The sequence below is a fragment of the Methanothermobacter tenebrarum genome (assembly GCF_023167465.1).
Lineage (GTDB): Archaea > Methanobacteriota > Methanobacteria > Methanobacteriales > DSM-23052 > Methanothermobacter_A > Methanothermobacter_A tenebrarum.
On sequence record NZ_AP025698.1, the window covers coordinates 1,029,070 to 1,083,939 of the forward strand.

Below are 54,870 nucleotides of genomic sequence, written 5' to 3' on the forward strand. Positions count from 1 at the left end.
GGCACCTTTAAACCCGCGTCAACAGCCCCTTTAAGGGCTGCGAAGACCCTTGAACCCTTAACTGGGGGTCTTAGGCCCATGTCAAGGACGGCCTCTGTGATCCCCTCTTTCAGGGCTTTTTTGCCACATAAGTATCCTGTTAGGTAGGCTGCGCTTATATTATTAGTGTTAGCCAGCCATCCGAGGTTTTGTAATTGTTTTGAGTGGGCTGAGACTAGGGTTTCATCCCCCATTTTACCAATCTTGGCTATCTGTGTTATAACATGATAGTTGGTTACCCTTACAATGAATCTTAACTTATCAGCGTCTACTAACCTGTACCTTGCCTTGTAGTCTGTTTTCCCTTCTCTACGTCTCCTGAAGGGTAATCTGTATCTGGGTCCATATGCCAAGTCTGATCGCCTCCTATCTTAGCATGTCATGGTCTCTGGCATAGGTTTTCATATAGGATTTGCTCCTGAAAGCCCCGCCCTTGGCCATCTTATAAAGTTTACGATATGTTGTCTTGTTTATCTGCCTTTTATCCCTCATCTTTTTAAGGTCTTTCCTCAGAGCCCTTATCGTGCTTATCCATTCCCTCTTACGGGGTCTTCTAGCACCTTTAGCCCCTTTTATGCTGCCTCTTCCTCTCCTTCTACCCTTCCTTTTCTGTTCTTTTATCTTCTTGGACCTGTAACTGCTTATACCCTTCTTGGGTTGGGCTTTTATGGCCCCGTCTTTTATTAGTTGTTTTATGCTCTCTCTTGTTATTGCTGTTGAAACTTCGTCGACTCTTTCAGGGTCTATCCATACCCTGCTTGTCCCTACTTTGAGTATTTCTGCTGCTAGTCTCTTTTGAGTGGTGAGATTCATATTGGGTTTCCCTCCCTTAAATCATTTATATTGGGGGCTTTTATGGGTTCAGGATCTTAACGCCTAACTCTTTAGCCCTTTCCATGATTAGCCTCTTTTTCCTGGCGCCTACTGTGGATGCTATCCTGGCGGCTTCCCTTTTAGGGTCTAGGGATTCTACCTCCTCTAGGTTTCTGATTAGTATATCCTTGTAACCTGAGGGGTGTAATCCTCTTTCCTTCTTGGGCTTCCTGTATCCTATGGATGGCATTGCAGGTTTTCCCTTCTCGTATCTTCTCATTTTACTGGTCTTGCCCTTGGGTTTTCTCCATTTCTCGCCCAATTTTTTGTATCTTGCATACTCTTGTCTCTTGAATCTTTTTTTCATATGGGATCACCCTTTACTCGTTAGGTATATGCCATCCTGGAATACTCTCGGGTCTCTTCTTTTGATCTTTGTAGCCTGTTCTATGTTCGCCATTGTCTGTCCAACATCTTCCTTGTCTATCCCGGTTATGTGGACTTCGTCGCCTTTTACTTGTACTTTGGTGTCTCCTATGATTTTCGCCTTGCGGGGGTGCCTCTCACCTAGGAAGTTTTCGATTATGACCTTGTCCCCCTGGACCTTGACCGTCATGGGAAAGTGTGCATAGACTATCTTCATCTTATAGGTGAATCCTCTGGTTACTCCTATTATCATGTTGTTTATGTGGGCTTTGATGGTCCCGAGCATGGCCTTGTCCCTTTTACGTGGGAATTTAGCTTCTAGGATGATCTTATCATCTTCTTTATCTATTCTTATATTGTGTTGGTTGAATCTGCGGGATACTTCCCCCTTCGGCCCCTTTACTGTTATCTTGTCGTCTATGGTGACTTCTACATTCTCTGGGATGGGGATTTCTTCCCGGATTATTGCTGCTACGGCCATTATTATCACCTTCTAGTAGATGTATGCTAGTAGTCTGCCGCCTATTCCTTTCTCTTTGGCTTCTTTGTGGGTCATTATACCCTCTGGGGTTGTGACTATGAGTATTCCGAAGTCTCTGGCCGGCAGGTATCTTTTTTCGAATTTTTCGAATTCGTCTTTTTTCACGGCGTGTCTTGGTTTTATAACCCCGCAGTGGTTTATGTTCCCTTCTAGTTCTACTATGAATTTCCCGGCTCTGCCATCGTCAACGTATTCGAATTCGCCTATGTATCCTTCTTTTTGCATTGTTCTTAGCACTTGTCCGATGAGTTTGGAGGCTGGTGATATTATGCATTTGGTGTTTCCTCTAAGTTCGTTGTTTCTGATGTTTGTCAGTGCGTTGGCGAGTGGATCCATTAGTGTCATCTTTTTACCTCTCTTTAGTTGTATTTTTTGAAGCCTATTTTTGGTGCGAGTTCTCTGAAGCATTGTCTGCATAACATTAACCCGTATCTTCTTACGATGGCTGAATGATCGCCACATCTTGAACATTTCCTTGATGCTTTCCCGTATTTTCTTGGCATGGATTATCACCCTATGTTATTTTGACGTTGAATTTTTCTTTCATGAATTTGATGGCTTCTTCTCGGGTGACTCTATGTTTCCTTGGAACCTTCCTCTTCTGTATCCTGCGCCTGCTTATCCTGTATCCTGGTTTTTCGAATGTTATTGACAAGTCCATCCCGAATATTCCAATGTCTGGATCGTATTTCATCCCTGGCATGTCTATGTGTTCTTCTATACCCATTGAGACGTTCCCTTGGTCGTCGAATTGGCTTGCTTTGATTTTGTTACCGATACCATCTAGGAATTTCCTGATTATTTCCTCGGCCTTTTCTCCCCTTAATGTTACCTTGCAGCCTATTGGTTGTTTTTTTCTTATGCCGAATTCTGGGTTTGTAACCTTTGATATTGTTTTAACTGGTTTTTGTCCTGTCATGGTTTCTAGTAGTTTCTCTGCCCTTGCTAGTCTTTCCCCGCCTTCTCCAACGCCTATGTTCAGGGTTGCTTTCGCTATTCTCACTCGTTCCATGGGGTTCATATTGTTATCCTCCTAGTTGTATGAGTGGTTCTTTTTCTCCGATGACGAATACGTAGTCTTTTAGTGTCATGAAACTTTTTTTATCCTTGGTTTCTATGATTACTGTGTTGGGCATTGAAGATCTTGTAACTGTTATCTTTTTGATGGTCCCTATCTCACCTGTGTGTTTACCGCCGGTAACTAGTCCGAGGTTACCCTCCTTGAAGCTTATTGAATCTACTATCTCCTGTTGTGGGATTCTGAGTTTTATAACATCTCCTACTTTGAAGTTTTCATCGACTATATGATTGCGTCCGTCATGGAGGTTTAGTTGTGTTCTTCCACCCTTGAGTGTTGTCTTGTTGATGATTTTACATAATTTGAAGTTTTTATCCTCTTCTATTGGGTGGAGTGTTAGGGTGCCCTTTTCGCCTAGGCCCACCCTGTAGGTTTCGCCTGTACGGGGTATTTCCACAACATCCATGAAACCGACTGGAAACTTGTAATCCTTCCTTGGACGCCCATCTATGAGGATTTCTCCACTGTTTATTATCCTCTTGGCTTCTTTGGAAGTGTCAGCCACTCCTAGGATATCCCTTACTATTATAAGTAATGGTAGTGAGTTCTCCATGGAGTGGGGTCCTGGTGAGGGTTTAACAGTCCATTTACTCTCCTTAGGTGGTATTGGCCAGTGCCTAGGTGATTTGAAACGCTTAAGGTGTTTTCTTGATCCCATTTTAGCCATTTTTTATCCCTTCCGTTCTAGTATTTTGATTCTTTTCTCATCTTCCAAGTTCAATTCTATTATCCTGAGATTGGAGGGGTGTATTGGGAAGTATGTTGTGGTCCCGTCCACTTTTTGTATTGTGGCACCTTCCACATAGACCTTATAGTTTTTGAGGTCCACCCTTTCTATTTTTCCCTGGTGTCCTTTGAAGTCTCCGCGCATTATCTCTACCTTGTCTCCTCTTCTTACTGGTAGTGATCTTCTATTGTATTCTTCTCGGAGTTCTTTACTCAAGGTTGCGCTCATTATCTTGTGACGAATGTGTAAAGGTGCATTATAAAGGAATTTCCTCTGTTTCCTTGGCTGTTTTGATCTTGGTCTTCTCCTAGCCATTATCATCACCCATTATACTATTATACTGGCTGCGCTGCCTATACTAGGCCATCTGGTGGCCGCTTCCTTCGCTACGGGTCCTCTTATCTCCGAACCCTTCAGGCTCCCGTCCGGGTTCACGATGACCGCGGCATTATCCTCGAATTTGACCCTTAACCCATCTGGTCTCCTGTACTCTTTTTTCTGTCTTATTATGACAGCGTTTAGCACCTCTCTTCGCATGTCCACCGTACCCTTTTTCACCGAGACCACTATCATGTCACCTACACCAGCTGCTGGGAGTCTCCTTCTAACACCCTTGTAGCCTTTAACTGCTATTATTTCAAGTTCTCGGGCTCCTGTATTGTCTGCGCAGTGTAGTGTAGCGCCTACGGGCAGTGCCCTGGTGACATTTGCTGCTATGGCCTTCATATTATTTCTCTCCCTTTACTTCAACTACAACGAAACTTTTTGTTTTACTTAGGGGTCTGCATTCTGCAATCTTTACCATGTCACCAACTCTAACGTCGATGCATTCGGGTTTGTGGGCTTTTATCTTCGATCTTCTCTTCTCATATCTCTCATATTTTGGCAGGAACTGGTAGTAGCTTCTCTCTACTGTAACTGTTCTTTCTGCCTTGTCACTGGTCACTATACCTTCTAGTATTCTCCCTCTAACCTTTAGGTTACCATGGAATGGACAGTTAGGATCGTTACATTTGGATTTTGGTTCTGGGACGTCGATGCCGATCATCTATCATCACCTTAAATTTTTTTAAATTTCTTTTTTATCCTCTCTTCTGGACGGCCTACTATTATTCGCCCGTCTATTTCCACTATCTGACCGTTTGGTAGTTTGAAGTGGAATATTGCCACGTTCTTGGGTATTATGATTTCTTTCCCATCCTTTAGTTCTATTTTGAGTGTGTTTTTTGTTTCGTCGATGACCCTGCCCTTGAGGCCTTTGAAGTCTTTGTGTGGACTTTCTGCTACTTCGACTTTTAGGCCTATGAGTTCGTGTCTGAATACGTTCCCTGGTGTTATCATCTTATCTCTATGGTGTCTGGGGAGAAGCCTAATTCGACTAGGACCTTTTTGACCTTCTTTTTATGGTCTCCTTGTAATTCTATTCTACCCTTTTTGGCTGTCCCCCCACATGCGCATTTGGCTTTTAGCGTCTTTGTGAGCTCTTTTATGTCTATTTCCTGTTCGTTGATGCCCTCGATTATTGTCATGATCTTCCCGAATCTCCTCCTTACTGTGTACACTTTCAATCTTTGTATTTCCCTTGCTATCTCCTCACAGACGCATAATTCCTTTGGAAGACCGCATACCTCGCAGATTTTCATTTATGTCTCCTTCTATTTTTCTTTCATGATTGTTAGAACTCTTGCTATCGTCTTTCTAAGTTCGCGCATTTTACCAGGACTTTCAGGGGCTCCTGTAGCCGCGCTCTTGGATAGATGTTTTGAATATTCTGCCTTCAGCTCATCTAATCTTTTATAAAGTTCTTCAGTGTCCATCTCTCTTATCTCATCGCTCTTTAGGATGGCCATTTTCAATCACTCTTTTTTAGCTTCTTCCTCAACCTCTTCAACTTCTTCTTCAATCTTTGGTGTTTTGATTTCCACGTCATCGGGAAGTTTGGCATCTGGGGGCATTATACGCACATACACTCCAAGTACTCCCGGTTTTAATTGTACTGTGGCGAATCCCTCTCTGACGAATTCCATGGCTGGTTCGCCACACTTTTTAATATAACCGTCTGTGAATTTGGCCATAGCCGCCCTGGCACCTCTTATCTTCCCCGAGATTGTTATCTCGACTCCCTGGGCGCCGGCGGCCATTATCCTCCTCATGGCTGTGTAGGCCACTCTCCTGAAGTGCATGCCCCTTTGGAGCATTGCAGCGATCTTATGGGCCATTATCCTCGGGTTTAACTCGGGTACTTCGACTTCTTTAACTTCTACTTGGGGGTTTTCGAGTTTGAACTTGTTTTTGAGTTTCTGGGTTATGGCTCGGACTGTTTTACCCCCGCGTCCTATTACCATGCCTGGTCTTTCTGCATAGACCACTACCATGGTACCCAGTGGCGTTACCTGGATGTCCATGCCACCATAACCTGCTCTTTCAAGCTCCTTTTCCAAATATTCGTCGATTTTTGTCCTTTTAAGGCCCTCTGTGACGAAGTCTTTTTCGATCATCGGATTAAGCCTCCCCTAGTACTACTTGGATGTGTGTGGTTGGCCTGTTGAATGGTGTGGCTCTCCCGAATGCCCTGGGTACCCATCCTCTTATTGGCTGTCCCCTGTGACTTGATATGTGGATTATCTTCAGGTTTTCTGTGTCCAGTCCCTTGTATTCTGCGTTGGCCTCCGCATTCTCCAAGACCTTTAGTATGTGCCTGGCTGCTTTGACCGGGTACCTGCCACTGTCCCATCCTCTGAGGCCTCTGCGGTGTCCCACCTTCTTATTGTATCTTTTGAATGGTACTGGTCGTTTCATTTGGATGACCTCTTTAAGGTAGTCTTTGGCTTCTTCTAGTTTCATGCCCTTGAGTTCTCTGCAGATTTCCACTGCATGTTTTGGGGAGATTTGGAGTCTGAAACCGGCTGCCCTCGCTATCTTGGCTTCGTCTTCTCCCTTATAAGCGTATTTGATCCTGGCCATTTTATTGTCTCCCATTTTATTTCAGAGGAACGAACATGGATGATCTGGTTGCGCCCATTCCCGGGTCTCCGTGTTCAACCTTTTTCCTTGTTGGTGCGAATTCTCCAAGGTAGTGTCCGATCATCTCTGGTTGGATTTTCACTTCTACGAAGTCTTTCCCATTATGTATTCCGAAGGTTAAACCCACCATCTCTGGGAGTATTATCATGTCCCTGCAGTGGGTTCTTATAACGGGTTGTCTTCCAGTCTTTTCAGCCTCTTTTTTAACCTTCCTTACCTTTTCCAATAATTTTTTTTGTCTTGGTAGGAATCCTCTTCTTAGGGATCTTCTTTGTCTAGATGGGAATAATTTTATCACATCATCTAGGGGCATTTTCTGTAATTCGCTTAATCGGTAGCCTCTGTAACTGAATTCTCTACGTGCCAATAACTCACCTCCAACGATATTATTTTATCTTCTTTTCCCGGTTCTTTTAGCTGCGATTGAGCCAACTTTTCTTCCTGGTGGTGCGTGTTTTGATACTGTTGTGGGTTTGCCTGGGTGTTGCCTGTTACCTCCACCATGGGGGTGGTCGACGGCGTTCATTGCAACGCCTCTTACAACAACGGACTTTTTACCCTTAGCCTTGAGAGCATGATATTTTTTACCTGCTTTGAGGAATGGTTTCTCTCTACGCCCCCCACCAGCCACCACACCAATTGTGGCCCTGCATTTCGGGTTTAGGGCTTTCAGTTCTCCTGATGGTAATTCTATGACAACCTTGTCTATGTCGTGTGTGATTAGTGAAGCGTAGGTGCCTGATGATCTGACGAGTTTTCCACCGTCCCCTGGTTGGTTTTCTATATTGTAGATTGGCGTCCCCTCTGGGATCTCACCCAATTCTAGGATGCTACCCGGTTTTATCGGCGCCGGGCTTCCATGGTATACTTCTTCCCCGATTCTAATATTCTCTGGTGCTAGTATGTAGTCTTCGTCGCCGTTGTCATATTTTACCTTGGCTATGGGGGCTGTTCTCCCAGGGTCGTGGATTATATCAACTACCCTACCCTTCATGGTCTCCTGTGATTTGTATTTTATCTTTGCCTTGAAACGGTGGGAGGCGCTCCTATATGTTGGCGTCCCCCTCCCAAGCCTCTGTGATCTTAATCTTTTACCCATATTATCTCTCCCCTCTCAGGTTAGAATACTCCTAGTTTAACTGCTATGTCCTCTGCGTTGTGTTCCTTAGCCAATTTTATATATGCTAGTTTTTCTCCGTTGTGTGTGATTTGAGTGTTAACTCTTTCAACCTTCACGGCGAAGAGTTCCTCGAAGGCTGTTTTTATCTCCGACCTATTACTTCCCCGGTTGACTATGAATGTTAATTCATTATTTTGATCTATCAAGTTCATAGTTTTTTCTGTTACATGGGGTTTTATTATGATCTTGTATGGGTCCATTCCCTTCACACCCCGAAGAGTTTATCAAGTTTTTCTATTGCTGATCTTGTGTATACTGTTAGTCTACCAGGGTGCGTGCCTGGTGCCAATAGTTCCGCGTTTAGGTTCTCCACCCTTATTATGTCTATGCCTGGGTGGTTCCTCGCACCTAATCTTATGCCTTTATCCTCGTGGACTACTATGAGGGGCCCCTTAGGTGTTCTGTATTTTCTCCCCCTCATCTTACCCTTCCCGGCTCTTATCTTTTTACCCTCTTTCGCCCTTATTATATCATCTATTATTCCCAGTTTTTTGAATATCCTTCTCGTCTCCTTTGTCTTTTTGATCTTGGAGAGTTCATCATCCACTACTAGTGGGATTTCCGGGATTTTGTCTGTGATATGCCCTCTCTCCTTGACTAGTTCTTTGTTGGCTGTTGCTGCTATAGCTGATCTGATGGCTAAGCGCCTTTCCTTAGCGTTTACCCTCTCATGATAGTTTTTGTATGGTTTTGGCGGGTGCGCTCTTCTACCTCCCCTGGCCTGGGGTACGAATGCCGCTCTTTGACCGCCCTTTATCCGGGGTACCATTGCGATTCCCCGGCCTGCACCGTATGATTCTGCTGAGGTTCTTTTGCCGGCCATGGGATCTGAACCCCATGGTTGTACTCTTGCTGTTTGTGCTGACATGACCGCCCTTCTTATGAGGTCTGGTCTGTATTCTTCCTCGAATATTTTGGGCAATTTTATCTCGTCTACTGGTTCTCCGTCTAGTGAGTAAACTTTAATCTTCATGTGAACCACGCCTTAGGTTCCCTGTTTTGATGCCGTGCTTATATATGTTATCTGGGGTGCTTCAAAGCCGCCTTCAGGTGCTCTTATGCCTTTTCTCATGACTATCAGTCTCTTAGCTGGGCCGGCTACTGAACCTTCCAGGAGGATGTGGTCGTTGCGGATGAGCCCGTATCTTATGAATCCACCCCTTGGGTTTATTTGGTCTGCTTCTGAGGCTTCTCCTATCCTGAGTATTCTCTTGTTGTATTCTGTTCTCCTATGGTAGCCCATTTGCCCTGCTTGTGGAACTGTCCACATTGTCCTTGAGGGCGTCCACGGGCCCAGGGATCCTATGTGTCTTCCCTTGCTGCTTCTCGCTGCTTTACCATATTGTATCCTGATACCCCATCTTTTCACAGGCCCCTGGAATCCTTTGCCCTTGGTCACCGCTATCGAATCAATGTACTCCCCCTCAGAGAACACGTCACCTACTCTAATATCCTCTCCGAGCAACTCCAGTGCATATTCTAGTTTTTCCTGGGGGTTTTCACCGCCTATGGCGCATTCAAAGATTTCAGGTTTCTTCTTTGGCAGCGCTGCTAGTCTGGGGTTGGTATGTGCCAGTATTCTTATCTCCTGGATGTGGTCCATGTTGTCTTCTATTTTTTGGATGGCTGCTTCCTTGTTGTAGTTGTCTCCTGGTGTGGGTATTCTCCTTTTAACATCCTCTTTAAGGTTATCGGCTAGGACATCTGTTAATGTCCAGAGTCCCCTGCTGGTTTTTTCATAGGCTCTAACACCCATTACAGTGATTGGTGGAGTTTCTATTACTGTGACAGGTGTTGTGATCTCCATGCCCTCTGTGGGCGAGTTTTTCCTATTATCCACTATTGTAACGTGGGTCATCCCGGCTTTGTAACCGGCGAAGGCTAGTGGTTTCAACTCTTGGACTTTTGGCCAGGATTTGATCCTGGGCGTTTCCTTCGCAGCCCTTTTCCTTGGACTGTATGCCAGTGATCCTTTTCTTGGTTGATGATGTCTAGCCATTAGATTATACCTCCTCTATTTCCATATTATGTTAAATATTGATAAGGTTGCTAGTACAGCTTCCTCGGTCCTTACTGTCTCGGTTCCATGATCCGGTATCGTATTCAATTTGAAGTCTGCTTTGATCGTCTCTGGTAACCCCTTGTAAGGACCTCCGAATAAAATAGCCACGTCATGGGCTTTTTCTAGTCTGAATTTTACTTCATCTAGAATAGAAGTAAGGGGCGCGCCATACTTGGATGTTGCTATGACAACATCCTTCCTCGCGGATCTTAGCGTCTCCTCGAGGCCTTTACCCGAATCCTTTACCTTGTATCCCCAGTACACATCTTCTGGTTCCTCTGGTTCTACTATTATATTCTTACCATATTTTATTATCTTGAAGGTTAGTATCTTGTTCACTGTGAGCTTTTCCCTGGATAAGGCTGGCCTGTCCGCCCCTATATCGACTATAGTCCCCTTCCTGGTTCTCTTGAGGGTTAATCCTTGTCTATATTCGCCAACATGTGGTTTGCCTATTGGATGATGTGGGGTGCGAAGTGGGGGGAGCACACCCACATGCCTCAGGTTAGGCGATAAAGGGAAAACTTTCCTTCGAAGGTATTGGGGTGTATCCATATAAGCTAGGATATCCCTAATAAACTTTGCCTCTCCCCCACCTTCATCCCTATAAATTATGATCTCATCGACCCTGAATATGGCCGCTGCCCGGCCTATTATACCTACCTTATAGGTTTTTATTTTAGGATCACTTGTCTCCTCTGTTAAAGTATCTGGGATGAATATGGATAGCATCCTTTTATACATCTATTAATCTCTATTTTCATCTTTTATAAATATTTCCATAACCCCAAAACTTGGACTCTATCTATTAGATTACAACTGGGAACTATCCTCCCTAAAAATTTTAACTCTATCGGCGGGAACCCCCCATATGGGAGGGTGAAAGCTGGAAAAGTTTATTTTTTGTGCTTACCTCCAAGTAGGAGGTTGAAATGTCTCATCACCCCCTATCATAGGAGACTGTAGGCTGGATAAGTATTGTAGGGTTTGGGACAACCCAGAATTCACACCTGTGGAGATGCTACAGGTCGTCTGTAAAGCAGACCTGCAATAGCTGGTGACAGTACGGATGCTACAATAAACTGCCAATGGGAACCCCCCATACAAGCCTCAAAATGTGGAAAATCCACACTAAGGGCACAATCCAACTGGGGGTGTCCCATACCATTCAAAGGTTCCTAACAACCCTTAAGACAATAACATCCACAAGCTTAAAATCCTTTTTATGGAAATCATATACCCTTGGGATGGGAAACCTATAATATAATCTGTGGGTTATTTTCCCACCAATCCTTTCAAAATATTCCGTGACAAAATCCTCGGACCCCCTCATATGGAACGAATAAACAACAGGGGAAATCTTAAGGGACCCCCTAATAAAGATCCTATCAGCACCACGTTTAACCATCCTCTGAGATCCGAATGGCGGATTCTGGATCAGCGTATCAACTCCCAACCTTGAAAGTTCCATAATACTATCCTTTATATCAGCTTCTATGAATCGTATCCTATCCTTAACATCCAAATCCTCAGCCGCACCCATAGCAACCTCCAAGGCCTCCTTATCAACGTCCACGGCGAAAACCTTACCAGCCCCCAGGATAGCGGCTCCAATGGCAAATATACCAGTACCACAGGCTAAATCCATAACATTTTTGCCATGAATATCACCAAGATTATATGCAAGCCAGAGAATATCAGCAGCAATAGCCGAAGGCGTCTTATACTGCTCCAAAACAGCCTTAGGACTAATATAATCCGGTATCCTCTCAAGTAAAATTTCAAGATGCCGCTTCTTCACTATCCTATACCCCATAACAGATCCCATCAAGGGAAATCCCTAATAGGTTATTCTATCAAGGAAACTTTAAATAATATCCTCACAAAAATTATCATCAACAGATCTTAAAAAGAGAGGGTGTTCTCCCATGTTCAACAAAGTTCTCATCGCAAACCGTGGTGAAATAGCTATAAGGGTTATGAGAGCGTGCAGAGAACTGAATATTAAAAGTGTCGCCGTATATTCGGATGCTGATAAAAATTCATTATTCACACGTTACGCTGATGAATCACACCCCCTTGGCGGTTCAACACCATCCGAAAGCTACCTAAGAGTGGATAAAATAATAGACATAGCCGAAAAATCTGGTGCAGAGGCCATACACCCAGGTTACGGTTTCCTAGCCGAAAACCCGAAACTTGGCATGGAATGTGAAAAACATGGCATAAAACTCATAGGCCCCAAAAGTTCAGTTATTGAAGCCATGGGTGACAAGATAAGAGCAAGGAAACTCATGAAAAAGGCCAAGGTCCCAGTAGTCCCGGGTACAATAGAGGGTGTAAAGGATGCTGAAAAAGCCATTAAAATCGCAGAGGAGATAGGCTACCCGGTCATGGTAAAAGCATCCGCCGGGGGTGGTGGCATAGGTATGAGAACAGTCTACGAGGAAGACGAGCTTGTAAGGGCCATAGAATCTACACAATCGGTAGCATCATCCGCCTTCGGGGACTCCACAGTTTATATAGAAAAGTACCTTGAAAAGCCAAGGCACATTGAATTCCAGGTGCTTGCAGACGAACACGGGAACATAATACACCTTAACGAGAGGGAATGTTCAATACAACGCAGGCACCAGAAATTGATAGAGGAAGCCCCCTCCCCTATAATGACACCCGAACTCAGGGAGAGGATGGCTGCAGCGGCTGTCAGAGCCGCTAAGCATATAGGTTACACCAATGCTGGTACAGTGGAATTCCTATATTCCAATGGGGACTTCTATTTCCTCGAGATGAACACAAGAGTCCAGGTAGAACACCCTATAACAGAGGTTATAACAGGCGTGGACATAGTAAAGGAACAGATAAGAATCGCAGCCGGCGAAGAACTCTCCTATTCACAGGATGAGATAAGTATAAGGGGTCATGCTATTGAATGTCGCATAAACGCAGAGGATCCCCTATCAGATTTCAAACCGACACCAGGTAGGATAACAGGTTACAGGTCACCTGGTGGCATAGGGGTTAGGGTTGACAGTGGCGTTTATATGAACTATGAGATCCCAAGCTACTATGATTCCATGATATCAAAGCTTATAGTATGGGGTCGCGACCGTGCAGAGGCCATTGAAAGGATGAAAAGAGCCCTCGCAGAGTATATAATATTGGGTGTTAAGACAACCATACCATTCCATAAGGCTATAATGAGGAACGAGGCCTTCAATAGGGGAGAACTCCACACACACTTTGTAGACCATCATAGGAAGCAGATCGAAGAGGAGATGAAAAGGATAGTCATCGAGGATAAAGAGATGGTAACCAGGCTACAATCAACATTCCTACCCCCAAAGAAGGTTGCCGCGATCTCAGCGGCAATAGGAAATTATATAGCATCCAACAAAAAGGTGTTATAGATGAATTATAAGATCCTCGAGTTCCTATATGAGAACAGGAAAAGATTCGCGTCTGTAGATGAGATAGCGTCAAAATTAGGCCTTGAACCTGATAAGATCCTGGAGGTACTTAAGATCCTTGAGGATAGGGGTTATAAGTTCGAGAAATCAGAGGAAGGTTATAGATTAAAGGAGCCAACAGGCAACCTGTCACCAGCTAGGATAAAGGATGGCCTTAATACGCGTTATATTGGCAAGGAAATCTATTGTTTTGACGAGGTTGACTCCACTAATATTATAGCCAAGGAACTTGCAGAGGACGATGCCAGAGAGGGTACGGTTGTCATAGCAAAAACCCAGACAAGGGGCCGTGGTAGGCGGGGTAAAAAGTGGATATCACCCCGTGGCGGTATATGGATGTCAATAATATTAAGACCAGAGATACCACCAGCAGAGGCACCCCATTTAACCCTCGTAACTGGTGTTGCAGTTGCCAAAACCCTCAAGAGGGAGTTTGGTTTAGATGTTGGGATAAAATGGCCAAATGATATACTCATCGGGGACAAGAAAGTCTGCGGTATATTAATGGAGGCCCATGCCCGTTTTAACACCATAGAATATATCGTTGTGGGTATAGGGATAGATACGAACGTTGACGTGGACTTGTTCCCTGAAGAATTCCGAGAAGGGGCCACCTCCCTCAAAAAGGAGCTTGGAAGGGAAGTTGATTCTGTCGATCTTATTAGGAAGCTTTTAGTCGAATTTGAGAAGGTTTATGATGATTTCAAGAATGGGGGGTTCCCTGAGATATTAAATGAGTGGAGAAGATTCTCAAAGACTATAGGAAGTTATGTTGAGATTAGGAAACAGTTGGGGGAGACTGTAAGGGGGGAGGCTGTTGGCGTGAACAGCGAAGGCGCCCTCATATTAGAATTAGATAATGGGGATTTGAGGAAGATAGTCTCAGGGGAATGTATACATTTAAGAAGTTAGGCTTTTAGGGACATTCTATGGCGGCTGGTTTTCCCAGCTCCCCCATTATTTTGAATTTTTTGCCTGTGATCTTTTCTGTGACGTGTATGTTGGTGTAGGCGTGCATTGAGAATTCAACGGTTCTTATTATGGATTCTCCTGCAATTGACATGTATGGTATGATCTGATCCCCCATGTACTTATCTAGTGGCGCCCCATTTTCTAGAAATTTTATCAGTCCTTCTGCGGCTTCTTTCCCAACGGTTTCTGCTGGTTTCCCCTTTTCACCGAGTGAACTGGCCCCTATTCTGGTGTTGCCCTCGGCCCAGAGTATTATACCCGAGCCTGGTGATAGTGTGTCATTGGAATGTTCTATTCTTATATCTGCTTCTAGTCCCTTTTCTTGTAATTTTTCTTGGGCTGCCCGGGCTTGCCTCTCTGCAACGTGTAATGGGAGTTTACCGGCGTGTGATATCCCCTTTATGGAGTCTATTTTGGCTTTTGTCAATTTTATTGGTTTTAGTCTTTTTATGGGTTGTATCATCGCTTCTATGGTGCCCCCACCCTTTGGGTAGTATCCTCTCTTTAGTAGTTTTATTTTTCCCTTGTAGCCCATCTTTTCTAATAATGGGAGTGTTACATTTTTTATGTAGTCTATTGGTGGTGACCATTTGACATCGGTTCCTCCCCGTATTTTGAATGTTGTTTTGTCTTCTGCGAATGCTGCGGGTATCATGAGGGCTTGGAGTACTAGTCCTATGCTACCTGCAGTTTTAACATCGAAGTAGAAGTTTCCCCCTTTTATTCTCTGTGGTGTGAATTTGATTTCCATGGATCCTACTTCGGCCCCTTCTATCCTGGCTTTTGATAGTTTGGCTAGTGCTTTGACTGCTGTTAGGTGTTGGTATGATAGGCCCTTTTTGGGCCTGTTGGCCCTTATGTTGTATATTCTTATTGGGGTTGATGTTAGGGCTGCGAGTGCTGTGGCTATTCTTACGAGGGCGCCCCCTCCTTCACCGAATGATCCGTCGATTTCAAGCAAAGGTTAGCCTCCTAGTATCTTTTTCGCCTTTTCAGGTTCTATTATTGTGTCTAATAGTTTTTGGAATGTTTCTTCTAGGATTCTTGTTATCTGGTCTGGTTTTAGTCTTTGGGCGTCTGGTGCTGAGAGGTCTAGTCTGAGTGTTGGGGATGCTCCTGGCATCCCAGCAGCTGGTATTGTTATTATCCCATGTTCCTGGAGTAGTAGCATGGCCCAGAGGTATGATGTCTCCTGTGGGGATAATCTTGTTTTAACATTGCGTTTTTCTATTTCTTTTTTTATCTCCTCTGGGCGGATCATAACACCCGTGGGGGTCTTCTGGAAGCCCTTGAAGGATCTTTTAAGTTTTTCGTATACTTCATCCCTTAGTTTGATGGCTTTGATGAGTCTTGTGGGTTCGAATTCTTCTAGTGCCCTTACCATGGCTGCTATGAGGGGTGGTTGTGCTTCAAGGCCGAACTTGTATGCTACACTCTTTATCCTTTTGACTAGTCTGGCTTTTCCTGCTAGTATTCCGCCACGGGGTCCGTTCATGAGCTTGTCTGTGCTCGTAATCGCCAGGTCGGCTCCTAGTTCTATCGCCTTGGGTTGTTTGTATATTATCGTCCTTAGGCGGGCCCCTGATGCGTCATCAACCACTGTTGGGATCCTTGCCTTCTTTGATAGGCTGATTATCCTTTTGAATTCTTCTATCTCTATTATCTTGTGGTCCATGGTGGCTCCTGTTATGAAGATGAGCTTCGTCCCCGGGGGTGTGTAAAATTCTTTGATGTTATCAAATTCTAGGTATTCTGCTCCTCTGACCTTGGCACTTTCAGGTACTGAAGGGTGTGACGGGGATTCTGGGAGGTAGTGTATGATTTTGCCTCCGGGTTTTGTTAGGGCTATTATTGTGGCGAGTATCCCGGCTGTTGTACGGTTGAATGCTATGACCTCCTCTCCTCCCAGATGTTCCACTGCCAATCTTTTGAGTTTTTCCTCGTATATGGCAGGTCCAATATACGTTTCTAGGAGCCTTTTATCCTCTTTTTTTATTGGGAATCCGCCCGCGAGGCCTGTGAGGTCATAGAGGGCCTCTCTACCCTTCTCATTTATGGTTGATCTGATTATCCTGAAGGCTTGTTCTTTTTTTAATATTTCATCTTCAGGTCCTCTGATGAGCATGTTCAATTATAGGGGCCCCCATGCTATTCCTTTGGCTTTTTGGTTTTTTCTTCAGATTTTATTACTATTGCATCATCTGCAGCATTTTTTAGTGCGGCGCTGAAACCGGGCTCTGCTCCGATGACAATAGTATATTTGCCATTTTCTTTTGCCTTGTTGATTATGGGGAGAAAATCAGCGTCACGAGTCATTAAAGCTATTATATCAATATTAGGATTATAGATAAGCTCCATGGCCTCCACGGCCATGTAAACATCAGTATCCCCCGCGACGACTATCGGAGTGAAGCCCTGGTTTACGATGGCTTCTATAAGCTTATCAGAAGCGTATTGGTTTAAGAGGACTTTACCAACCCTCATATTACCATACTCTGATAATATCTTCTTCACAAGGTCTAGGTCTAAGCTGAACTCTTTCCTGAGCATGTTAGGACCATCAACAAGCAAACCAATATTCTTATCCTCAGACTCCTTCTTCTTTATAGGTATATAATCCCTAATCGATGTTAGTTTTTCAAAACGGCGCATTTTCATCCTCCAATATTCATCTTAGTTCTTTACCTCCCAGTTTATCCTAAGAGACTCGCCCCACATACTCTCTGGGACTCTCCACTTGGCGAGTATTATAAAAAAATTCCTATTTAATAGTATGTTTTTTGTCTTCTTTTATTCCTTTCCATATGAAAACTTTAGAAATATAGTTAGTCACAAAATTAAACTTCTAGAATATTAACCTTTTGGGGGCTGATGAGCACATCCAATTGATATGCTTTTCTTTTAATCCACCTTGGATGAGGGACACTATAAACCATTTAAGCCCATCTACCGGGGGTGGGTTATGTTCCTGGCCAAGGTCTGTGGCAATTATACACTTTCTATATCCAACATATTCTATAGCCTCTATAATCCTACCCAAGGGTAGTTGTTCATGGAAACATGCTACAAGGCAATGTTCAAGGATCGCATGCCTTGACATTTCCCTCTGCTCTTCTAAACTTGCACCCACCACTCCCGTCAGGGGGTGATTGACTAGTATCCTCTGTATCCCGGTGGATCTTGCCAAATCTATAAGTTCAAGGATCTCATATGGTCTAAGGTGTCCTGTTGCAAGTACTAGGTCATGTTCTGCTATAACATCTAAAACCTCCCCAACATTTGAAAGGTTAACCTTTTCCCTTGAAATTGTAAGCATCCACACGAATCTCCCCCCAAGTTCTGCCGAGGCCTCCACAGCACTAGGATTCAAGCTCCCGATGGTCTCATTGAGTGTCACACCACCTATGACCTTCAAGCCCGTGACCTTAGATGCTATCCTAGCCCTTGAGGCGGTTGGTTCAACATGACTCTTTATTACTATGGCCTCCATTTCTTCAAGTCGAGCCTGTCTTGCAACTTCGATATCATCCAATAATCTAGGTACTATATCCGGTCCCGGGTGGATGTGGGTATCTATCATCCCCTGCAGGTTAACATTTAACCTTCTCATACAAGTTTTCACCATTGGAGTCCATGGTAACGATCAAAGGCCCGAAGTCCTGGACTTCGAACTCCCATATAGCCTCTGGGATGCCAAGGCTTGGCCAGTAAACCCTCCTAACCCTTTTAACATTCTCTGCGTAGAGTGCCGCGCATCCACCAACCGCTGCAAGGTAAACTGCACATTCCCTGGTTAAAGCATCCTGCACGCTCTTATCCATACCACCCTTGCCTATTATCGCCTTAACGCCTAAACTTATGATCCTGGACTGGTATGGGTTCATTCTAGCGCTTGTTGTCGGCCCTACAACGATAAGATCCACAGGGGGGTCCTCTATAATATCCCCATCGAGGGGTCCCCTTTGTCTTATTATAGGCCCCGCGTGGAATATCACAGTCCCTTTTAGGTCATATGGCGCCCCCTCTCTTATCATCTTCTCATGTGCACGGTCACGGGCCGTGAATATCCTCCCTGAAATATAGACGATATCACCTATCCTAAGCCCTTTAACATCCTCATCAGATAATGGTGTTTTAAGTTTCACTTCCACTCTTATCAGCCCCCCAATCTAAAGGGTGGAAACCCATCAAATTTTATTGGGGTGATTTTATAGTAAATATTTTTATCCTAGGTGAGATACCTAATGTTAGACAATGGGGGGAGAATCAAAATTGTCGAGTACAAAGAACATCATGAGCCTTTCAAAGTATATTATGAGCTTGCCTCCTACTAGGATCTCCCTACTCTCAATGATATTCCTAAGTTTCATCATTGGGGCTGTTGGATTCCTATTAGATCCTGTTAAGACCGGTCTTCTCGAGGATATAGTTGATGGTGGCACTAGTGGTGTTATAATATTTGGATTTGGGTCTATCATGGCCGGTGCCTTAACACAACCCTGGGTTAATTCTCTTGGCGGCCGGAGGATGAAAATGAAACAGTCAATGTTCCTCGCCTTCTTTTCCATGCTAATATTCTCACTGGTATACCTTATAGGTTGCATATCCTCAACCCTGTTTGGGGCGGATCTTATAATCAATTTCATAATCTTGGCTTCTGCTATCATTTTCGCCTTCAGACTCATTGTCATATGGGGTACCTCCAATATTAGCTTCTTAAATTCCATGCTTATTGCGGCAATTCAACCAGCCCTCATAATCTCCATGGATATCGTGGTGGTTTTCTTCAGTCTTACAACTACTAACATTGGCTATTTCAGCATACTAGCATTCCTTGTTAAGGCTATAGTAGCATCAGCCATCCTAATATTGGCCATCTACTCATTTGTGCTCGTGGTTGAATCTCCCATGCGACGCAACCTTGGGGTTGGCTCCCTAGAATTTTTAAGCCTTTTCCTATCCCACATCAGCGAGGATTCACCAGCACTCGAAGGCCTCTTCGAGGAAATAGGCGAGCCAATAGACACCATCATAGGCGTGATAGCATTCAAAAAGGGTTCAAAACTTAAAAGCCTATTCCTGAGCCCATCCGTACACCCAGGGCCAATTGGTAGTATCGGTGGGGGTAACATGCCCACAATACTCGCTGAAAAATTTAACACCTTCACGATGGTAGCCCACGGACCATCAACCCACGACTTCAACCCAGTATCTACAAAGGAAATCGAAAAAATGGAAAAGGCTATAAAAAATGTCCTAGATGATATGGAATACCACAACCATGCCAGCAGATTCCATCGGCTGGAAAATGATAATGCCAAGATTGGAGTGCAATTCTTCGGTGACGGTTTATTATTGTTGGCAACAATGGCACCCCATGGCTTTGATGATATTGACTTTGGCGTGGGCCTCTCACTCATAAACCTCGCCAAGAGCCGTTGCAATTCAAAGAATGTTATACTAGTCGATTGCCATAACTCATTCAAAGGGGAAGCTAGCAGGGTCATGCCAGGTAACAGTGAAGTTTTTGATCTTATGGACGCCCTTGATGGGCTTAAATGTCCAGGGGATATGAAAAATTTAAAGGTTGGCTGCGCATCCAACAGCCTAGATGGACTATCAAAGGAAGATGGTGTGGGTCAAAGTGGTGTGAAAGTTCTCCTAGTAGAGGTCGATGGTCAGAGGACAGCCTACATCCTCCTTGATGCCAATAACATGGTCCAGGGTTTCAGGGAGGAAATACTTGAAAGTGTAAAGTCCCTAGGCATCGAGGATGGGGAGGTGATGACCACCGACACACATTATGTGAACACCCTCTCAGGAGGCCATAATCCCGTGGGTAAAAGGAAAAAAGACAAGATCCTAGAGGCTATAATTGGATGCGTAGAATCTGCAGTTGATGATCTGGAACCAGTGGAGGTGGCCTGTGCCACTGCAAGGGTGAAAAATCTTAACACCCTAGGCCCTACTAATTCAACAGAACTTGTATCCACTATAAGTTCTATCGTAGCTGTTAGCAGGATACTGGCCCCGATAATATTCCTGGTAGCATTAATGTTCGTCCTTGTATGGATATTCTATCTCAACTTTAGATCGTGGTTGTGGTTAACAGGATCGCCCATACCATGAACCAGACAAATATGAATGGGAGAACACCATTTGACAGCCATCCCTTAAAACCGCCAACTTCTTCCTTTTCAAAGATCCTCTCGGCAATATTCCCTGCTAAGAGGAGGATGATAAGGCCCATGAATGTTCCAAGCGCCTGATTTTTACCGAGCGCTGGTATGGAGCCGCCTGATACTATGAATGAGATTATAGCAGCTATAAAACCTGCCAGGCTATGGATTGCTGTTATCTTGGCATCAACGTCCATCTAAATCTTACCTCCATGAAAAAATTCATAAAGGATGTTATCATCTAATTTATATAAAAGTTGCCACTCATGATCTATTCTTTTTTATGGTGAACCTATGAAGACAATGTCAAATGTTGATGTTTTCGCAGTAGCCCATGAATTAGACAAACTATTAAAGGGTGCGAGGGTCGCTAAAGCCTACCAGCCATTAGAGGATACTATAATCTTGAGATTGCACGTTAAAGGGGAGGGTAGAGTAGATCTTCTCATACAAGCTGGTGTAAGAGCGCACCTGACACGTTACCCCCTGGAGAATCCTATGATACCACCATCGTTTCCAATGTTACTCCGCAAACACCTGAAAGGTGGAACAATAGAAGGGGTTGAACAATACGATTTCGACCGGATACTGAAACTCAAAATAAAAAAGAACAAGATATACACGCTAGTAATTGAACTATTCGGAAAGGGCAACATAATACTCCTAGACGAAGATGATAAGATAATATTACCATTTAGGAGGGAAGTGTGGAGTGGGAGGAAAATCCTCCCAGGAGAAACCTACAAACACCCCCCAGGCCAGGCCATAAACCCACTAGAATTTGACATGGACCAACTAGCCCAACAGATAAGAGGATCAGAGACAGACATCGTAAGAACCCTCGCACGCAGTGGACTAGGGGGCTTATACGCTGAAGAAGTCCTCTTAAGGGCGGGGATCCGGAAGAACCTGCCAGCGAACAAACTAAACATAGATGATATTAAAAAAATCTATGACAGCATAAATGAAGTCTTCAAACCCCTTAAAAGATTAGATTTCACACCCAACATAATCCAAGAAAAAGACGTTATACCACTAGAACTTGAAATATACAAGGACCAAAAAAGAGAATATTACAATACCTATAACGAAGCCGCTGACGAATTCTTCTCAAAGAAAATCCGGGAAAGGATAAAAAGGGAGAAAGAAGAAACATGGGAAGACAAAATAAGAAAATACGAGAAAAGACTGAGAATACAAGAAGGAACCCTTAAAGATTACAAAAGAAAAGCCAAAGAATCCTCCCTAAAAGGCGACCTAATCTACTCAAACTACAAACTAATCCAAAACCTACTAGAGACCATATCAAAGGCCAGAAAAGAATACCCACACGAAGAAATACTTAAAAGAGTGAAAAAGGGTAAAAAAGAGAAAATACCCGAAGCCCAGATAATAGAATCACTCAACAGAAAAGGCAAAATCACAATAAAAATAGAAGACAAAACAATAACCCTAGACGCAACAAAAAGCCTCGAAGAAAACGCAGAAGCATTCTATGAAAAGGCCAAAAAGGCCAAGAAGAAAATAGTTGGAGTGAAAGACGCTATCAAAGAAACCCGAAAGAAACTAGAAAAGGTCAAAGAAAAAAAGGAAACAGCACTCAAGAAGATAACCCTACCAGAAAAAAGAATCAAAAGAAAACTTAAATGGTTCGAAAAATTCAGATGGTTCATCTCATCCCAGGGCTTCCTAGTATTAGCTGGTAGAGACGCCACAACCAATGAAATACTCGTAAAAAAATACATGGAACCCAAGGACATCTACCTCCACTCAGACATCCACGGAGCCCCATCAGTCATAATAAAAAGCAAAGGCGAGAAAATGCCAGAAAAGACGATAAAAGAAGCCGCAGTATTCGCCGCATCATTCTCCAACGCATGGAAACACGGATACAGTCACCTTGACGTTTACTGGGTCCACCCCGAGCAGGTGACAAAAACGCCACCACCAGGAGAATACCTGCCAAAAGGGGCTTTTGTAATAAAAGGTCACAGAAACTATATAAGGGGCGTGCCACTCGAAATAGCAGTTGGCATAATAGACTATGAAGGTCCAAGGGTCATGAGCGGCCCTACAAGCGCCCTTAAAAAACATACCAAAGATTATGTTATAATAAAACCCGGTTACACCAAAAAAGAGGTCATAGCCAAGGAGATACTTAAAAGGATAGACCCCAGTCAGGTTTTCACCCTTGAGGATATTATGAGGGTTCTTCCACCCGGAAAGTGCAGCCTAGCCTAGGATCTCCTTTTTTTCAAATGCTTTTTCAAGAGAAAATTTAAGTCGATGACATACTTTCCTTCCTCATCTGATACTATTATGGAATCATCCTCGAGGAGCGGTGTCAAGTTAACCTCATAGATGCCATTTTCATGTATCATTATAGTCTCTATAGAACCACCCGGCCCTTTACCCTCCTGTCTCCTCCTCTTCTTATGAGTGTACTTGAAGTATCTGCCACCACACTTGGGACATCCATTTGAAAGCTCTGCAACACTCTTATACTTGGCGCCGCAGTTAATGCACTGATGCACCAGAATCACCAATCTTCGCAATCATGGAAAGGAAATTGGACCTCTTTTTAACCGTCTTCATGACATTGGCTGGGCCGATTATGGTGAGTCCAATAGTCTTCTTCTTTGAGAAGCCGAAGAACGACTTTTCATCCTTTTCCAGGGTGTGTATATCTATACCCACAAAGTTTTCAATGTCTATTTCCCTCATCGTTGTTTCAATGAGCTCCGCCTCTTCTGATGGTGTGAGACTCCCCTCCAGTACTAGGATGTCACCATCCTTCACCCGTTCTATGATCATTGAAATCTTTTCAAGACTACTCTTATCCTCAAGGGCCTTTGATGATAAAAAATCCATCTTTAAGCCTTCCATTTTTTTAACCCCTTTTACCTAAATTTTTTCACCATTTCCATGTATAACTGTTCTATATTTTCCTTGTGTAATGCTGATATCGGCACGACAGTATGCTGTGGGAAAACTGCTGATATCCTATCCGCTGATGATTCCGGCAAGTCTATCTTATTAGCTATTATAAGGAATGGTATCCTCCTCGCCTCCAAGTTCCCTATTATTGTTATATTCGCTTGTGTCAACGGATCCTCTGTAGAATCCATAACGAGCAGAACCCCAGTAACATCATCCAACCACTTTATAGCCTCTATTATACCCTTAGTAGCCTCTTTAGCCCTTTCCTTGGCTTCTCTCTCTGACAATCCATATTTTAGGAAATTCTTGTAATCGACCTTCGTAGCCACCCCAGGAGTGTCTATAATGTCAAAGTATAATTTGGCCCCGTCTTTTTCTATGACCACCTCCTCTTGTTTGTAGACAGACCTAGTCTCATGAGGTATCTCTGATATCACCCCCAGGGGTTTCCCGATCCAATCTTCACAGATTGTATTTGCTAGTGTGGTTTTACCAGAATTCGGATGCCCGTATAAGCCTATTCTAATTTTCCTCCTCCTTCGAAGTAAAGTGTCTAACAATCTCCTGAAAAAACTATTCATCATACTCAACTCTTATTCCTTGTATGTTTCACCAGGCTCTAATATTATAACTTTTATAGGTGTCTCCTCTTCTAGGATTTCCTTGAATATGGTAGGATCCTGTTCTATGACCGGGAAAGTATTATAGTGCATTGGTATGACCTTCCGGGGTGATATCCACTTGGCCGCTACTATAGCATCCTCTGGTCCCATAGTATAACGGTCACCTATTGGTAGAAGTGCGATATCTGGCTTGTAGATTTCCCCGATAACTGCTTTCATGTCACTGAATAAGCCAGTGTCCCCCGCATGGTATATCTTCTGACCGTCCTCTAATTGGAATATGAACCCACAAGCACTCCCCCCTGGGGTTATTTCATCTGTGAAGTCTATATCAGGGGAGTGTTTGGCGTCAACCATGGTCACCTTGATATCGTCGAATTTTAGGGACCCCCCAATGTTCATACCCTCACTTTCGAGTCCTTGCTTCGAAAAGAATACAGAGAGTTCATGGGTGCCCACAAGCAGCGCCTTGCTTCGGTTGGCTATCTCCATAGCATCCCCAAGGTGGTCCGCGTGTCCATGTGTCACAAAGATCAAGTCAGCCTTTAACTCCTCTACTGGCATGTTACAGGCTGGGTTGTTGCTTATGAAAGGGTCAATAAGTATCCTGGTTTTCTCCTCCGATACTATTTCAAATGCTGAATGTCCAAACCATCTAAGCTCCATAGACTATCCTCCTATTGAGATCTCCTTAGAGAGACTCCAAGCTTTCTCGAATAATTTTTCTATTTCTTTGATGGATCTTCTGTCATCATATACTACACCTACTTCGAAGCTGTCATATATGGGATCTGTGGAGATTATAAGGCCCTTTTTATTATCTACGACGGCTGCGACAGTATGTATATGTGGCATTGTCCTTATATCTACATTGTTATCCATTAAGAGTTTTATGAGTTCTACTGAGGCATCATCATCTAGGCTAGCCTCTTGGATTATCACTCTGCTTTTTGTGTCCATGAATTTTTTTAATATTGAAATGTCCAGGTTGCGGATCCAAGGATACATTAGGATTATGCTCTCATTGGCTCCTGTTAGTATATCCCGCATGGTATCCTGGACGTCAAAGGCGTCAAATGACCATATTATAGTACTTTTCATCTTGTCTAAAACTCCTACAAAAGGGCTCATGCGCTCTTCTATAACTGCATCAACACCTTCAACATCATCCATATACCTTCTTTTAAGTGATCGCAAGCGCTCTTTAACAAAATTCGTACCCTTCTCCTTTTTGGGTTTTTTGGTGGGGGTTTCTTTTTTGGGTTTTATTTCGGTTTTTAGTTTTTCCATGACTCCTGGCCGAGGCCTTCTCGTGGGTTTTTTCTCCTTTCTTGGTTTTCTTCTGGGGATCTTTGGGGTTGTTTCAATCTTTAATGATTGAAGGTCTATACCCCCTGCGAATAATGCTATCATAAGCATTCCCATGACAGATAAACATAATCCTAAAAAGAATAAGCCAAAACTGGGCGGCACCCCAAAACCAAAACTCATAAGATAAAGTCCAATAATAAGCAAACCCACGCCTCCAATAGTGACCAAAAGATAAATCAATTCGAACACCCTCCCCATAACATTTTATTATACCTTATATTTTATTCTTTTGATAATAAATTTTACCCCTAGGATGAAAAGTCTAATGCAAAATATATAAGGGTTTGGCAGTAATCCTTGAGGGGAATGAATTAAATTTACAGAGAGCTTCCCATTTGAGGTGGTCTTATAAGCCCGAGATCGTAAAATCATCCTACATTCTGAGGATTTGAACATTCTTAACTTTATCGGTGGGGAAACCCACCAGTGGGGGATGAAAGCCCAAAAAGCACCTATAATGGAAACGCTAGGAACCTGCAAAGTTTAAGAGCAAGTATGAGATGAAGGATCCTATGCCCTGGTCAATGAATCAGGAACCCCCCAAACAGGTTCACAGGGAGAATTCCAAAAGACAGAACAACTCAAAGACCCCCACATGAGAATCCCATAAATAATATAATATATTAAGGTCTAATATAGAAACATGGATGGGGGGTTCTTGTTGATGATATTTGATGAGAAGGGTCAGGGTGCGGCGGAGTACGTTTTATTATTCGGGGCTGTTATAATCTTCGCAATCTTAGCATTAGGGATCTATTATTCATACTTCAAAGACCAGAGTCCTTTTTCAAGTTCTGAGGACTTGAAAAATGTAAGGGAGAATGTCGCCCGAAACCGTTAATATTCCCTCACCTTGAAATAATGTATAAGATCCTCGAATTCATCTAGTGAGCCTTTTTCGTCGCTTAGCGCCCAGGAGAGTCTCCTGATTATCCTATCCTTATTCTTGGAATCCATGATGAATATTTCATTCATCATCCTGTCAAAAAGAGTATAATCCTTCATACCAGCAACAGCCATCTTCGCCCTGAAAAGCCTCCTAAGTTTCTTATATGCTCTTTCAGCCTCCCCAGCATCCTCCGACTCCGTCCTCCTAAACAACATGGAAATCTTAAAAGGATCCTTCCTCATAAGACCAAAAACTATACCATCAGATTTTATAGATTGTATCCTTTTAACACTATTATAGACACTAAGATCATAATCTACAACTTGCACCTTCCCATCTTCCAGGAGCTTCATCAAGGCCTCGTTAATGCTCTTATCAGAAACCGGCCTGCCCAGAGCCTCCCTGGTCTTCTCAGCTATCTCCCGCCTCGAAAGGTCATCCTCCGCGAGTAATCTGAGTATGATCTGGTCAATGTTATATTTCCTCGGCACTCCCAAAACCCCCAACACAGATTATGTGAAAATATACACAATACCCTATAAATATATTGTGAAAAAGAAATTTTCATCATAGAAAAGGTTTATAAGAAAAAACAAAACTATAATAATATAGTGATATGGGAGGTGTAAATGATGAGATTATTAAAGGATGAGAAAGGACAAGGAGCAGCAGAATATATACTACTATTCGGTGGCGTAATCGTCATAGCAATAGTAGCACTAATACTATACAGAAGATACTTCCAAGGTCAGAGCCTTAACAGCGTAGAGGACATACAGAATGTAAGAACTAATTTATCACAAGGATAATAGGATGATTTGTGTGTTGGAGGAGGAGGCTCAGGTCAGTGCTGAGATGATATTGATCATAGGTGCCTTGTTAATCATAGTGATAGTTGTGGGCGTGTATGTCAGGGATATTGCAGGTGCCATCGCAGGGAACATCACCGAGGTAATAGATGCGTCCCGCGACTCCACCATCCAAAAACTATAACCTCAGCCTCCTCCTATATATATTCTTATTTTTTGGTTTTCAAAGACTTTTATAAAATCTCCAACATTTTCACCTGCTAAAAATTTTACCAGGAGCGAGTTTCTATAGTTTTTATCCACGATTAATGTCCTATTTCCTATTATTATCATGGAGAAGCTGCTTTTTTTGTCAATGATTTCTTCACTTCCATCCCTGATTATGGAATACGGCCTCCCCCCATTATCCACATAGGTTATTGGTTGGTTTGTAGTTGGTGTTTTTATCCTTGTGGCCATCTCATCTACTATTACGACAATGAATGGTCTTGTAGTCCCTGGGTGGGTGTACTCTAGTACTTTTTCGGCTTTTTCATCTGATAGGCCGTTCTCCTTTAATATGTTATATGCAGTTTCTTTATCTACTGCTAGTATACTATGAAGTATGGTGTATGAGCGTGTTTTGTTGTGGGTGTAATTGTTGAGGAGGAGATAGGCTTGGTCTCCGCTTGTGGCTAGCATCTTAAAAGTATTTTCTGCAAGGATGGGATTGTCTGTTGTGAGTGCAAGGTTTATCCAATAGTCGCGGGCTGTTGTGGGAATCTCCGGGTCCAGTCTATGATCATACCAGTATCCTCTTATGGGTAGGGTTTCAATGTAGGCTAGTCTACCATCAAATGCAACTGGCCTGTGGGCTTCACTAGCGAAGAAATGGCCATAACTCCAATCCGTGATTATAACACTATCCTCTGGCGTGTTACTGTTTATCCACTGGGCTGCTTCCATGAAATAATCATCATAACCCGGTTTAAAATCGGATGTTACACTCAAAAGTGAAAAAAACTGTAAAAATATAACAGATAGTATACTCAACTGTAGAATATTAATTATCCTATTCTTATGGATATTTTTTAATCTCCTTTTTAGGGTATTGTTAAATTCGTGCCAGAACATCCCAGCCAGGATAGATAAAGGTGGGATAAGTAACATGATGAACCTAGCACCTTTAAGGGTGGAAAAAACCGATGAAACACTCCACAAGAATAATATAAGCCCGGTTAATGATCTAACACGCCTATATAATGTAATTAGGCCAATAAGTCCAAAGATAAGGATTAAAGGGGATGCAACAACTATAAATGTTTCCATGGTGGGTGTTTGCAATTCCGCAACGTCCCTATACGAGTCGGGCCAGGGATACCAGATGTTCCCCCCACCTAAAAGATGAGCAAGTTGCATAGGGGTCATGAGAGCATTAAACAAGCCGAATATATTAAAGATTCCAATAAGAGAAACCGAAACCGAAAGAAAAGGCAAAACTAGACTAAAATCTCTACCTTTGATAGGGTTAAGAAATGCTACCAATAGAATATAGAAATAATATATCCACCCATTCCATGCAAGTGAAAACAGAAAGAAAAAAAAACCAGAACATCCAGCCAGTATCATCCTATTCCTTTTTATCTTCGCATTTTCAGCCTCAAACAGCAACCATATTATGATAAGTGGGAATAGTATATTCAACATATCAGTATCAAAAAATCCGAAGTTGGTCCTATAAACATATAATGGTGCGGTCGCAACCAGCACGCCCGTTATAAAACCCCAAATTCGCCATTAAGCCTGCGAGAGAACAAAAATCCGATAACAGCAGCTAATGGGCCCATGATCGTGGGAAGCCACAAACACGCCTCCTTTAAACTCATAGAAGTTACAAAATTCAGAATATAATAAAATCCTATCGTAATATAAGAAAGGAGTGGTGGATAATCTACTGGGACGCCAGGCGGATAATATGAATGCAGATCCCATGGTTTCCCATCGATAATCTTATCCCCCAGATAACCATGATCTAGGAGATTTCTTGTTAAACGATAATTGTAGTATGAGTCGCTTTCTTGGAAATATTGAAGGCCACCATCATCATAGTATAGGCTTTTGTCAGGGGATGGAAAATCAATATTTCCAATCCTGACAATAAACCCTAATAAGAATATTATAATGACTATGAAGATCATCCTAAGTTTCATCATTCCACAACCCATACTATCGTGGAATTGTTCGTGTAGACCGGTTTAAAGTTTCTTGTCTCCTCTTTGAATATTACAAGTTTTACAAAAAGCGAATCCCGGAAACTCTTATCCATTATTATACTCCAATTCTTATCTAGGAGAAATATTACAATGAAATTGCTTTCTTTGTCACCGGCCATCAGCCTTGTGGAATTCCCATCCCTTATCAGAGTATTATATGGTCTCTTGTTTTCCCATGATCCTCCAGTATCCAGGTCTAATGTGACATTATTAGAGTATCTTCTGATCCTACCAGTATCATTTGATGAGCCAATAGAATAGATACCGGTATGACCCCTTGATTTGTTAAAGTCCCACCCACCATAATAGAAGTACCATCGCCCAGCGAGTATCATATTGTCACATGTTAATATGATAAATGGTTGTTTTTTAGTGGGATGCGTGTATGATAGTAGCCTCTCAGCGAATATGGGATCCATATTATATTTTTCTTCCAATATTCTTCCCGCTTTTTCCTTATCAACGCCCAGTATATCATCTAAGATCTTTACAGTTAAGCTGGTACTTCCTGTTTTGTTTTCAAGCAACTTTATGGGTTTATCACCACTTGTAGATAACATGCGGAATATTCCAATGGATAAACTCTCATTATTAACCGCGAATGCATGATCAACCCAATAATTTCTCAGAGTTTGTCTCCCGCCGTCAATGAGCACTGGCCTTTGGGAGAAGGCTGCTATTGGGTGTCCGTAGCTCCATTCACTGATGATAACAGTAGATTGTGGTGTTTCATTCTTTATCCAAGAACAGGCAAGTACAAAATCATCATCAATACAAGGTGGGAGACGGATCTCTAATGCTTGCACAACAGAGATCATAGACAACAGGACCACTAAGGCCAATATGAGGGGTTTCCTAGACTTTTTTAATCGTTTGAATGGTGAATGTTTAAGGTAGGATCCCATAACCCCAAAGAGTAATCCAGTGCATATTGTAAGGGGTGGTATGGCTAATAATGCGAAACGTGCAGCCATGTAATATGCCAAGTTACCTATTATAAGCCATGTTAGGATTAAAATGAAAGGATACCATGTAAGCCTTGGAAGATGAATCCTCCTAAGTTCATCCCTTAGCATAATGCTCCCAACTATTATAATCCCAAATAATCCAAGACACATATTCAAGGGGCCGGCTGCTGATAAAAATTCATCAAAACCAGGAGCCTGCAGTTCACTTATGGATCCGTGCACATCCGGCCACCCATTAAAGGCTAACGGCTTAACTGCGAACCTAAAAAAAGTGGAAAAAATTGTAAGATAACCTAAGCGCCCAAGTAGGAATATAATGGTGAGGGAGACTATGATAAAGATTGTTAGCCTCTTAAGGAAGCCGGTTATCTTCCCTCCTCTGATTCTGGAGAGTATGATATATGGTATGCTTGATAGGATTATAATATAGAATATGTATCCCCAGCCATTCCATGCAAGTGAGAAGATAGCAAGTGACAAAGACGATAAAACAGCCGGCATATTCCTGTTTGTTTCTATGGCCTTAGAAAAAAAGAAAGCAACAAGAACTGGGAAGAAAATAATGAAAATGTCAGTGTCATAGAATCCTGGCACAGTCCTAACGAAGTATGATGGTGCCAGGACAACTAGTACTCCAGCGAAAAGACCTGCCAGGCTACCAGCATATCTTCTGACAAAGAAAAAAATTGGAATCCCTGCTAATGGTCCCATGATCGCGGGCAACCAGAAACAAGCTTCCATAAGATCAGTGACAGTGAAAAGGTTCAAGAACTTGTAGAATATTATAGTAATCCAGAGGATGAGCGGAGGATAATCAACAGGCCCCCCAGGAGGATAATGTGAATGCAAATCCCAGGGTTTTCCATTAATGATCCTGTCTCCAGGGTGCCCATGATCTAATATGTTAGCGGTTAAACGAGAATTATAGTATGAGTCTGGCTCGTACATGTATGGTAGGCCATTCTCATCAGTGAAATAGGATTTATCAACAGTATTGAGTTCAACGGTTTCTAGGCGCGTGAAAAAGCCCGCGGAGAATATTATCAAGATTATAATGTATAATTTTTTATCCAATGTAGGGTCACCTTCTCATATTCTATAGAGCCTCTCCTTGAGGTTGAAAGGCCCTGAGATGGGCTCCTGTGAAAGGCTAACCTCATATTTTGTAGAGTTTAGGGTTTAGGTGGGGTATCATGGCCATGAGTATGCACTGCTCCGTGTTTTCTATCCGGTTTAGCAGGCCGCGGGTGAGGATGGCTATCGCCCCTGTTTTTTCTCCCAGGTTTTTTATTCCTGTGATCTTATCCATGATGTCCCCTACTTCTTTCCCCTTTTTTACTTCTTCTATGACCATTGGCGGGTATTCGAATCCTGCGCTGACCCCCAGTGTGACTGTTTCGCCATTATAGGTTGCGCACCATTGCAAGTCAACGTATCCGGTGAGTGTAAATGGCGCTTCTAGAAGGCCTGATTCTATTCCTATGCTCAAGTCGCAGTCCTTGTATGCCCTCCGGGCCCTGTTTATAGCCCCTCTTATTGTCTGTTCTAATCCTATTGGCTGGCTTGGGACTCCAGGGTCTACTTTCACTCCTGTGACCTGGACTTTCTTGTAGATTTTCTCTAGGACGTTCTTTGTTGCTTTTATCTTGACCGGGTTTCGCGACCCGACTTTGACCTTCATCTATATCACTTTGAGTATTTTACCTTTCTTGTCTATTTCCCCTCTTCTTATCCTTGTGGATGATATGGGCCGGCCGTCTTCTGCTTTCACCATGCTTATTGTTATTATATCCAGTGGGGGTAGTTTTTTCTCTTTTCGGATCTTGTTTATTTGCTCTGCCCTGGGTTGGGTTTCTTCACTCACTATTATGGCCTCGAATTTCTCCTCATCTATTGTGGGCCCGTATGGGTCTTCTAGTTTTTCTATGTAGAAGTTTTTGTATCCCTGCTTTTTTAGGTATTTTTTCAGGTTTTCTATACGTTTTTTGCAGGGTTCTATTGGGTCTTTTTGGGCTGCGAATTTGTCTGATGTTACTCCGATGGCCACGGTCTCGGCTACTTTGAATGCCTTCTTTAGGAGGGTTTGGTGGCCTTTGTGGAATTTGTCGAATGTACCCCCTACTGCTGCTAGTTTGTATTTTTTTCTCAAGGTTTCCACCCTATAGGTTAATTAGGGTGTGGGAGTATATTAGGTTTTGATATGTTGCGTGAGTATAATGTTGTGGTGAAGGATCCGCGTCTTGTGGATGTGCGCGTTGCCAGTGTCTATCCTAGTTTTTATAGGGTGGCTATGTCTTCCCTTGGTTATCATATTATCTATGATTTTTTGAATTCCAGGGAGGATACCTGGTGTGAGAGGTTTATTTACCCGTATCGTGGGAGTTTTGAATCTTCTAGTCTTCTTAGAGATTTCGATATTATAAGTTTTACCATACATTATGAGGAGGATTATTTTAAGGTTCTTGAGATGTTGCATCGGGGTGGTATAGACCCCCATAGGGGTGGGGGGCGTGGACCCCTTGTTATTGCTGGGGGTCCAACCGTAACCGCCAATCCTCTTCCTTTGGCGGATTTCGTCGACCTTTTTGTTATCGGAGAGGCCGAACCCGTCCTAGATGATGTGGTGGATGTTTTCATGGGCTTGGACGACCCCAGGGGGGGCTTGGACGAGTTCAAGGAGATAAAGGGCGTGTATGTGCCTGATAATCCTGCTGAGAGGGTTATAGTTGAGGATATGGACCGTGCCTGTCATCCAGTTCGTCAAATCGTCTCCGAATCTGATGATCCAAGTTTTGAACCAGCCCTTGGCCATTCCTTCCTCCTAGGAGTTTCCAGGGGTTGCGTCCGTGGTTGCAGGTTCTGCATGTCAGGTTACCTTTATCGTCCCAAGCGTGAAACATCCCTTGGTAGATTGTTTAATATTGCAGAGCGTGGCAAAAAAGCCACCGGCCTTGACAGCATATCATTGATAGGCGCAGCCGCATCTGATTACTCAAGGATAGACAAGCTTTGTGAAGGCCTAGTTGATATGGGTTTCAGGGTTAGTATGCCATCACTCCGCATAGAATCCGTAACAGAAAACCTACTGGACGTCCTCGCAGAGGGAGGTCTTAAAACAGTGACCCTAGCCCCCGAGTCCACCTGGGAGATCAGAAAAAGGTTGAACAAGCCCATCACTGACGATAAAATATTCAAGGTTACCAGAATGGCTGTGAATAAAGGCTTATCTGTTAAAATGTATTTTCTGGTTGGAGCCCCAGGAGAGACACTAAATGATCTTAAGAAACTCGCAGATTTTATAAAAGCATTATCTAGGTTAGGGCCTGTTAAATTCAGCATAAACCCCCTTGTACCTAAACCCCACACTCCACTTCAATGGGAGGCCTTCAACCTAGATGAGATGAAAACCAAAATGAGTTTCTTGAAAACAAAACTTAGGGGTTTGCCTGTTAAAATGGGGAGTCCAAGATCCGCCCTTATACAACATGTATTATCTACTGGCGGCCCTGAAGTTTCAAAGTTGATAGAGGAGGCCTGGCAGGGGAAAACAACCCTGAGAGATTGGAAGTTGAAGTCCCGTGGCCGTGAACCTGGAGAAGAGCTACCATGGAGTAAAATAGATGTGGGTCTTAGGGATGATTTTATAATGGAGGAACACCTGAAAATGAAGGAGGATAAACTAACACCCTACTGTGAATACGATTCATGTTATAAGTGTCTTAAGAGGACGTGCAAGAGCTGATAATCATGTATGCTAGGAGATTGAAGGGTATAAGCTTGTCAAGGATCCGTAAAATGTTCGAAGTCGAAGGGGAGGATATCATAAACCTTGGGATAGGCGAACCAGACTTCGAAATCCCAGAAGATTCCAAAAAGGCCATAATAGACGCCCTAGAGGAGGGGTTCACCCATTACACGCCAAACAAGGGCATCCCAGAGCTTAGAGAGGCCATAGCAAAAAAACTAAAATCCGACAACAACATTAAAAGGGACCCCGATGACATCATAGTAACAGTAGGGGCGAGCGAAGCACTCTACATGTGCGCACAAGCCCTAATAGACAAAAAAGACGAAGTCCTAATACCAGACCCAGGTTTTCTATCATATAACGCCTGTGTAAAACTTGCAGAAGGCAAACCCATACCCATACCACTAGAAGGAAAAAACTTCCGAACAAACCCCGAAACAATAGAATCCCTAATAGGCAAAAATACAAAGGCCATAATATTAAATTCCCCATCCAATCCCACAGGCGCGGTCACGGAAAAAGATGACATCAAAGCAATAGCAGAATTGGCAGAAGAAAAAAACCTTATAATAATCTCAGACGAAGTCTATGAGAAGATAATCTACGAGAAGAAACATTACAGTCCAGGCCAATTCACAGAAAACGCCATAATAATAAACGGTTTCTCCAAAACCTATGCTATGACAGGCCTCCGCATAGGCTACATCACCGCACCAAGGGAGGTCATAGAAGAACTACTAAAAATCCACCAATATAATACCGCCTGCGCGCCATCAATATCCCAGGCAGCCGCCCTATCAGCCCTAAAAGGCCCACAAAGGGTGGTTGACCATATGGTGGCAGAATTCAGAAGACGCAGAAACCTAATGCACAAGAGACTGAACAACATGGGCATAGAATGTAACAAACCAGGCGGAGCATTCTACATGTTCCCCTATGTAGGCGACGAGGCAAAATTTACAGAAAAAGCACTCGAAGAGGGAGTTGTTGTCGTCCCAGGGAGTGCTTTCGGTTACAATGGCAAAGACCATGTAAGATTCTCATATGCAACCTCCTATGATAAGATAAAAGAGGCCATGGACAGAATCGAAAACATAACGGACGTGATCCCCATTGGATGACCGGGCCAAACTCGGCAAAAAAGCCGCATATACAGGTATAATAGGTAACATCCTACTCACCATATCAAATTTTACAATTGGGATAACAGCTGGAAGTGTCGCCCTAGTCGCCGAAGCAGCCCACACACTATCAGACATACTAACCTCCATCATAACATTCATAGGCTTCAAAGTTGGTATGAAACCAGCCGACCTAGAACACCCCTATGGACATGGCAGAGCCGAAGCCATAGCAGGTCTCATCATAGTATTATTCCTCGGGATAATAGCCTATGAAATACTATCAGAAGCATACAAAAAACTGTTCATCATAACAACACCACCCGATTATCTCGCCGCGGCCATGGCACTTGTCGGTATAATCGCAAATTCTATCATGACACATTATATGATGAGCATAGGTGAAAAGATTAACAGTCCAGCCATCATAGCCGATGCACAGCATCAAAAAATCGACATACTCTCATGCACACTCATACTAGTAGGTGTCATAGGATCCAACCTCGGATTAAAATTCCTAGACCCACTTGTAGCCATCCTAATAGCAATCATAGTCTTAAAAACAACATTCGATGTCGGACGCGAAAACATTAATAATATCATGGGCAAAGTCCCCTCAAGAAGTATCATGGCCGAAATCAGACGCTCCGCAATGTCCATAAAGGGTGTTATGGGCATACACAATGTCCGTATAAACTATTTCGGACCCTACGCCGCTGTAGATCTCCACATAGAAGTCGATGGTGACATGAACCTCAGAGAAGCCCACTGCCTAGCCCACAAAGTCGAAAAAAAGATAATAGAGGACATAGACCTTATAAGGATAGTGAACGTCCACACCTGCCCATTCAACGAAAAATATTAAACCCTAGACTCCCCCTTCACAACAACCTTATAAGCTGCTAAAAGCCCCAATAATAGGACGGGTAATATTATATCAAAGTATAATGGGGCTCCAACATTCCCAGGAGCATAATTCCCCCTGAACATGTCCATTATGTGTATATAGGCCGCGCCAAGGTAGAAAATGGAAAATCCTAGTATAGTCGCTGTCCAAAACTCGCCCCTAAACCTCCAAGATAAAATTCCAAGAACACCATAGGAGAGATTCGCCACCGCAACCTCCAATTGGAAAGGACTACCAGCCGGCCAACCTATATATGCTGCTATACGCTCACCCATGAAAGCATGTCCAATAAAAGCCCAAATAGAGGATAAACCAACCATCACCACAAGCAAAGCTAAAAGAACAGACTCAATAACCACACCCCTTGTCCTCGGCCCCCTATAGACTAGAACCAGGGCAAAAATCAGGGCCAGGATAGGCCATAACCATAATATGTCCATAATTTTTCACCAATTTTTTGTGTGAGCGCCGGGGACGGGATTTGAACCCGCGCGATCCCAAGGATCATTGGCTTAGCAGGCCAACGCCATACCAGACTAGGCGACCCCGGCAATGGTGGGGCTCGTCCAGGAGTGGACAGTCCTCCCAGCTACTAGTGATCCAGGTGTCCAGCTCCACCCCGCCGACCCACAAGCATCAGCTGTCCACGGTAGGGCTGCTCCTTTCCAGGCCTGACCCGGTTCCCGTGGCTAAGATAGTTCACCCCAGCCCTCCAGCCGGGGCCCTATCACCGCTGATCCTGTGGGACGAGGCTTCTACACTGGACACCTGGGCTAGCAACTGGTTGGGCTGCCGCCTCCTGGACTTCGACCGCGCCGTATAGGGGATTTGCGCTTACAGAGGACCCCTAACCCTCCGGTCTAGCCCCGTGTTTATATTGTTTTTATCTGATATTTTAAGGTTACCCTTTTATAAACACTATGGTGGATAATATTATATATGGATTCTCTCCTCTTGCTAAGTGTCCTTTTAGGTTTGTATTTCGCCTTTAATATTGCGGCTAATGATATTGGTAATTCTATTGGCACTGCTGTGGGTAGTGGCGCCCTGAGTATGCGGAAGGCTCTTCTACTAGGCGCCTTCTTCGCCTTCCTAGGGGCTCTATTTTTTGGTGGTAACATTATAAGGACCATTGGAGAGGGTATAATACCCCCTGATACCTTTAATGTGATTACAGGTTTTGCTGTTATTCTGACTGCTGCTATTTGGATAACCATAACACTCTTGCATGGTATACCCATCTCTGGTTCAGATGCTATGGTTAGTGCTGTTATTGGTGTTGGTCTTGTGAGTGTTGGCTGGACTGGTATGAACCTAAACACTATAACCTATATAATCCTAAGTTGGATCTCCTCCCCAATTATAGGCTTTTTTTCAGGTTTTTTAACATACCATATTATAAAAGTAGGGGTTATCAGGCGCGTGAAGAGCGTTTCTGTCAGGGACCGGCTGGAGAAACTCTTCTCATACTTTCAACTGTTTAGTTCGTCTTTTTCAGCGTTTAATGTTGGCGCCCTAGACTTTGGGGTGGCTATGGGCGTGCTATTCACCCTATCAGGTGGGAGTTCGGATTTTCTGAAGATTGTTGGGGCTCTGGGACTTGTTACAGGTATAATATTCCTTGGTGATAGAGTGACTGAGACTATAGGCAGGCGCATTACAGAACTTGTACCCACAAGGGGCTTCTCGGCCCAAGCTGCGGCTTCTGTTGTCGTTTTCCTCTTTGTAAATTATGGTATGCCCATTTCACCAACCCAGACCCTTGTAGGTTCCGTGATAGGGGTTGGCCTGGCCCATGGGACTTCCACGCTAAAATTTGATGTTATAAAGGACATCGGATATACATGGATTTTAACTATACCAGCATGCCTAATATTAGGGGCCGTAACCTATTCTCTCCTCAAAGTTCTTTCAGGACTTTTATAATGTCACCATCAGAGATTATACCCACGATCTCATCATCCTCCACCACTACCAGTTGGTTTATGATGCCCTCATCCTGGCCGTATTGGTACATTCTCTCTATGGCATCCTTTAAGGTTTCCCCGGGTTTTATGGTGGCAACATCCTCTACCATAACCTCCCCTACTGTCGTGCCCAACATGTAATTGTCTAATATGAGGTTGTGGCCAAGGTCTGTGGCCGTCACTATACCCCTGAGTTTTCCATCCTCTTCAACTGGTAATGCGCTTATTTTATGTTTCATGAGTTTTTCAAATGCGAAGACCACATCCTCTGATGGTTTAACCGTGATAGGATCCTTTGTCATAACATCTTCGACTTTTATTTTATCCAATTTCCTCAGCAACTTCCTTGCCTCCTTTTACAGTTGTCTTAGTAAGAGATTTTATGATCGAATCTATCGTGGTGACAACATCAATGTTTTCGATGACTGGCACATTATATTTCCTGGCCTGGGCCTCGAAGTACTTGTGTATCCTCCTTATAGCCCAGAAGTAGCTTATGTACCTCTTCAATGGTCTTCTGGCCCATGTTTGTCTGCATCTCGAATAGAATCTTCCCTTGTGGATGTTCTCATCCGGTACTGTTAAAACAAACATTGCAACATTTTCCTTGTTCACGAGATCCTCTCTTATGAATCCTGGCACGATGTGAACACCCTCAATCACAATACTTATACCCTCCTTGAGGGCTCTTTCGATTACAGCCTCCACACCAACACTCACAGTATCTACATGGTCTCTGAATCCTATCAGGACTTCGTCAAGTTCTGGTGGGGGTGGTATCCTGAGTGACTGGTATGCCGTGTAACTTGACTCATATAATGATGGTAGAAGATCCCTGGATACTATCTTACGCATTACCTCCCTTATCATGTCTGTACTTATCATGTTCCTTATACCTAGGCGGTTAGCGACCTCGAATGCTATTGATGAAGTGCCGACACCTGACGCTCCACCTATGAGTATTATGAGGGGCTCTTTATGCTCTCTTATACGCCTCCAGAGCATGTATTTTTCCGCTATCTCCTTGTCTTCCTCTTTGAGCTTATCAAACACTATCTCTACTAGTTCGTCGATTGTTATAAGGTCTATCTTCTTTTTCTTAAGGTAGGCTTCTATCTTTGATGCGAAAGTGTAAGCCTTGTTCGGGTCCATTTCGGCCCTGGTTAATGATCTTGCAAGAACACCCTTCGAGAATGGTTCTGTATACTTTTTACCACTCACTTCTCCTTGGACCATTATCATGGATTTTCACCCCCAATAAAATAAGAAAGATAAAAATCCCCATATGCACTCGCGGCGTCTGGGGGCTATCCTAGTTTTATGAACTTTGTATTTATTTTCCCATCATCTATTTCTATTAGACATGCTTCCCCCTTGGAGGTTTCTCCAGGGTTTATTATGATGGTGTCTCCTATCCTGTCCTCTCCCCTACCTTCGTGGATGTGACCGCAGATATTAAGTTTTGGTTGGTGCTCTTCTATTATCCTCCTTATGCTTTTGCTGCCTACATGCTCTCCACTGGGTAGTTTGTCTGCTCGCGTACCATATGGGGGTGCATGTGTTATGAGGATTGTTATATCATCCTTTATGGCATCTTTGAGGATCTGGTATATTTCATCTTCTTCAAATTCTAGTGGGGTGTTAAATGGTGTTGGATTCGATCCCCCAAGGCCACAGAATGAAATCCCCTTTATGTTAGTGGTTTTGGCGTGTATGTTTAATGCCTTGGAATTTTCTATGTGGGCGTGTATACCATGGGGGTCGCAGTTTCCCGGCACTGCCAGGACCGGTATCTTGTGTGCTGCCATATCATCTAATATGTCCCTTGCAAGTTCTGGTGGTCCGAAGTGTGTTATATCCCCTGCTATTATTATAAGGTCTATTTTGTTTTCTTCGAGGTATTGGTGGATTGTCCTCGGGTTTATACCATGGAGGTCGCTAAGTGCTAATATATTCATATTCATATCACCCCGTGAAGTGCCCTATCCCATCAGATTGGGGCTCCAGCGTCCAAAAAGCAGGTCCTTGCCTGCTCTCCCCATTCTTATCCATGGGGTTTGAAAATTTTATGGGAGACATTTGGTTTGGAAACTTTCCTTCTCCCCATTGCGTGGGAACATCCCCCTAGGAATATTATAGTAGAGTATATTTTAACTTTACCGGCGGGGAACCCATGAGCCCAGAAAAGATTTATTAGTGTGTGTTCAGTTTACCCCCATATCCTATAGGCTGAAAGGAGCCGGTGGGATGATCAAGAGGGGAGAAGGTAGGGGATTATCCTCTGATTAAAGTGAATATTTGGGGACGGGCTGGGAGAGCCCACCAGACTATGACTCTACATGGTATACTCAGCAAGGCTTCGTCATTGGAGCATCCATCCGATAGGATGGTGGGGTGTGTTCACTCGTGGAAGAAGGAGCCTATCTCCCTGAGGCCCTTTTTTATATTCTCTTTTTCGCCGTAGATTGCTATTAGATCGTCTTCTTCGAATTCTATGATGAGACTGTGTTCTTCTGCTATTTCTTGGATTCTGTCCTCTGATAATGGTTCTTGTAGGTGGACTCTTGCAAGTGAGAATCCTGGTGGCGCCCCGATTATGAACCGTGCCCTTGGCTCCGGCACCTTATATACTTCCTCTCCTAGTGAGGCTCTTTTAAGTTTTTCGATCCATTGCCCCTGATAGTCTTTGTTGACGGATTCTGCAATCTCTAGTAGGGTCTCCTGGATTTCATTTAACATCTCGTTTATTCTTTTCAATTCTTTTACCATCTGGGGGTTGGTCGTGTCTGTCTTGTAAAAGTTTATTGACGCTTTTACTAGTCGCATTTCCTCGTTTATACTCTTGGGTACTTTTAATCCTCTTTTTTTCAAATCTGTTAATAATCCTAGGAGTACCATCCAGGTTTGTTCTACTGGTAGGGTCATAGGTGTCCTTCCAGTATCTTTAATGTGGGCTGGTTTATCTTGGCACCTGCCTCTTTAAGTTCATCTTTGATCTCATCCAGGCTATTATAGGATTCTAGGAATAGGACATGGTAGCTGTTGGTGCCTACTATGTTAAGTACAGCTATCTCCTCATTTTCCTTTATCTTCTTCTTTTTTAGTGCTGCGTGGAAGTCTGCAAATTTAGCGTATTCTTCGGGTAGTTCTTCATATTTATAGATTCCTCGCAATGTTGCTATGAACAATATGGATACACCTCAAATTTTAAACTATATAAAAACTAGGGTTGTTTGTTATATAAGTAATTTTCTAAGAAAAAATGGAGAAAAAGATTATAAAATGGGGGGTATTCTATTCTCCCCCTATTGTGATATCCTTTTCGGCTAAGGATTCCTCTATCTTCCTTATCACTGGATCAACTTGGACATTGTGAGCGTCTATGACTATGTCCCTTATGTCAAGGTCCATTGCAAGTCCTAACAATTGTGCAAGGTGAAGTACTGGCATGTTATATTCTTCCCCGAATTTCTCCTTGATCTCTACCTGGCCCCTGTCGAATTGTAGGTGGCAGAATGGGCATACGTTGACTATTACATCGGCTCCTGCCTCTTGCATGTTTATTATCTTTTCTCTTGTGAAGTCTAATGCCACTTCTAGGTCTCGGGATCTCACACCTCCACCTGCGCCGCAGCACATCATCTTATCCTTGTATGGTACTGATTTGGCGCCTGTAACCTCCACCAGCTCGTCTAGGATGGTTGGATCCTCTGGGTTGTCAATACCGATTTCTTCGCTTGGTTTTAGGAAGTGGCAACCGTAGTGTACTGCCACATTTAAATCTAGTGGTTTTTTAACCAGTTCTGATAGTTTGTCGAGTCCAACGTCATTATATAATATCTCGGCGAAGTGTCTTACATTGATCTTTCCTTTGTATTCTCTGCCAACTTCTTTAAGTACTTCATTGACTTTATTTCTCATTTCTTCATTTTCTTTTAGTAGGTGGTTTGCCTCAAATAGTGAACCAAAGCACCCGTTACATTCTGTCATAAGGTCTGCGTCCATTTCCTCTGCGATTGTTATGTTCCTTGCTGCGATGGATGCCCATGTTGTCCTGTCAAATGATCCGAACACTCCAGGGGCTGGGCAGCAGGATGCTCCTTCCATGTCCTTTAATTCTATTCCTAGTTGGTCGAATAGTACTCTTGTTGCCTTTTCTATCCCAGGGTACCTGTTGTTCATTATACATCCTAAAAAGTATGCGAATGCCATTCTTCTCAGCCTCCAATTTTATTCTATTTCACCTGTTTCCCAGTTGTATCCTATGAGTGAATCGAATCCTGTTGCTTTTATGATCTTCTGAACTTCTTCGAGGGCTTCTGGGAATGAATGTGTTGTTGGTGGCAGCTCTCCCAGGCCTACAGCATCCCTTAACTGTTTTGTGGCGTCGTCTATTGGCACTCCGTGTCCTGTTTTTATAACGAATGAGCCCACGGCCTTGTGTACTGGGGACATGTATCCTGCTTTGGCTGCTTCATTTCTTATTAGTTTTACAACGTCAACTATCTTGACTTTCCTTGGGCATCTTTCCTGGCAGGAATAGCAGGTTGTGCACATCCATAATGCTGGGTCTGATAGGAGCTGGTCTTTCAGGCCCATGTTTGCTTTTCTGATTATCTGCCTTACCTTGTAGGGTGTTCTCCTACCTGATGGGCAGGATCCTGTGCATGTTCCACATTGGAAGCAGTATTCAAGGCTTTCTCCACCAGCTGCTTTAACTTTCTCGGAGAATTCCTTGTCTACATCACTTCTTCTTATAAGTTCTTCTTCTCCTTTTAACAAGGTCATTATATCACTCCTTTCAGGTTTTTCTTCCTCTTCAACTTCTTCTTCAGTTTCTTCACTGACCTCTTCCTCTGGTTTTTCCTCAGGAACTTCCTCTTCAACTTCTTCTTCAGTTTCTTCACTGACCTCTTCCTCTGGTTTTTCCTCAGGAACTTCCTCTTCAACTTCTTCTTCAGTTTCTTCACTGACCTCTTCCTCTGGTTTTTCCTCAGGAACTTCCTCTTCAACTTCTTCTTCAGTTTCTTCACTGACCTCTTCCTCTGGTTTTTCCTCAGGAACTTCCTCTTCAACTTCTTCTTCAGTTTCTTCACTGACCTCTTCCTCTGGTTTTTCCTCTGGTTTTTCTGGTTCTTCTTCTTTGACCTCTTCCTCAGGAACTTCCTCTTTGACTTTTTCCTCTGGTTTTTCTGGCTCTTCTTCACCTATTAATAACCTTTTTAGGCGTTCTAATATGGACATTGTTTTCACGCCCTAACATTGGGGGGGTTGTCACTGGTTCCCATGTTTCCGGTCTGGAAGTGCTCAGTATATATAAGTTACTAAAAATCACAAGAGTGTAACCCTTTGGGTTACACTATCTGGGGTTATATGCCGACACAAGATAAATAATTTTATGCCCATCCACAAAAGAATGGGGCCTTGGGTGAGAAGATGAAAAAGTTTGAGATAAAACTCCATGATGGACCAGCCCGCCTAGGTATGATAGATGGGATGGAAACACCCGCAATCATAGACTATAAAACAATTGAGTTTGCACAGGATCAGCCCACCCCCTATAACGTGCCCATTGAAATAGCCAGATGGAGCGTGAAAGAAACAATAAAAAATGCCAAATCTTCAAAAAGAGAATATGCTGTTATCCACGGCGCTAAATACTTGGATTTAAGGGTTAAATGTGCCATGGAACTAGAAAGTCTGGGCTTTAAAAAGCTTATAATAGCAAATGGGGATGAATTACTCACAAAACCCGCAGACCTTGTAAGATTAACCGTTAAAATCCGTGAAAATATAAAACCAGACACCCTATTATGTTTCCCATACTCCGAGGCATCATTCATACCCATACTAGTTTATATGGGTGTCGATCTTTTCACAGATGCAATATGCAAATTCTACAGTTACCTTAATATTCTAATGACACCCAACCACTCATACAAGATAGACAAATACAAAATATATAAATTAAATGAGAGCGAACTCTCCAACTACAATAAGGGAACCCTTGATTTTGTTATAAGAGAAGTGAAAGAGCATATAAAAATGGGAACCCTAAGGAACCTTGTAGAAGAGAAAGCAGCCACATCACCAGCCAACATGACAGCCCTACGCATACTAGATGACGAATTCCAAGAATACCTCCAAAGGTATACACGATTATACTAACATCCTAGCCACCAGGATATAATGGTAGGGTCCAACATCCTCCACCCTTACCGTGTAAAAACCATAAACTTTTATAATATCAGAGGTTTCACGAGGATCCAATCTTAAAGAAGGATGAGGCCCCACCCTACTCTCCTTCTTGAACTCTACAATGGCCAGTTTACCATCAGGTTTCAGCACCCTCCTTATTTCTTCCATGACCGGTTTAACCCTCTTGTTAGCTACTAGACCGTGTAGTACGTTAGCCATGAGATATATATCTACTGTGGACTCTGGGATTGGGAGTTTCCTTGTTATATCCCCGAGTATCGCCCTGATATTTCCTATGTTCTCCTCTTTTATGGTCCTCTTTAAGATGTTGATGGATTCCTCATAGATGTCAATGGCATAAATTCTACCACTGCCAATAGCCTTTGAAGCTTCGATGGATATGAAACCGTCACCACAACCCGCATCAACTAGTATCATCCCATCTCTAACCTTCAAGGCCTTTATAACATTTCTTGCATTTAGTATGTCCCGTGTTGTTTTACCGGCATCGTGGTGTCTCATCTCTCACCCTCAAGTATTTCTGGTGGTGCTCCCCCGATCTCTACCAAGTATTCTGCCTCGAGGAAGTGCAACTTGGATGGGATGATCAGACAATGTAATGGCCCCCCAAAATCCTCTAATCTGAGCTTTTTTATCCTGTCAGCTCTTATAAGTGGATTGGATGATCCCACCCTTGCCAACACAACAGCAAGCGAATCTAAGCCGATTATATCATCTCCCCTCTCTTCTTCAACCCTTAATAGGTATTCAAGGCCCTCGTTTGCGCTCATATACTTGTTTTCTTCAGCTTTTATATCTAGTAATATTAGTGTGTGGGCATCATATTCAAGGTTATCCTTGATTGTGAGGTATGGTGAGTGTGGGAAATAGTTTTCTTCCGGGAATGGTATTGTTGTTGTTTTACCGAACTTGTATACTTGTAAACCTGCAAGGCCCGGGGCTGCTGAGAAAATGGATGAAGAGTGTATTATCCTCGTTTTAATGTTTTTTCTCCGGGCCTCTAATATGAGAGTGGAGTGTGTTGTGGCAACTAGCGGATCCCCAGGGACTAGTAATGCCACATCTTCTCCCTGGGCGTATTCTAATGGTGTCATCTCCTCCTCTATCTCCTTCCTTCCGATGATCTGAATATCCTTCCCTGTTTCTTCTCTTATTGTTGACAGGCTCTGGTCTTTTAGTTTTGCTGTGTAGAATTCTGCGAATATCCTATCACATACTTTCAGTGTTTTCATGCCCTTGATTGAAATGTCATTTTCATCATAGAGTCCTAGGCCTATAATATAGAGCATGTGGGATCTGCCCCCCAATAGTTTATAATCCTATATTAGTAAGATATGAACTACCCCCCATTGGGGGTTTCCTGTTTCAATGATGAGACTTGCCCAGCTAAGGTAGGGATGCTGAGTAGGGGGTTTTTCGTGGGCTTGGGGGTTGTCCCAGCCCCGAGTCGAGTATCCTATTAGCAGATATATAATCTTGGTATGGGTCATTGTAGGATAGTCCTTTGCTTGTGCCCTTTGGGTTCACTTTTACGAGTTGTCTGCTGGCTCTTTCAGCCTTGTAGACGAGCATGTTGGAGGAATTTTCCCCATGAGGCATCCAGTATCCCTTTGGCAAGACGACGGTTCCTAACCATATGTTTAGGTTTTCAACGCGGATAGTATTATAGTTTTTGATGTAGAATTTTTGAGAGTTTGTGGAGGTCGTCTCTTTGATTTCGAAACTTGCCATCGAGCACTTCCTCGCTCCCCACACATAGATATATCAAAGGGTGAACCAAAATGATACTAGAAAACATATCCCATGTATCACTGTAAAATGTTTTTTCGACTTTCATCCCCCCATAGGGGGAGTTCCCGCCGAAAGATTTAAAATGGGGAGGTTAATTATTTTGAAGGCCCTGAGGGTTCCTAAAAGGGACGCTGATACCATAATAAGAAGACTTATCAAGGATTCTCTCATAGATTCCAATTATAGGATTAATAGAGACCAAAGATCCGTTTTCATACCATTAAAGGAGCCTGTAGATCCTAAGAAGATCCATGAGGATGCTTCAATCGTTGAAACAGAATTCCAGGAGAAAGAGAAGCGTCCAAGAGACTTTAAAGAGATCCTAAAGGATAAAATAGAGGATAGGCTCCTCAAGGATATAAGAAGATCATTCGACATCATAGGAGACATCATAATCTTAGAGATCCCAGAAGAACTAGAAGAACACAAACACACAATAGGGGAGGCCCTCTTAAAATTCACGAAAAAACGTGGAGTATTCCGGAAAAAAAGCAAAGTCAAAGGCGTCAAACGTATAAGGGAATTCGAACATCTTGCAGGTGAAAACTCAACCGAGACCATCCACGTCGAATATTCCACAAGGATAAAACTAGACATAAAAAAAGTCTACTTCAACCCCAGGCTCGCGAATGAAAGAGAAAGAATCGCAAAACAAGTAAAAAAAGGAGAAATAATCCTCGACATGTTCGCGGGTGTCGGACCATTCTCCCTCGCCATCGCAAGACACAAAAAAGCCTCCAAAATCTATGCAGTTGATATCAACCCCACAGCCATAAAATACCTAAAAGAGAATATCAGATTAAACAAGGCCCATGAGATCATACCATGTCACGGAGACATAAGAAAAGTTGCACAGAAAATCCCCGAAAAGTTTGACAGGATCATAATGAACCTCCCAGCAAGCGCCAAGGAATTCCTAGACCTAGCAATAAAACTAATAAAAGACGATGGGATAATACACTACTACGAATTTGCAAGAGACTTCAAAACCCCAACAGAACATCTACTAGAAGCCTCAAAGCCATTCAAAGTGAAAATACTCAACAAAAGGATCGTCAAATCAAAAAGTCCCGGGATTTGGCAGATCGCAATCGACGCAAAAATCCAGAAAACCTAAATAGGGTCTATCACACCATCCTCAGTGATTATGGCAGTTATAAGATCAGAGGGTACAATATCAAAAGCCGGGTTAACAACCTCCGTGCCCTTCGGGGCTATCCTACAACCTCCATAATATAAAACCTCATCAGAGCCCCTCTCCTCAATAACAGTATCATAGATACTATTCTCCTCATCAAAGGTGCTCCTAGGGGCCGCCACATAAAATGGCACCCCAAACCTCTCAGCGGCTAATGCAACCATCAAAGAGCCTATCTTATTAACAACACCACCCCTAGCAATCCTATCAGCCCCAATTATAACCTTATCAATTTTGCCCTGTTGCATAAGGTAACCAGCCGCACCATCCACTATAAGCTTTACAGGGATCCTCTCCATTTGAAGCTCCCAAACGCTTAAACGGGCCCCCTGACCCAGTGGCCTTGTCTCATCACAAACCACCTTCACACGTTTACCCATACTATGGGCTGCCCTTATAACCCCAAGGGCCGTCCCATAATCTACACATGCAAGGGCCCCAGCATTACAATGTGTGAGGATAGTATCCCCATCCTCAACTATGCTAGCCCCGTGCTCTCCGATGGCCCTTGTAGTCTCCATATCCTCCCTGTATATCCTCAGGGCTTCTTCTAGTGGGGAATCAGAGGATAGTGTTCTTTCAACCGCCCATTGCAAGTTTATGGCTGTTGGTCGTGAACTCTTAATCTCCTCGGCGGCCTTTTTAATATCTTCATTGGCAAGGTCTGCTAGTGCAACTGCAAAGGCTGCTGCCACTCCTATAGCAGGGGCTCCCCTCACAACCATATTCTTTATTGCGAATATAACATCCTTGTAGTCTTTACATTCGAAGTATTCAAGCTTGTCTGGTAGTTTTCGCTGGTCTATTAATAGTAGGCGGTCTTCTTCCCATTTAATGGTCTTCAAGGCAGGATCACCCCCCACAGCTAGTAGTGGCTTGCTGGTGTGATGTCCAAGTGTTTGTCCTTTTCACCTGGTATCCCATAGGCGTCTGCACGACATTGCATACAAGCCCTGAAGACTGGTAGTATCTTCTCCACCTCGGCCCTTGCTTTTTCTATCTGTGCACATGTTGGTCTTGGATAATCTTTCATCTCACCTAGGGGTATTAGGGGTATTATGTTCATTAGGGATGCTCCCCTCTTTTTAACTTCACGGGCTATATCAGTGATGTGATTGTCATTTAATCCTGGTATGAGTACAGTGTTGACCTTGACTATGATACCCTTTTTAGCGGCTTTTTCTATGCCCTCAAGTTGGTTTTTAGAGAGTATCTTGAAGGCTTCTTTCCCCTTGTAAACTTTTCCCTTGTAGATGACATGTGAGTATATCTTTTCGCCTATTTCAGGGTCTATTGCATTTACTGTGACTGTTATTGTCTTCACGCCGAGTTTGGCCAGTTCATCCGCCTTTTTGGGGAGTAGGAGGCCGTTAGTACTCATGCACTTTATGAGGTCTGGGAATTTCTCATTGGCTCGTTTAAAGAATTCGAAGGTTTCTTCGTTGGCCAGTGCATCACCCGGACCGGCGACGCCTATTACTGATATTGGCATCTCCCCCGTGACCTTTTCAACGTGTTTTATAGCATCTTCTACGCTCATAACCCTCGCGGTTACCCCGGGGCGCATTTCGCATTCGCTTATCTCCCTGGTGCAGAACCTGCAGTGTATGTTACATTTAGGTGCGATGGGTAGGTGTATTCTCCCCACCTTGTCGTGGATTTTCTCATTAAAGCATGGGTGGGCCTTTGTTATGTGTGCGAATCTTGTCTGGCGTGGTATAACCATCCTATTCAACTCCTTATCTCCCTGGTCATCTTATATGCTTTTTTTATCCATTCTTCCTGGAGTATTTCGTCGGTGCATACCATTGCTATTATATTATCCTCTGAGATGTCCCTTATGACGCGGAAGCCTTCCGGTATTATCCTGAAGATTGCATCATATATTTTCTTTTTGAGGGTCTCTTGGGGGTCGTGGACCATTAAACCTTCTAGTTTGACTGTGGGATCTTCGATTATTATCTCGAATCTTGTTGGTTGTTGTATTTTTTCTCTTCCTTCTAGTCTCCAGAGTTTTTCGAGTAACTGGGGTAAGTATGTTTCATCTGTTATGCGTAGGTGGAGTTTGCCCTCTTCGTCATATTCTGGTATCGCCATATCCTCCAGGTAAATTGGTGATGCTGCCCTGGCAAATTTGACCACGATTATGAAGACCGGCTCGCGGGGGTCTGCGAATATTCGCAGATCCTCTACCGCCCTCCCAAGCTGCAACTCCTGGAGCACTTGTTTTACTACTAGTTCATATGCTTCGGCGCCTTCACGATCATAGCATTCTACTTTCATCCCCTTTCCCCTTTTCCTGTTTTGGCCATGCCTGATACGAGTAGGGCGGCTCCAACTGCCCCTATGTATTGGGAGTTTTCCGGTACTATTATGTCTATGCCTCCTAGGATGTCGCTCATGGCCTCTACCAGTCCTTCGATGAGTGATGTTCCACCTACTTGTATTACGGGTTCTCTCACGTCTATTTCCTGGAGTTGTTGTTCGTAGACTTGTTCTGCTACTGAGTGGCATGCTGCTGCTGCAACATCCTCGCGGGTGCTTCCAGCTGCTAGTGCTGTTACAAGGTCTTGTATTCCGAATACTATGCAGTAACTGTCCAGTGGCGCGTTGTGATAGTCTCCCTCTATTGCGAGGGAACCTAACTCGGTGATGTCTACTCCCAGTCTTCTCGCTGTTATCTCGAGGAATCTTCCTGAGGCTCCCGCGCAGATTCCACCCATCGTGAAGTTGTCTGGTATGCTGTCGTGTACTGTTATGACCTTGTTGTCCATTCCCCCTATGTCTATAACTGTTGCCTCACCCTTTTGGTGGTTTGCCAGGAATACCGCGCCTTTGGAGTTCACACTTAATTCTTCTTGTATTAGGTCTGCGTTGAAGCGTCTTCCTATTGTGAGTCTCCCGTATCCTGTGACTCCCATGCCATCGATGTCCCCTATTTTGTAATCTGTTTCCTTGAAGGCTTCTTTTATGCCTTCTTCCGCGGAGCTTATAACGTCTGTTGTGGGTATCCATCCTGTGCCTATGATTTCATTGTCTTCCATTAGCACTACCTTGGTTGTTGTTGAACCCGAGTCTATCCCTAATGTGAGTCCTTCCTGTTTTTCCCTTGCTAGCATGCTCTTTCTAGATACTATGGTTGAGAGCGCCTCCATTCTAATGAATAATTCATCCGCTTTGGTTCTTTCCGTGAATGAGTAGGTTACGACTGGCAGTCTCGTGTTTTGTTGGATGAATCTTCTTATCTCGTTCCTTACCAGGGCTCCTTCAGCACATCTGAAACATGTTGCTATGAACACGGCATCGGCGTCTGTTCTCCCCTCCACGACTGACATCGCCCTTGCTATCATGAGTTTTATACCCGAACTTGCACATTCAAAGCCGAATTTTTTATAAGCCTCATCTATATAATCCAGGTCCGTTTCTGGGATGACTATCTCGGCTCCGAAGGTCTCAGCCGCCCTTTCTATCTCCTTTTGAACGCCACTGTATTCTGTACCACATGATATTTGGGCTATCTTAACCATTTTCAGCCTCCAATTCATCCAGGAATGTGTTTATCTTATTAACTACTTCTATTGTCTCTTCACGACTCCTAGGATACTTTAATTCTAGTATGGGTATCCTTTTTTGTCTTAAGTAATATACACAGAGTTCATTGGTCCTCGAGCATCCCATGCAACCGAAACCGAATGGGGCGTCCTCCATGATTATGGCAGCGTCAGCCTCCTCGATTAGGGGACCGAATATTGACATCCGCCCCCTGACCCCTGATGGGACTTCTATCGCCGCATATTTAAGCCCCTTTAGGGGGTCTTCTTGTGTTATGTTGAATGGTGGCGAGTCGATCTCAGGGTCTGTCACCTTTCTCCTTATCTCCTTTTGTAGTATGAGGGGTTCGTGGCCTTTTCTCTCCACGAGATCCGCTAATATGAGAGAGTTTGGTGGGAATATTGCTATTTTCAATGTTTAATCCTCCTTTCCCTTGTGGGGGTGGGTCTTCTTGAAATCTCCCTGATGTCTGTGAATATGCCCTTTGTTATGTCCACGATGCCTATAGCCCCTATAATCTCCCCCTTTTCTTTGAGTGGGACTACTATGACTGGAGTGCCCTTGTATGGTCCCGTTTCTGGGATTTCCCTTGCAGTTTTCCCTGTTTTTAAGACCTTCTCAAGTACTGGTCCCGTGTAATTGTAGTCTAATACTTTGCCTTCTTCTATTCTGAGGCCTTTTTTTTCTCTGCTCCTTATTGTGAGGGGTAGTCGTCCTACGAGTTCGTGTATGCAGGTTGCGAGTTCTTCGAGTTCCTTCCCGGTTGATGATGGGGTTATCTCCATTTTAAACCCTCATTAGTTTCTTGGCTATCTTCTTGAAGGTGTCAACGTCTATTCTTTTTTTCTCATGGAGGCTTACCTTCTGCGGTTTGGAGAGGGCTTCACTCACATATCCTAAGAGTTTGAATTCCTTTTCGAGTTGGTGGAAGCCCTCCCTGGCACCGCCCCTATGTGCCCTGCACCTTCTAGGGTCTCCTGGTGGGAATCCCCTCTCCTTTAAGAAGATGTTGTTTGGGTCGAATTCCCTTATCTCCCTGGCAGCCCTTTCCACGAGTTCCTTTTCTCCGTGGATTAGCGCACCATAACATGTGGATTTTATTGTGAGGGGCAGGCCCATCATGTGGATCTTGTGGACGAGTTCGGCCGGGCTTAGGTTTGCATTCGGCCCTAATATTACCATCCTTGTGGATTCATCCTGGCTTTTTTTCTCTAACATAGACCGTGTCTCCTTCTTTAAATTTTTCAACATTTTCCAGGCCCTTTGTTATCCTCCCTATTATGTTTGTGGCGTTGAATGGTTCGCCTGTTGGGCCGAATTCGTCGTTGTCTTCGAGTCTTACTCCGATCAAGCCCACGTGGTGGCGTGACATGTTGGTCACTCCTAGTTCCCCTGCTTTGACGCATCCTGTTGGCGTGTTTTCTGGTATTATGCCCTTGGCTTCGCTTTTCTCGCCTTTGAACATCACTACTTTCATGCCCGGGAATGCGAAGTGGACTTCCATTGATCCTATGGGCGAGTCTATGAGTCCTGAGATCTTTTTGAAGTACCATATTGAGCGTGGTGCTTTTTCATCCATTTCTATTTCTAGGATTTTGTCTTCTTCGACGCCGAATGTTTTAACCTTTTTCTCCTTTAGGATGTCCATTGTATATTTGGGGTCTTGCCTTACTATGATGGCTTTATCGTCTTTTAGGCCATCTCTTATCTGTTCTATGCCATGTTCTTGGAGGTATTTTTCCGCTTCTTTCTGCGTCATGTTAACTGTCATTATACGGCCTGGTTCGCATTCTATTGTTATCTGGTCTCCTTGTCTTGCTATATCCACTAGTTCCATCCCATTCTGGACTGTTCCTATTAGGTTGTGTGATGGTGTTGAAACCCGGTCTTCCCTGTAGATGTATACGCGCCCTGCCCCTCGCCCCCTGTTCCTGAGGGTTACTGTCCCCCTTTTCCTCTGTTCTATGCGCTCCACGCTCTTCCTGATACCCTCCAACGCATATAATCCTATGAACGAATTTGACTCGTAGTCTACTCTGACTTTACCATCCTCTAGTAGTGAGAAGAAGTGCTCAACAGATTCTGGGGAATCATCTGTGGGTTTTACCTTGACATAAGTGAATACTTGGTTTCCATCTTCTAGTATGGTGTCAAGGTCTGTTACGGCAGCACTTTTCACTATACTTCTACGTTCTATTACAGGTTCGACTTCTTCGATGTAGTCATCTTCTGTGAGAGATAATACTGTTCTTCTGCCACCTGTTATCTTCGCAAAAACCCCCCTGTTGTATGGTGGAACCCCATATATGCTGGAGTGTTCATCTTTGCTGAATATCACGTGTGTAGATTCTGGGCTGAACCCTGAAAGGCTTAATATTACCTCGTTTTTATTATATTGGTGTTCTTGGTGTGTGGGTTCTAGGCTTGTTTTGATGGGGCCTATGGCCACTTCATCTGGTGTTGTCCATCTTATCCTTTGGCCTTTGAATTTTTTGTAATTTTCTCTCCAGGCTTTTATGAGTGGTTTGACTTTTTCATCTTCTAGTATTTCGATTATGATGCTTCCTGCTGTTGTTTTGATCCTGTATTTGTTGATGTGTTTTTCAAATTCTTCTTTTCCTTTTATGACGCTTATGACCGAACCTTTTATGTAGGGGGCTTTTGCGGCTTTTATAGCATCTTTTACTGTGGAGCCTTCTGGTAGTTCAACTTCTTGGTCGTTGATTTTAATAAGCAACTTATTCTCCCCCACTTTTTTGGGTTTCTTCTTTTATACCCATTATAATGTCCTTTTCAAAGTCGAATAGTGTCCTTTTCTCATCATCGAAGGTTATGTAGAGCTTTTTTTCGTCTATTATCTCCCCGGCGACGGTTGAGGTTATGTTAACTGATTCTAATAAGCTTATACATTCCTTTACGTTCTCCTGTTTTGCTGTGAGAACGAAACCGGCGCCTGGGTATAATCGCAGCCAATCCTCCCATTTAATGCCCTTCTTCTTGGGGATCTTCTCTAATTCGACGGTTGCACCAACATTTGACGCTTCCAGGAGCATTCCAAGAGTTCCTAGCGTCCCAGGGTTGCTTATATCCTTACCAGCTGTTAATAATCTTTTTGATGCGATTTCTTCCATGATTTTTATCTGGGCCCTTACAAGTTCCGGTTCCTTGTGGCTCGTGGTGTCCCAGTTGAGGGGAAAGCTTGGATGTTGTCTACCATCCAAATCTATACCTATTATTATCTTATCCCCTGGTTTCGCATCACAGCTTGTTATGATAGCATCCTCCGAAACTAGGCCCGTTATTGAAACGTCTAGGGCATTATAGGGGGTGTCCGGGTGCACGTGACCGCCCACCATGGGTACTCCAAATTTCTCCACGCCCTTTCTTACACCTTCCATAACCTTTCTGCAGGTTTCTTTGTCCTTTACTGATAGTACGTTAACCATTCCAATAGGCTTGCCCCCCATCGCCGCAATGTCATTGACATTAACTAGTACTGAACAGTACCCTGCCCAGTATGGGTCTGCTTCCATCAGCCTCCCCCATATACCATCGGCTGCTATTAAAAGTAGTTTACCGTCCCCGAGGCGTATTGCAGATGCGTCATCCCCAAAACTAATATATGTTTTACCTGATACCCTGTCAACTTCATTGAGTAATGATACAACCTCTCTTATGGGTTTTTTACGTGTTACTCCCTCATAATTTTTCACGGATTCTATAATTGAATCTATGTCCAATTGCCCACCTCAAAACCTTGCATTATTTTATTTCTTTTATAAGGTAGTTCACATTCATATTATTTATGATCTCTAGTATCTTCTTTTTAAAATTTTCCATATCCTCTATTTCAATTCTACGCCTTTTCTTAAAAATTTCCTCGAAGATCCTGCGACCTATTATATCATCCCATCCCTTCTCAGATTCTATTATCATGGACCCCCTTGTTTTGAAGCCCTTCTCCACCACCTTGTCAATGTCCCCGTCTGTGATCCCGATAATGG

At 43.4% G+C, this 54,870-nt stretch carries 73 protein-coding genes, 1 tRNA gene, 1 other RNA gene and 1 pseudogene (2 of these 76 cut by a window edge); 13 read left to right on the top strand and 63 right to left on the bottom strand.

Annotated elements, in window-relative coordinates; all coding sequences use genetic code 11:
* From MTTB_RS05750 to MTTB_RS05860, 23 genes are all read right to left on the bottom strand, one after another.
* Positions 1-392 carry the 5' portion of a 50S ribosomal protein L18 gene (locus tag MTTB_RS05750; protein WP_248564072.1) on the bottom strand. 190 nt of this gene lie to the left of the window's left edge, so 392 of the gene's 582 nt are visible here — the first part of the coding sequence; the start codon lies at positions 390-392; the stop codon falls past the left edge of the window.
* A 13-nt stretch (positions 393-405) separates the two neighbouring features.
* A complete protein-coding gene (locus MTTB_RS05755) occupies positions 406-852 on the bottom strand; it encodes a 50S ribosomal protein L19e (protein ID WP_248564073.1) in 447 nt (148 codons plus the stop codon).
* A 40-nt stretch (positions 853-892) separates the two neighbouring features.
* Complete coding sequence (locus MTTB_RS05760; protein WP_248564074.1) at positions 893-1,219, bottom strand: 50S ribosomal protein L32e; 327 nt, start codon at positions 1,217-1,219, stop codon at positions 893-895.
* A gap of 6 nt (positions 1,220-1,225) precedes the next feature.
* Positions 1,226-1,759, bottom strand: a complete 534-nt coding sequence (locus MTTB_RS05765; protein ID WP_248564075.1) for a 50S ribosomal protein L6 — start codon at positions 1,757-1,759, stop codon at positions 1,226-1,228.
* Between the two features lie 12 nt (positions 1,760-1,771).
* On the bottom strand, positions 1,772-2,164 hold the full coding sequence (locus tag MTTB_RS05770; RefSeq protein WP_248564076.1) for a 30S ribosomal protein S8: 393 nt from the start codon (positions 2,162-2,164) through the stop codon (positions 1,772-1,774).
* A 14-nt stretch (positions 2,165-2,178) separates the two neighbouring features.
* Positions 2,179-2,322 carry a 30S ribosomal protein S14 gene (locus tag MTTB_RS05775; protein WP_112093181.1) on the bottom strand — a complete coding sequence of 48 codons (144 nt, stop codon included), beginning with the start codon at positions 2,320-2,322 and terminating at the stop codon, positions 2,179-2,181.
* An 11-nt stretch (positions 2,323-2,333) separates the two neighbouring features.
* Complete coding sequence (locus MTTB_RS05780; RefSeq protein ID WP_248564077.1) at positions 2,334-2,840, bottom strand: 50S ribosomal protein L5; 507 nt, start codon at positions 2,838-2,840, stop codon at positions 2,334-2,336.
* 4 nt (positions 2,841-2,844) lie between these two features.
* Entirely contained in the window at positions 2,845-3,564 is a 720-nt protein-coding gene (locus tag MTTB_RS05785) for a 30S ribosomal protein S4e (protein ID WP_248564078.1), read from the bottom strand.
* A gap of 3 nt (positions 3,565-3,567) precedes the next feature.
* Entirely contained in the window at positions 3,568-3,939 is a 372-nt protein-coding gene (rplX, locus tag MTTB_RS05790; protein WP_248564079.1) for a 50S ribosomal protein L24, read from the bottom strand.
* Positions 3,940-3,951: 12 nt separating this feature from the next.
* A complete protein-coding gene (locus MTTB_RS05795) occupies positions 3,952-4,350 on the bottom strand; it encodes a 50S ribosomal protein L14 (protein WP_248564080.1) in 399 nt (132 codons plus the stop codon).
* Between the two features lies 1 nt (position 4,351).
* On the bottom strand, positions 4,352-4,672 hold the full coding sequence (locus MTTB_RS05800; RefSeq protein ID WP_248564081.1) for a 30S ribosomal protein S17: 321 nt from the start codon (positions 4,670-4,672) through the stop codon (positions 4,352-4,354).
* 11 nt (positions 4,673-4,683) lie between these two features.
* A complete protein-coding gene (gene rnp1, locus MTTB_RS05805) occupies positions 4,684-4,965 on the bottom strand; it encodes a ribonuclease P protein component 1 (RefSeq protein ID WP_248564082.1) in 282 nt (93 codons plus the stop codon).
* On the bottom strand, positions 4,962-5,267 hold the full coding sequence (yciH, locus tag MTTB_RS05810) for a stress response translation initiation inhibitor YciH (protein ID WP_248564083.1): 306 nt from the start codon (positions 5,265-5,267) through the stop codon (positions 4,962-4,964). Before yciH ends, rnp1 begins: the two co-directional genes overlap by 4 nt.
* Positions 5,268-5,279: 12 nt before the next feature.
* A complete protein-coding gene (gene rpmC, locus MTTB_RS05815) occupies positions 5,280-5,474 on the bottom strand; it encodes a 50S ribosomal protein L29 (RefSeq protein WP_248564084.1) in 195 nt (64 codons plus the stop codon).
* A 6-nt stretch (positions 5,475-5,480) separates the two neighbouring features.
* On the bottom strand, positions 5,481-6,122 hold the full coding sequence (locus MTTB_RS05820) for a 30S ribosomal protein S3 (RefSeq protein ID WP_248564085.1): 642 nt from the start codon (positions 6,120-6,122) through the stop codon (positions 5,481-5,483).
* 4 nt (positions 6,123-6,126) lie between these two features.
* Positions 6,127-6,588 carry a 50S ribosomal protein L22 gene (gene rplV / locus MTTB_RS05825; protein WP_248564086.1) on the bottom strand — a complete coding sequence of 154 codons (462 nt, stop codon included), beginning with the start codon at positions 6,586-6,588 and terminating at the stop codon, positions 6,127-6,129.
* Between the two features lie 16 nt (positions 6,589-6,604).
* Positions 6,605-7,015, bottom strand: a complete 411-nt coding sequence (gene rpsS / locus MTTB_RS05830) for a 30S ribosomal protein S19 (RefSeq protein WP_248564087.1) — start codon at positions 7,013-7,015, stop codon at positions 6,605-6,607.
* 24 nt (positions 7,016-7,039) lie between these two features.
* The gene (locus MTTB_RS05835) at positions 7,040-7,747 is read right to left on the bottom strand and encodes a 50S ribosomal protein L2 (protein ID WP_248564088.1); all 708 of its coding nucleotides are present in this window, start codon (positions 7,745-7,747) and stop codon (positions 7,040-7,042) included.
* Positions 7,748-7,767: 20 nt separating this feature from the next.
* Positions 7,768-8,028 (bottom strand): 50S ribosomal protein L23, encoded by a 261-nt coding sequence (locus MTTB_RS05840; protein WP_248564089.1) that lies wholly within the window; start codon positions 8,026-8,028, stop codon positions 7,768-7,770.
* A gap of 5 nt (positions 8,029-8,033) precedes the next feature.
* The gene (gene rpl4p / locus MTTB_RS05845) at positions 8,034-8,801 is read right to left on the bottom strand and encodes a 50S ribosomal protein L4 (protein WP_248564090.1); all 768 of its coding nucleotides are present in this window, start codon (positions 8,799-8,801) and stop codon (positions 8,034-8,036) included.
* Positions 8,802-8,813: 12 nt separating this feature from the next.
* Positions 8,814-9,827: a 50S ribosomal protein L3 gene (gene rpl3p / locus MTTB_RS05850; RefSeq protein ID WP_248564091.1), complete on the bottom strand. Its 1,014-nt coding sequence runs from the start codon at positions 9,825-9,827 to the stop codon at positions 8,814-8,816.
* A 15-nt stretch (positions 9,828-9,842) separates the two neighbouring features.
* Positions 9,843-10,634, bottom strand: coding sequence for a putative RNA uridine N3 methyltransferase (locus MTTB_RS05855; protein WP_248564092.1), 792 nt, complete (start codon positions 10,632-10,634; stop codon positions 9,843-9,845).
* Between the two features lie 424 nt (positions 10,635-11,058).
* Complete coding sequence (locus MTTB_RS05860; protein ID WP_248564093.1) at positions 11,059-11,691, bottom strand: METTL5 family protein; 633 nt, start codon at positions 11,689-11,691, stop codon at positions 11,059-11,061.
* Between the two features lie 127 nt (positions 11,692-11,818).
* Here MTTB_RS05860 and MTTB_RS05865 point away from each other — a divergent pair, with 127 nt between their 5' ends.
* A complete protein-coding gene (locus MTTB_RS05865) occupies positions 11,819-13,300 on the top strand; it encodes an acetyl-CoA carboxylase biotin carboxylase subunit (protein WP_248564094.1) in 1,482 nt (493 codons plus the stop codon).
* The gene (locus MTTB_RS05870) at positions 13,301-14,272 is read left to right on the top strand and encodes a biotin--[acetyl-CoA-carboxylase] ligase (protein WP_248564095.1); all 972 of its coding nucleotides are present in this window, start codon (positions 13,301-13,303) and stop codon (positions 14,270-14,272) included.
* Between the two features lie 4 nt (positions 14,273-14,276).
* Here the strand turns inward: MTTB_RS05870 and rtcA are convergent, their stop codons facing one another.
* The 5 genes from rtcA to MTTB_RS05895 all read right to left on the bottom strand — a co-directional run bounded on the left by rtcA (position 14,277) and on the right by MTTB_RS05895 (position 18,483).
* Positions 14,277-15,293 carry an RNA 3'-terminal phosphate cyclase gene (gene rtcA, locus MTTB_RS05875; RefSeq protein WP_248564096.1) on the bottom strand — a complete coding sequence of 339 codons (1,017 nt, stop codon included), beginning with the start codon at positions 15,291-15,293 and terminating at the stop codon, positions 14,277-14,279.
* 3 nt (positions 15,294-15,296) lie between these two features.
* Positions 15,297-16,457, bottom strand: a complete 1,161-nt coding sequence (locus MTTB_RS05880; RefSeq protein ID WP_248565292.1) for a TIGR03576 family pyridoxal phosphate-dependent enzyme — start codon at positions 16,455-16,457, stop codon at positions 15,297-15,299.
* 23 nt (positions 16,458-16,480) lie between these two features.
* Positions 16,481-16,984, bottom strand: coding sequence for a TIGR00288 family NYN domain-containing protein (locus tag MTTB_RS05885; protein WP_248565293.1), 504 nt, complete (start codon positions 16,982-16,984; stop codon positions 16,481-16,483).
* Positions 16,985-17,177: 193 nt separating this feature from the next.
* On the bottom strand, positions 17,178-17,942 hold the full coding sequence (locus MTTB_RS05890) for a DUF6282 family protein (RefSeq protein ID WP_248564097.1): 765 nt from the start codon (positions 17,940-17,942) through the stop codon (positions 17,178-17,180).
* A complete protein-coding gene (locus tag MTTB_RS05895; protein WP_248564098.1) occupies positions 17,923-18,483 on the bottom strand; it encodes a FumA C-terminus/TtdB family hydratase beta subunit in 561 nt (186 codons plus the stop codon). Before MTTB_RS05895 ends, MTTB_RS05890 begins: the two co-directional genes overlap by 20 nt.
* A 121-nt stretch (positions 18,484-18,604) precedes the next feature.
* On the opposite strand from MTTB_RS05895, the gene MTTB_RS05900 reads away from it, so the two are divergent.
* A complete protein-coding gene (locus MTTB_RS05900; RefSeq protein ID WP_248564099.1) occupies positions 18,605-20,461 on the top strand; it encodes a DUF2070 family protein in 1,857 nt (618 codons plus the stop codon).
* Here the strand turns inward: MTTB_RS05900 and MTTB_RS05905 are convergent.
* Positions 20,421-20,708 (bottom strand): DUF5379 domain-containing protein, encoded by a 288-nt coding sequence (locus tag MTTB_RS05905; protein ID WP_248564100.1) that lies wholly within the window; start codon positions 20,706-20,708, stop codon positions 20,421-20,423. The two genes, MTTB_RS05900 and MTTB_RS05905, sit on opposite strands and share 41 nt — an antisense overlap.
* 97 nt (positions 20,709-20,805) lie before the next feature.
* Here MTTB_RS05905 and rqcH point away from each other — a divergent pair, with 97 nt between their 5' ends.
* Entirely contained in the window at positions 20,806-22,752 is a 1,947-nt protein-coding gene (rqcH, locus tag MTTB_RS05910) for a ribosome rescue protein RqcH (protein WP_248564101.1), read from the top strand.
* Here rqcH and MTTB_RS05915 read toward each other — a convergent pair.
* Genes MTTB_RS05915 through MTTB_RS05935 form a run of 5 tightly spaced genes read right to left on the bottom strand, consistent with a single transcriptional unit; the run spans position 22,749 to position 25,634 of the window.
* On the bottom strand, positions 22,749-23,045 hold the full coding sequence (locus MTTB_RS05915; RefSeq protein ID WP_248564102.1) for a Zn-ribbon domain-containing protein: 297 nt from the start codon (positions 23,043-23,045) through the stop codon (positions 22,749-22,751). The genes rqcH and MTTB_RS05915 overlap by 4 nt on opposite strands.
* Positions 23,029-23,397 (bottom strand): DUF2073 domain-containing protein, encoded by a 369-nt coding sequence (locus MTTB_RS05920; protein ID WP_248564103.1) that lies wholly within the window; start codon positions 23,395-23,397, stop codon positions 23,029-23,031. The genes MTTB_RS05915 and MTTB_RS05920 overlap by 17 nt, the downstream gene beginning before the upstream one ends.
* Before the next feature lie 14 nt (positions 23,398-23,411).
* Positions 23,412-24,035: an Era-like GTP-binding protein gene (locus tag MTTB_RS05925; RefSeq protein ID WP_428343361.1), complete on the bottom strand. Its 624-nt coding sequence runs from the start codon at positions 24,033-24,035 to the stop codon at positions 23,412-23,414.
* 9 nt (positions 24,036-24,044) lie between these two features.
* Complete coding sequence (locus MTTB_RS05930) at positions 24,045-24,740, bottom strand: metal-dependent hydrolase (RefSeq protein WP_248564104.1); 696 nt, start codon at positions 24,738-24,740, stop codon at positions 24,045-24,047.
* A 3-nt stretch (positions 24,741-24,743) separates the two neighbouring features.
* Positions 24,744-25,634 (bottom strand): phospholipase D-like domain-containing protein, encoded by an 891-nt coding sequence (locus MTTB_RS05935; RefSeq protein ID WP_345893995.1) that lies wholly within the window; start codon positions 25,632-25,634, stop codon positions 24,744-24,746.
* Between the two features lie 475 nt (positions 25,635-26,109).
* Here MTTB_RS05935 and MTTB_RS05940 point away from each other — a divergent pair, with 475 nt between their 5' ends.
* Entirely contained in the window at positions 26,110-26,286 is a 177-nt protein-coding gene (locus MTTB_RS05940; RefSeq protein WP_345893996.1) for a class III signal peptide-containing protein, read from the top strand.
* On the opposite strand, the gene MTTB_RS05945 is transcribed toward MTTB_RS05940, so the two are convergent.
* A complete protein-coding gene (locus tag MTTB_RS05945) occupies positions 26,283-26,825 on the bottom strand; it encodes a hypothetical protein (protein WP_248564106.1) in 543 nt (180 codons plus the stop codon). The two genes, MTTB_RS05940 and MTTB_RS05945, sit on opposite strands and share 4 nt — an antisense overlap.
* Before the next feature lie 141 nt (positions 26,826-26,966).
* Here MTTB_RS05945 and MTTB_RS05950 point away from each other — a divergent pair, with 141 nt between their 5' ends.
* On the top strand, positions 26,967-27,143 hold the full coding sequence (locus MTTB_RS05950; RefSeq protein ID WP_248565296.1) for a Flp family type IVb pilin: 177 nt from the start codon (positions 26,967-26,969) through the stop codon (positions 27,141-27,143).
* Between the two features lie 4 nt (positions 27,144-27,147).
* Positions 27,148-27,327 carry a class III signal peptide-containing protein gene (locus MTTB_RS05955; protein WP_248564107.1) on the top strand — a complete coding sequence of 60 codons (180 nt, stop codon included), beginning with the start codon at positions 27,148-27,150 and terminating at the stop codon, positions 27,325-27,327.
* A gap of 2 nt (positions 27,328-27,329) precedes the next feature.
* Here MTTB_RS05955 and MTTB_RS08400 read toward each other — a convergent pair whose 3' ends face one another.
* The 5 genes and pseudogenes from MTTB_RS08400 to MTTB_RS05980 form a co-directional block, all read right to left on the bottom strand.
* Positions 27,330-28,088 (bottom strand): hypothetical protein, encoded by a 759-nt coding sequence (locus tag MTTB_RS08400; RefSeq protein WP_345893997.1) that lies wholly within the window; start codon positions 28,086-28,088, stop codon positions 27,330-27,332.
* 126 nt (positions 28,089-28,214) lie between these two features.
* Positions 28,215-29,347, bottom strand: a pseudogene (locus tag MTTB_RS08455) (STT3 domain-containing protein); the annotation flags it as partial.
* Complete coding sequence (locus MTTB_RS05970) at positions 29,332-31,437, bottom strand: dolichyl-diphosphooligosaccharide--protein glycosyltransferase subunit STT3 (RefSeq protein ID WP_248564110.1); 2,106 nt, start codon at positions 31,435-31,437, stop codon at positions 29,332-29,334. The gene MTTB_RS05970 and the pseudogene MTTB_RS08455, both read right to left, overlap by 16 nt.
* A gap of 82 nt (positions 31,438-31,519) precedes the next feature.
* Positions 31,520-32,044 carry an inosine/xanthosine triphosphatase gene (gene yjjX, locus MTTB_RS05975; protein WP_248564111.1) on the bottom strand — a complete coding sequence of 175 codons (525 nt, stop codon included), beginning with the start codon at positions 32,042-32,044 and terminating at the stop codon, positions 31,520-31,522.
* Entirely contained in the window at positions 32,045-32,512 is a 468-nt protein-coding gene (locus tag MTTB_RS05980) for a phosphopantetheine adenylyltransferase (protein WP_248564112.1), read from the bottom strand.
* A 141-nt stretch (positions 32,513-32,653) separates the two neighbouring features.
* On the opposite strand from MTTB_RS05980, the gene MTTB_RS05985 reads away from it, so the two are divergent.
* The 3 genes from MTTB_RS05985 to MTTB_RS05995 are packed head-to-tail and all read left to right on the top strand — an operon-like array spanning position 32,654 to position 36,097.
* The gene (locus MTTB_RS05985; RefSeq protein WP_248564113.1) at positions 32,654-34,105 is read left to right on the top strand and encodes a radical SAM protein; all 1,452 of its coding nucleotides are present in this window, start codon (positions 32,654-32,656) and stop codon (positions 34,103-34,105) included.
* On the top strand, positions 34,105-35,232 hold the full coding sequence (locus MTTB_RS05990; RefSeq protein WP_248565297.1) for a pyridoxal phosphate-dependent aminotransferase: 1,128 nt from the start codon (positions 34,105-34,107) through the stop codon (positions 35,230-35,232). Before MTTB_RS05985 ends, MTTB_RS05990 begins: the two co-directional genes overlap by 1 nt.
* Positions 35,225-36,097, top strand: a complete 873-nt coding sequence (locus MTTB_RS05995; RefSeq protein ID WP_248564114.1) for a cation diffusion facilitator family transporter — start codon at positions 35,225-35,227, stop codon at positions 36,095-36,097. The genes MTTB_RS05990 and MTTB_RS05995 overlap by 8 nt, the downstream gene beginning before the upstream one ends.
* Here MTTB_RS05995 and MTTB_RS06000 read toward each other — a convergent pair.
* The 3 genes from MTTB_RS06000 to ffs all read right to left on the bottom strand — a co-directional run bounded on the left by MTTB_RS06000 (position 36,094) and on the right by ffs (position 37,010).
* A complete protein-coding gene (locus MTTB_RS06000; RefSeq protein ID WP_345893999.1) occupies positions 36,094-36,579 on the bottom strand; it encodes a DUF6790 family protein in 486 nt (161 codons plus the stop codon). The genes MTTB_RS05995 and MTTB_RS06000 overlap by 4 nt on opposite strands.
* A 26-nt stretch (positions 36,580-36,605) precedes the next feature.
* Positions 36,606-36,690, bottom strand: a tRNA-Ser gene (locus MTTB_RS06005).
* A gap of 3 nt (positions 36,691-36,693) precedes the next feature.
* An RNA gene (ffs, locus tag MTTB_RS06010) (signal recognition particle sRNA) lies at positions 36,694-37,010 on the bottom strand.
* Positions 37,011-37,192: 182 nt separating this feature from the next.
* Here ffs and MTTB_RS06015 point away from each other — a divergent pair.
* Positions 37,193-38,065, top strand: a complete 873-nt coding sequence (locus MTTB_RS06015; protein ID WP_248565298.1) for an inorganic phosphate transporter — start codon at positions 37,193-37,195, stop codon at positions 38,063-38,065.
* Here MTTB_RS06015 and MTTB_RS06020 read toward each other — a convergent pair.
* The 7 genes from MTTB_RS06020 to hdrC all read right to left on the bottom strand — a co-directional run bounded on the left by MTTB_RS06020 (position 38,040) and on the right by hdrC (position 43,350).
* Positions 38,040-38,408 (bottom strand): CBS domain-containing protein, encoded by a 369-nt coding sequence (locus MTTB_RS06020; protein WP_248565299.1) that lies wholly within the window; start codon positions 38,406-38,408, stop codon positions 38,040-38,042. The genes MTTB_RS06015 and MTTB_RS06020 overlap by 26 nt on opposite strands.
* Positions 38,409-38,427: 19 nt before the next feature.
* A complete protein-coding gene (locus MTTB_RS06025; RefSeq protein WP_248564116.1) occupies positions 38,428-39,348 on the bottom strand; it encodes a 2-phosphoglycerate kinase in 921 nt (306 codons plus the stop codon).
* A 65-nt stretch (positions 39,349-39,413) separates the two neighbouring features.
* Positions 39,414-40,064: a metallophosphoesterase gene (locus tag MTTB_RS06030; protein ID WP_248564117.1), complete on the bottom strand. Its 651-nt coding sequence runs from the start codon at positions 40,062-40,064 to the stop codon at positions 39,414-39,416.
* Positions 40,065-40,506: 442 nt separating this feature from the next.
* Positions 40,507-41,031 (bottom strand): DUF2096 domain-containing protein, encoded by a 525-nt coding sequence (locus tag MTTB_RS06035; protein WP_248564118.1) that lies wholly within the window; start codon positions 41,029-41,031, stop codon positions 40,507-40,509.
* Positions 41,028-41,294, bottom strand: coding sequence for a DUF749 domain-containing protein (locus MTTB_RS06040; protein WP_248564119.1), 267 nt, complete (start codon positions 41,292-41,294; stop codon positions 41,028-41,030). The genes MTTB_RS06035 and MTTB_RS06040 overlap by 4 nt, the downstream gene beginning before the upstream one ends.
* A gap of 106 nt (positions 41,295-41,400) precedes the next feature.
* Positions 41,401-42,318, bottom strand: coding sequence for a CoB--CoM heterodisulfide reductase subunit B (gene hdrB, locus MTTB_RS06045; RefSeq protein WP_248564120.1), 918 nt, complete (start codon positions 42,316-42,318; stop codon positions 41,401-41,403).
* An 18-nt stretch (positions 42,319-42,336) separates the two neighbouring features.
* A complete protein-coding gene (gene hdrC / locus MTTB_RS06050; RefSeq protein ID WP_248564121.1) occupies positions 42,337-43,350 on the bottom strand; it encodes a CoB--CoM heterodisulfide reductase subunit C in 1,014 nt (337 codons plus the stop codon).
* A 192-nt stretch (positions 43,351-43,542) separates the two neighbouring features.
* On the opposite strand from hdrC, the gene MTTB_RS06055 reads away from it, so the two are divergent.
* Positions 43,543-44,274 (top strand): archaeosine tRNA-ribosyltransferase, encoded by a 732-nt coding sequence (locus tag MTTB_RS06055; RefSeq protein WP_248564122.1) that lies wholly within the window; start codon positions 43,543-43,545, stop codon positions 44,272-44,274.
* Here MTTB_RS06055 and MTTB_RS06060 read toward each other — a convergent pair.
* The 3 genes from MTTB_RS06060 to MTTB_RS06070 all read right to left on the bottom strand — a co-directional run bounded on the left by MTTB_RS06060 (position 44,266) and on the right by MTTB_RS06070 (position 46,056).
* Positions 44,266-44,826, bottom strand: coding sequence for a class I SAM-dependent methyltransferase (locus tag MTTB_RS06060; protein WP_248564123.1), 561 nt, complete (start codon positions 44,824-44,826; stop codon positions 44,266-44,268). The two genes, MTTB_RS06055 and MTTB_RS06060, sit on opposite strands and share 9 nt — an antisense overlap.
* Entirely contained in the window at positions 44,823-45,614 is a 792-nt protein-coding gene (dph5, locus tag MTTB_RS06065; protein ID WP_248564124.1) for a diphthine synthase, read from the bottom strand. Before dph5 ends, MTTB_RS06060 begins: the two co-directional genes overlap by 4 nt.
* Positions 45,615-45,711: 97 nt before the next feature.
* Positions 45,712-46,056 (bottom strand): transposase, encoded by a 345-nt coding sequence (locus tag MTTB_RS06070; protein WP_248564125.1) that lies wholly within the window; start codon positions 46,054-46,056, stop codon positions 45,712-45,714.
* A gap of 160 nt (positions 46,057-46,216) precedes the next feature.
* On the opposite strand from MTTB_RS06070, the gene MTTB_RS06075 reads away from it, so the two are divergent.
* A complete protein-coding gene (locus tag MTTB_RS06075; protein WP_248564126.1) occupies positions 46,217-47,233 on the top strand; it encodes a class I SAM-dependent methyltransferase in 1,017 nt (338 codons plus the stop codon).
* On the opposite strand, the gene mtnA is transcribed toward MTTB_RS06075, so the two are convergent.
* The 10 genes in view from mtnA to MTTB_RS06125 are tightly spaced (at most 22 nt apart) and all read right to left on the bottom strand, a layout consistent with a single transcriptional unit that may run on beyond the window.
* Positions 47,230-48,159, bottom strand: coding sequence for an S-methyl-5-thioribose-1-phosphate isomerase (gene mtnA / locus MTTB_RS06080; protein ID WP_248564127.1), 930 nt, complete (start codon positions 48,157-48,159; stop codon positions 47,230-47,232). The genes MTTB_RS06075 and mtnA overlap by 4 nt on opposite strands.
* A gap of 20 nt (positions 48,160-48,179) precedes the next feature.
* Positions 48,180-49,040: a radical SAM protein gene (gene nifB / locus MTTB_RS06085; RefSeq protein WP_248565300.1), complete on the bottom strand. Its 861-nt coding sequence runs from the start codon at positions 49,038-49,040 to the stop codon at positions 48,180-48,182.
* A 5-nt stretch (positions 49,041-49,045) separates the two neighbouring features.
* Entirely contained in the window at positions 49,046-49,597 is a 552-nt protein-coding gene (locus MTTB_RS06090) for a methanogenesis marker 17 protein (protein ID WP_248564128.1), read from the bottom strand.
* A complete protein-coding gene (locus MTTB_RS06095; RefSeq protein WP_248564129.1) occupies positions 49,594-50,841 on the bottom strand; it encodes a methanogenesis marker 15 protein in 1,248 nt (415 codons plus the stop codon). The genes MTTB_RS06090 and MTTB_RS06095 overlap by 4 nt, the downstream gene beginning before the upstream one ends.
* The gene (locus MTTB_RS06100; RefSeq protein ID WP_248564130.1) at positions 50,834-51,280 is read right to left on the bottom strand and encodes a methanogenesis marker 5 protein; all 447 of its coding nucleotides are present in this window, start codon (positions 51,278-51,280) and stop codon (positions 50,834-50,836) included. Before MTTB_RS06100 ends, MTTB_RS06095 begins: the two co-directional genes overlap by 8 nt.
* Entirely contained in the window at positions 51,277-51,651 is a 375-nt protein-coding gene (locus MTTB_RS06105; RefSeq protein ID WP_248564131.1) for a DUF2111 domain-containing protein, read from the bottom strand. Before MTTB_RS06105 ends, MTTB_RS06100 begins: the two co-directional genes overlap by 4 nt.
* Position 51,652: 1 nt before the next feature.
* A complete protein-coding gene (locus tag MTTB_RS06110; RefSeq protein ID WP_428343362.1) occupies positions 51,653-52,117 on the bottom strand; it encodes a methanogenesis marker 6 protein in 465 nt (154 codons plus the stop codon).
* Positions 52,059-53,603 (bottom strand): methyl-coenzyme M reductase-associated protein Mmp3, encoded by a 1,545-nt coding sequence (gene mmp3 / locus MTTB_RS06115; protein ID WP_248564133.1) that lies wholly within the window; start codon positions 53,601-53,603, stop codon positions 52,059-52,061. Before mmp3 ends, MTTB_RS06110 begins: the two co-directional genes overlap by 59 nt.
* Position 53,604: 1 nt before the next feature.
* On the bottom strand, positions 53,605-54,606 hold the full coding sequence (locus MTTB_RS06120; RefSeq protein ID WP_248564134.1) for a methanogenesis marker 2 protein: 1,002 nt from the start codon (positions 54,604-54,606) through the stop codon (positions 53,605-53,607).
* 22 nt (positions 54,607-54,628) lie between these two features.
* On the bottom strand, positions 54,629-54,870 hold the final stretch of the coding sequence (locus tag MTTB_RS06125; RefSeq protein WP_248564135.1) for a DUF2117 domain-containing protein. 877 nt of this gene lie beyond the right edge of the window; 242 of the gene's 1,119 nt are visible here — the last part of the coding sequence; its start codon lies beyond the right edge, outside the window; the stop codon is at positions 54,629-54,631.

Coding starts and splice junctions, on each gene's coding strand:
- MTTB_RS05800 (WP_248564081.1), bottom strand. CDS start 4,672: ATGATCGGCATCGACGTCCCAGAACCAAAATCCAAATGTAACGATCCT.
- MTTB_RS05920 (WP_248564103.1), bottom strand. CDS start 23,397: ATGGAAGGCTTAAAGATGGATTTTTTATCATCAAAGGCCCTTGAGGAT.
- MTTB_RS05985 (WP_248564113.1), top strand. CDS start 32,654: ATGTCTTCCCTTGGTTATCATATTATCTATGATTTTTTGAATTCCAGG.
- MTTB_RS05770 (WP_248564076.1), bottom strand. CDS start 2,164: ATGACACTAATGGATCCACTCGCCAACGCACTGACAAACATCAGAAAC.
- MTTB_RS05865 (WP_248564094.1), top strand. CDS start 11,819: ATGTTCAACAAAGTTCTCATCGCAAACCGTGGTGAAATAGCTATAAGG.
- MTTB_RS05775 (WP_112093181.1), bottom strand. CDS start 2,322: ATGCCAAGAAAATACGGGAAAGCATCAAGGAAATGTTCAAGATGTGGC.
- MTTB_RS06000 (WP_345893999.1), bottom strand. CDS start 36,579: ATGGACATATTATGGTTATGGCCTATCCTGGCCCTGATTTTTGCCCTG.
- MTTB_RS06105 (WP_248564131.1), bottom strand. CDS start 51,651: ATGGAGATAACCCCATCATCAACCGGGAAGGAACTCGAAGAACTCGCA.
- MTTB_RS06030 (WP_248564117.1), bottom strand. CDS start 40,064: ATGAATATATTAGCACTTAGCGACCTCCATGGTATAAACCCGAGGACA.
- MTTB_RS05885 (WP_248565293.1), bottom strand. CDS start 16,984: ATGCGCCGTTTTGAAAAACTAACATCGATTAGGGATTATATACCTATA.
- MTTB_RS05880 (WP_248565292.1), bottom strand. CDS start 16,457: ATGCTCATCAGAGGACCTGAAGATGAAATATTAAAAAAAGAACAAGCC.
- yjjX (WP_248564111.1), bottom strand. CDS start 32,044: ATGAAGGTCAAAGTCGGGTCGCGAAACCCGGTCAAGATAAAAGCAACA.
- MTTB_RS06110 (WP_428343362.1), bottom strand. CDS start 52,117: ATGTTGAAAAATTTAAAGAAGGAGACACGGTCTATGTTAGAGAAAAAA.
- rnp1 (WP_248564082.1), bottom strand. CDS start 4,965: ATGATAACACCAGGGAACGTATTCAGACACGAACTCATAGGCCTAAAA.
- MTTB_RS06020 (WP_248565299.1), bottom strand. CDS start 38,408: ATGACAAAGGATCCTATCACGGTTAAACCATCAGAGGATGTGGTCTTC.
- MTTB_RS06015 (WP_248565298.1), top strand. CDS start 37,193: ATGCGGAAGGCTCTTCTACTAGGCGCCTTCTTCGCCTTCCTAGGGGCT.
- dph5 (WP_248564124.1), bottom strand. CDS start 45,614: ATGCTCTATATTATAGGCCTAGGACTCTATGATGAAAATGACATTTCA.
- MTTB_RS05840 (WP_248564089.1), bottom strand. CDS start 8,028: ATGGACCCATACAAGATCATAATAAAACCCCATGTAACAGAAAAAACT.
- rqcH (WP_248564101.1), top strand. CDS start 20,806: ATGAAGACAATGTCAAATGTTGATGTTTTCGCAGTAGCCCATGAATTA.
- MTTB_RS05950 (WP_248565296.1), top strand. CDS start 26,967: ATGAGATTATTAAAGGATGAGAAAGGACAAGGAGCAGCAGAATATATA.
- MTTB_RS05925 (WP_428343361.1), bottom strand. CDS start 24,035: ATGATGAATAGTTTTTTCAGGAGATTGTTAGACACTTTACTTCGAAGG.
- yciH (WP_248564083.1), bottom strand. CDS start 5,267: ATGAAAATCTGCGAGGTATGCGGTCTTCCAAAGGAATTATGCGTCTGT.
- MTTB_RS05940 (WP_345893996.1), top strand. CDS start 26,110: ATGATATTTGATGAGAAGGGTCAGGGTGCGGCGGAGTACGTTTTATTA.
- MTTB_RS05785 (WP_248564078.1), bottom strand. CDS start 3,564: ATGGCTAAAATGGGATCAAGAAAACACCTTAAGCGTTTCAAATCACCT.
- MTTB_RS05795 (WP_248564080.1), bottom strand. CDS start 4,350: ATGAAGGCCATAGCAGCAAATGTCACCAGGGCACTGCCCGTAGGCGCT.
- MTTB_RS06095 (WP_248564129.1), bottom strand. CDS start 50,841: ATGGTTAAGATAGCCCAAATATCATGTGGTACAGAATACAGTGGCGTT.
- rpl4p (WP_248564090.1), bottom strand. CDS start 8,801: ATGAAGATTAAAGTTTACTCACTAGACGGAGAACCAGTAGACGAGATA.
- MTTB_RS05890 (WP_248564097.1), bottom strand. CDS start 17,942: ATGAGAAGGTTAAATGTTAACCTGCAGGGGATGATAGATACCCACATC.
- hdrB (WP_248564120.1), bottom strand. CDS start 42,318: ATGGCATTCGCATACTTTTTAGGATGTATAATGAACAACAGGTACCCT.
- rplV (WP_248564086.1), bottom strand. CDS start 6,588: ATGGCCAGGATCAAATACGCTTATAAGGGAGAAGACGAAGCCAAGATA.
- MTTB_RS06035 (WP_248564118.1), bottom strand. CDS start 41,031: ATGACCCTACCAGTAGAACAAACCTGGATGGTACTCCTAGGATTATTA.
- rpmC (WP_248564084.1), bottom strand. CDS start 5,474: ATGGCCATCCTAAAGAGCGATGAGATAAGAGAGATGGACACTGAAGAA.
- MTTB_RS05765 (WP_248564075.1), bottom strand. CDS start 1,759: ATGGCCGTAGCAGCAATAATCCGGGAAGAAATCCCCATCCCAGAGAAT.
- MTTB_RS05755 (WP_248564073.1), bottom strand. CDS start 852: ATGAATCTCACCACTCAAAAGAGACTAGCAGCAGAAATACTCAAAGTA.
- hdrC (WP_248564121.1), bottom strand. CDS start 43,350: ATGTCCATATTAGAACGCCTAAAAAGGTTATTAATAGGTGAAGAAGAG.
- MTTB_RS06090 (WP_248564128.1), bottom strand. CDS start 49,597: ATGAAAGTAGAATGCTATGATCGTGAAGGCGCCGAAGCATATGAACTA.
- MTTB_RS05760 (WP_248564074.1), bottom strand. CDS start 1,219: ATGAAAAAAAGATTCAAGAGACAAGAGTATGCAAGATACAAAAAATTG.
- MTTB_RS05955 (WP_248564107.1), top strand. CDS start 27,148: ATGATTTGTGTGTTGGAGGAGGAGGCTCAGGTCAGTGCTGAGATGATA.
- MTTB_RS06060 (WP_248564123.1), bottom strand. CDS start 44,826: ATGAGACACCACGATGCCGGTAAAACAACACGGGACATACTAAATGCA.
- rplX (WP_248564079.1), bottom strand. CDS start 3,939: ATGGCTAGGAGAAGACCAAGATCAAAACAGCCAAGGAAACAGAGGAAA.
- nifB (WP_248565300.1), bottom strand. CDS start 49,040: ATGGTTATACCACGCCAGACAAGATTCGCACACATAACAAAGGCCCAC.
- MTTB_RS05870 (WP_248564095.1), top strand. CDS start 13,301: ATGAATTATAAGATCCTCGAGTTCCTATATGAGAACAGGAAAAGATTC.
- MTTB_RS05780 (WP_248564077.1), bottom strand. CDS start 2,840: ATGAACCCCATGGAACGAGTGAGAATAGCGAAAGCAACCCTGAACATA.
- MTTB_RS06025 (WP_248564116.1), bottom strand. CDS start 39,348: ATGATAATGGTCCAAGGAGAAGTGAGTGGTAAAAAGTATACAGAACCA.
- MTTB_RS08400 (WP_345893997.1), bottom strand. CDS start 28,088: ATGGAAGCAGCCCAGTGGATAAACAGTAACACGCCAGAGGATAGTGTT.
- MTTB_RS06070 (WP_248564125.1), bottom strand. CDS start 46,056: ATGGCAAGTTTCGAAATCAAAGAGACGACCTCCACAAACTCTCAAAAA.
- MTTB_RS05930 (WP_248564104.1), bottom strand. CDS start 24,740: ATGGAGCTTAGATGGTTTGGACATTCAGCATTTGAAATAGTATCGGAG.
- MTTB_RS06055 (WP_248564122.1), top strand. CDS start 43,543: ATGAAAAAGTTTGAGATAAAACTCCATGATGGACCAGCCCGCCTAGGT.
- MTTB_RS05835 (WP_248564088.1), bottom strand. CDS start 7,747: ATGGGTAAAAGATTAAGATCACAGAGGCTTGGGAGGGGGACGCCAACA.
- MTTB_RS05905 (WP_248564100.1), bottom strand. CDS start 20,708: ATGGACGTTGATGCCAAGATAACAGCAATCCATAGCCTGGCAGGTTTT.
- MTTB_RS05820 (WP_248564085.1), bottom strand. CDS start 6,122: ATGATCGAAAAAGACTTCGTCACAGAGGGCCTTAAAAGGACAAAAATC.
- MTTB_RS05855 (WP_248564092.1), bottom strand. CDS start 10,634: ATGTATAAAAGGATGCTATCCATATTCATCCCAGATACTTTAACAGAG.
- rpl3p (WP_248564091.1), bottom strand. CDS start 9,827: ATGGCTAGACATCATCAACCAAGAAAAGGATCACTGGCATACAGTCCA.